General features: G+C 44.6%; 46 protein-coding genes and 2 pseudogenes (2 of these 48 cut by a window edge). 32 read left to right on the top strand and 16 right to left on the bottom strand.

The features are described 5' to 3' along the window. The 17 genes from DWW23_RS02905 to DWW23_RS02825 form a co-directional block, all read left to right on the top strand. Positions 1–1,768, top strand: the end of a protein-coding gene (locus DWW23_RS02905; RefSeq protein WP_122351784.1) for a DUF6383 domain-containing protein. It extends 1,886 nt beyond the left edge of the window; 1,768 of the gene's 3,654 nt are visible here — the last part of the coding sequence; its start codon lies off the left edge, out of view; it ends in the stop codon at positions 1,766–1,768. A 393-nt stretch (positions 1,769–2,161) separates the two neighbouring features. Continuing rightward, entirely contained in the window at positions 2,162–2,926 is a 765-nt protein-coding gene (locus DWW23_RS02900) for a ParA family protein (protein WP_122351783.1), read from the top strand. A gap of 8 nt (positions 2,927–2,934) precedes the next feature. Continuing rightward, complete coding sequence (locus DWW23_RS02895) at positions 2,935–3,819, top strand: ParB/RepB/Spo0J family partition protein (protein WP_122351782.1); 885 nt, start codon at positions 2,935–2,937, stop codon at positions 3,817–3,819. 21 nt (positions 3,820–3,840) lie between these two features. Further along, positions 3,841–4,566 (top strand): DUF5683 domain-containing protein, encoded by a 726-nt coding sequence (locus tag DWW23_RS02890; protein ID WP_122351781.1) that lies wholly within the window; start codon positions 3,841–3,843, stop codon positions 4,564–4,566. A 6-nt stretch (positions 4,567–4,572) separates the two neighbouring features. Then, a complete protein-coding gene (locus tag DWW23_RS02885) occupies positions 4,573–6,099 on the top strand; it encodes a lytic transglycosylase domain-containing protein (protein WP_122351780.1) in 1,527 nt (508 codons plus the stop codon). A 95-nt stretch (positions 6,100–6,194) separates the two neighbouring features. Beyond that, positions 6,195–8,483, top strand: a complete 2,289-nt coding sequence (locus DWW23_RS02880; protein WP_122351779.1) for a bifunctional (p)ppGpp synthetase/guanosine-3',5'-bis(diphosphate) 3'-pyrophosphohydrolase — start codon at positions 6,195–6,197, stop codon at positions 8,481–8,483. A 100-nt stretch (positions 8,484–8,583) separates the two neighbouring features. After that, the gene (gene fldA / locus DWW23_RS02875; protein ID WP_122351778.1) at positions 8,584–9,093 is read left to right on the top strand and encodes a flavodoxin FldA; all 510 of its coding nucleotides are present in this window, start codon (positions 8,584–8,586) and stop codon (positions 9,091–9,093) included. A 49-nt stretch (positions 9,094–9,142) separates the two neighbouring features. Beyond that, a complete protein-coding gene (locus tag DWW23_RS02870; RefSeq protein WP_187576590.1) occupies positions 9,143–9,523 on the top strand; it encodes a DUF2023 family protein in 381 nt (126 codons plus the stop codon). A gap of 602 nt (positions 9,524–10,125) precedes the next feature. After that, positions 10,126–10,695, top strand: coding sequence for an RNA polymerase sigma-70 factor (locus tag DWW23_RS02865; protein WP_122351776.1), 570 nt, complete (start codon positions 10,126–10,128; stop codon positions 10,693–10,695). Between the two features lie 68 nt (positions 10,696–10,763). Then, positions 10,764–11,744: a FecR domain-containing protein gene (locus tag DWW23_RS02860; RefSeq protein ID WP_122351775.1), complete on the top strand. Its 981-nt coding sequence runs from the start codon at positions 10,764–10,766 to the stop codon at positions 11,742–11,744. A gap of 195 nt (positions 11,745–11,939) precedes the next feature. Next, the gene (locus DWW23_RS02855; RefSeq protein WP_158583150.1) at positions 11,940–12,278 is read left to right on the top strand and encodes an STN domain-containing protein; all 339 of its coding nucleotides are present in this window, start codon (positions 11,940–11,942) and stop codon (positions 12,276–12,278) included. Positions 12,279–12,538: 260 nt separating this feature from the next. Continuing rightward, positions 12,539–13,762, top strand: coding sequence for a site-specific integrase (locus DWW23_RS02850; RefSeq protein ID WP_005775881.1), 1,224 nt, complete (start codon positions 12,539–12,541; stop codon positions 13,760–13,762). After that, entirely contained in the window at positions 13,759–14,148 is a 390-nt protein-coding gene (locus tag DWW23_RS02845; protein ID WP_004328110.1) for a hypothetical protein, read from the top strand. The genes DWW23_RS02850 and DWW23_RS02845 overlap by 4 nt, the downstream gene beginning before the upstream one ends. 277 nt (positions 14,149–14,425) lie before the next feature. Next, positions 14,426–15,631, top strand: coding sequence for a primase-helicase family protein (locus DWW23_RS02840; RefSeq protein ID WP_004328112.1), 1,206 nt, complete (start codon positions 14,426–14,428; stop codon positions 15,629–15,631). A gap of 257 nt (positions 15,632–15,888) precedes the next feature. Further along, positions 15,889–16,827 carry a toprim domain-containing protein gene (locus tag DWW23_RS02835; RefSeq protein WP_005775883.1) on the top strand — a complete coding sequence of 313 codons (939 nt, stop codon included), beginning with the start codon at positions 15,889–15,891 and terminating at the stop codon, positions 16,825–16,827. 176 nt (positions 16,828–17,003) lie between these two features. Further along, positions 17,004–17,369 (top strand): MobC family plasmid mobilization relaxosome protein, encoded by a 366-nt coding sequence (locus tag DWW23_RS02830; protein WP_004329306.1) that lies wholly within the window; start codon positions 17,004–17,006, stop codon positions 17,367–17,369. Continuing rightward, positions 17,366–18,313: a relaxase/mobilization nuclease domain-containing protein gene (locus tag DWW23_RS02825; protein WP_004329305.1), complete on the top strand. Its 948-nt coding sequence runs from the start codon at positions 17,366–17,368 to the stop codon at positions 18,311–18,313. The genes DWW23_RS02830 and DWW23_RS02825 overlap by 4 nt, the downstream gene beginning before the upstream one ends. A 21-nt stretch (positions 18,314–18,334) precedes the next feature. Here DWW23_RS02825 and DWW23_RS26630 read toward each other — a convergent pair whose 3' ends face one another. Then, complete coding sequence (locus DWW23_RS26630) at positions 18,335–18,601, bottom strand: AraC family transcriptional regulator (RefSeq protein ID WP_233564251.1); 267 nt, start codon at positions 18,599–18,601, stop codon at positions 18,335–18,337. Positions 18,602–18,625: 24 nt separating this feature from the next. Here DWW23_RS26630 and DWW23_RS26625 point away from each other — a divergent pair, with 24 nt between their 5' ends. Both DWW23_RS26625 and DWW23_RS26365 read left to right on the top strand, forming a co-directional pair. Then, positions 18,626–19,027, top strand: a complete 402-nt coding sequence (locus tag DWW23_RS26625) for a hypothetical protein (protein ID WP_230328329.1) — start codon at positions 18,626–18,628, stop codon at positions 19,025–19,027. Beyond that, positions 19,018–19,206, top strand: a complete 189-nt coding sequence (locus tag DWW23_RS26365) for a hypothetical protein (RefSeq protein ID WP_005775886.1) — start codon at positions 19,018–19,020, stop codon at positions 19,204–19,206. The genes DWW23_RS26625 and DWW23_RS26365 overlap by 10 nt, the downstream gene beginning before the upstream one ends. 47 nt (positions 19,207–19,253) lie before the next feature. Here DWW23_RS26365 and DWW23_RS02815 read toward each other — a convergent pair whose 3' ends face one another. After that, entirely contained in the window at positions 19,254–20,153 is a 900-nt protein-coding gene (locus DWW23_RS02815; protein ID WP_004329302.1) for an AraC family transcriptional regulator, read from the bottom strand. Positions 20,154–20,283: 130 nt separating this feature from the next. Between DWW23_RS02815 and DWW23_RS02810 the strand changes: the two genes are divergently transcribed. From DWW23_RS02810 to DWW23_RS02765, 10 genes and pseudogenes are all read left to right on the top strand, one after another. Further along, entirely contained in the window at positions 20,284–21,060 is a 777-nt protein-coding gene (locus DWW23_RS02810) for an MBL fold metallo-hydrolase (protein WP_004329300.1), read from the top strand. Continuing rightward, a complete protein-coding gene (locus DWW23_RS02805; RefSeq protein ID WP_004329299.1) occupies positions 21,057–21,725 on the top strand; it encodes a radical SAM mobile pair protein A in 669 nt (222 codons plus the stop codon). Before DWW23_RS02810 ends, DWW23_RS02805 begins: the two co-directional genes overlap by 4 nt. Then, a complete protein-coding gene (locus tag DWW23_RS02800; RefSeq protein WP_004329298.1) occupies positions 21,722–22,597 on the top strand; it encodes a radical SAM mobile pair protein B in 876 nt (291 codons plus the stop codon). The genes DWW23_RS02805 and DWW23_RS02800 overlap by 4 nt, the downstream gene beginning before the upstream one ends. Beyond that, positions 22,598–23,959, top strand: a pseudogene (locus DWW23_RS02795) (hybrid sensor histidine kinase/response regulator); the annotation flags it as partial. It abuts the gene before it with no gap. Beyond that, positions 23,952–25,274: pseudogene (locus tag DWW23_RS02790) on the top strand (sigma-54-dependent transcriptional regulator). The pseudogenes DWW23_RS02795 and DWW23_RS02790, both read left to right, overlap by 8 nt. A gap of 263 nt (positions 25,275–25,537) precedes the next feature. Further along, on the top strand, positions 25,538–28,519 hold the full coding sequence (locus tag DWW23_RS02785; protein WP_255419598.1) for a TonB-dependent receptor: 2,982 nt from the start codon (positions 25,538–25,540) through the stop codon (positions 28,517–28,519). A gap of 27 nt (positions 28,520–28,546) precedes the next feature. Then, positions 28,547–30,478, top strand: coding sequence for a RagB/SusD family nutrient uptake outer membrane protein (locus DWW23_RS02780; protein WP_122351773.1), 1,932 nt, complete (start codon positions 28,547–28,549; stop codon positions 30,476–30,478). 71 nt (positions 30,479–30,549) lie between these two features. Then, the gene (locus DWW23_RS02775) at positions 30,550–31,575 is read left to right on the top strand and encodes a glycoside hydrolase family 43 protein (RefSeq protein ID WP_122351772.1); all 1,026 of its coding nucleotides are present in this window, start codon (positions 30,550–30,552) and stop codon (positions 31,573–31,575) included. A 779-nt stretch (positions 31,576–32,354) separates the two neighbouring features. Beyond that, positions 32,355–35,225: a SusC/RagA family TonB-linked outer membrane protein gene (locus DWW23_RS02770; protein WP_233564261.1), complete on the top strand. Its 2,871-nt coding sequence runs from the start codon at positions 32,355–32,357 to the stop codon at positions 35,223–35,225. Between the two features lie 11 nt (positions 35,226–35,236). Beyond that, on the top strand, positions 35,237–36,946 hold the full coding sequence (locus tag DWW23_RS02765) for a RagB/SusD family nutrient uptake outer membrane protein (protein ID WP_122351770.1): 1,710 nt from the start codon (positions 35,237–35,239) through the stop codon (positions 36,944–36,946). 192 nt (positions 36,947–37,138) lie between these two features. Here DWW23_RS02765 and DWW23_RS02760 read toward each other — a convergent pair whose 3' ends face one another. The 10 genes from DWW23_RS02760 to DWW23_RS02715 form a co-directional block, all read right to left on the bottom strand. Further along, positions 37,139–39,448, bottom strand: a complete 2,310-nt coding sequence (locus tag DWW23_RS02760) for a TonB-dependent receptor (RefSeq protein ID WP_122351769.1) — start codon at positions 39,446–39,448, stop codon at positions 37,139–37,141. A gap of 217 nt (positions 39,449–39,665) precedes the next feature. Further along, complete coding sequence (locus DWW23_RS02755) at positions 39,666–40,016, bottom strand: hypothetical protein (protein WP_122351768.1); 351 nt, start codon at positions 40,014–40,016, stop codon at positions 39,666–39,668. A 161-nt stretch (positions 40,017–40,177) separates the two neighbouring features. Continuing rightward, positions 40,178–40,507, bottom strand: a complete 330-nt coding sequence (locus tag DWW23_RS02750) for a DUF6686 family protein (RefSeq protein ID WP_122351767.1) — start codon at positions 40,505–40,507, stop codon at positions 40,178–40,180. Positions 40,508–40,698: 191 nt separating this feature from the next. Beyond that, on the bottom strand, positions 40,699–41,979 hold the full coding sequence (gene eno / locus DWW23_RS02745; RefSeq protein WP_122351766.1) for a phosphopyruvate hydratase: 1,281 nt from the start codon (positions 41,977–41,979) through the stop codon (positions 40,699–40,701). Between the two features lie 90 nt (positions 41,980–42,069). Beyond that, entirely contained in the window at positions 42,070–42,456 is a 387-nt protein-coding gene (locus DWW23_RS02740) for a thioesterase family protein (RefSeq protein WP_122351765.1), read from the bottom strand. A gap of 21 nt (positions 42,457–42,477) precedes the next feature. Continuing rightward, positions 42,478–44,151 carry a DUF6850 family outer membrane beta-barrel protein gene (locus DWW23_RS02735; RefSeq protein WP_147382583.1) on the bottom strand — a complete coding sequence of 558 codons (1,674 nt, stop codon included), beginning with the start codon at positions 44,149–44,151 and terminating at the stop codon, positions 42,478–42,480. Between the two features lie 20 nt (positions 44,152–44,171). Further along, positions 44,172–46,868 (bottom strand): carboxypeptidase-like regulatory domain-containing protein, encoded by a 2,697-nt coding sequence (locus tag DWW23_RS02730; RefSeq protein WP_233564250.1) that lies wholly within the window; start codon positions 46,866–46,868, stop codon positions 44,172–44,174. Between the two features lie 199 nt (positions 46,869–47,067). After that, complete coding sequence (locus tag DWW23_RS02725) at positions 47,068–48,402, bottom strand: DUF4876 domain-containing protein (protein ID WP_122351762.1); 1,335 nt, start codon at positions 48,400–48,402, stop codon at positions 47,068–47,070. Between the two features lie 112 nt (positions 48,403–48,514). Continuing rightward, complete coding sequence (locus DWW23_RS02720) at positions 48,515–49,066, bottom strand: PepSY-associated TM helix domain-containing protein (RefSeq protein WP_122351761.1); 552 nt, start codon at positions 49,064–49,066, stop codon at positions 48,515–48,517. Further along, on the bottom strand, positions 49,050–49,607 hold the full coding sequence (locus DWW23_RS02715; RefSeq protein ID WP_147382582.1) for an OB-fold nucleic acid binding domain-containing protein: 558 nt from the start codon (positions 49,605–49,607) through the stop codon (positions 49,050–49,052). The genes DWW23_RS02720 and DWW23_RS02715 overlap by 17 nt, the downstream gene beginning before the upstream one ends. A 231-nt stretch (positions 49,608–49,838) precedes the next feature. Between DWW23_RS02715 and DWW23_RS02710 the strand changes: the two genes are divergently transcribed. Together DWW23_RS02710 and DWW23_RS02705 are read left to right on the top strand one after the other, a co-directional pair. Further along, entirely contained in the window at positions 49,839–50,993 is a 1,155-nt protein-coding gene (locus tag DWW23_RS02710) for a DUF362 domain-containing protein (RefSeq protein WP_122351759.1), read from the top strand. After that, positions 50,990–51,754: a DUF6599 family protein gene (locus tag DWW23_RS02705; RefSeq protein WP_122351758.1), complete on the top strand. Its 765-nt coding sequence runs from the start codon at positions 50,990–50,992 to the stop codon at positions 51,752–51,754. The genes DWW23_RS02710 and DWW23_RS02705 overlap by 4 nt, the downstream gene beginning before the upstream one ends. 42 nt (positions 51,755–51,796) lie before the next feature. Here DWW23_RS02705 and DWW23_RS02700 read toward each other — a convergent pair whose 3' ends face one another. The 3 genes from DWW23_RS02700 to DWW23_RS02690 are packed head-to-tail and all read right to left on the bottom strand — an operon-like array spanning position 51,797 to position 56,171. Next, positions 51,797–53,527: an ABC transporter ATP-binding protein gene (locus DWW23_RS02700; RefSeq protein WP_122351757.1), complete on the bottom strand. Its 1,731-nt coding sequence runs from the start codon at positions 53,525–53,527 to the stop codon at positions 51,797–51,799. A gap of 13 nt (positions 53,528–53,540) precedes the next feature. Continuing rightward, positions 53,541–55,337 (bottom strand): ABC transporter ATP-binding protein, encoded by a 1,797-nt coding sequence (locus tag DWW23_RS02695; RefSeq protein WP_122351756.1) that lies wholly within the window; start codon positions 55,335–55,337, stop codon positions 53,541–53,543. 12 nt (positions 55,338–55,349) lie between these two features. Beyond that, positions 55,350–56,171: a class I SAM-dependent methyltransferase gene (locus tag DWW23_RS02690; protein ID WP_122351755.1), complete on the bottom strand. Its 822-nt coding sequence runs from the start codon at positions 56,169–56,171 to the stop codon at positions 55,350–55,352. 102 nt (positions 56,172–56,273) lie between these two features. On the opposite strand from DWW23_RS02690, the gene DWW23_RS02685 reads away from it, so the two are divergent. Then, a complete protein-coding gene (locus DWW23_RS02685) occupies positions 56,274–57,278 on the top strand; it encodes an AraC family transcriptional regulator (RefSeq protein WP_122352008.1) in 1,005 nt (334 codons plus the stop codon). Between the two features lie 136 nt (positions 57,279–57,414). On the opposite strand, the gene DWW23_RS02680 is transcribed toward DWW23_RS02685, so the two are convergent. Further along, on the bottom strand, positions 57,415–57,671 hold the 3' end of the coding sequence (locus DWW23_RS02680; RefSeq protein ID WP_122351754.1) for a PepSY domain-containing protein. The gene runs 883 nt beyond the window's last position; 257 of the gene's 1,140 nt are visible here — the last part of the coding sequence; the start codon falls outside the window, past its right edge; the stop codon is at positions 57,415–57,417.

Genomic DNA, 57,671 nt, shown 5'->3' with positions numbered 1-57,671 from the left:
GAAGTTCACTGTTGACGAACTAAGCAATGGTATTGAAAACAACTATACTATCAAGTATTATCATTTCAATAACGATAATCTGTATTTGCAGAGTGAAGTAGGTAAGATTTCTAAAGCTGAAGAAGCTACAGATCCTACAATCTACGAAATCGCTGAAGCAACATTGCCTAACAATGGTGGTGCTATTGTAAACAATTTTGGTTATTCGTTGACTGGTTATCAGGATTTGGAAAGAACAGCTTATGTTCTGAAACTGAAAGATGCTAATTTATTAGACAACGATAAGAAGTATATTGCATTGGTTAAGAATGCACAGGATAACAACTATTATTACGAAGCAGTTAAGAAAGCTGATATCGATGGTGTAAACGCTAAATGGGCTTACTTCTATCTGAAAGCAGATCAGGTTCGTTCTGATGCTAACAATGCAGTAACTGATACTTGTTATGTATTGGTAGACATTCAGAATACCAATGGTGTATTAGAAACTTCTAATGGTTGGAATAAGGCTAATGTTGTAGATGGTCTGGGTACATTACGTTTCTCAAGCCTGAACGACAATCCTGAAGATCGTGCTTCTGCATTCTATTTCCAGCATAAGATACGTCCGCAGTATATCGATATGACTGCTGATTATGACATGCCGATGAACAATGTAGTGAAGATCTACAGAAAGAGCGGTAATGCAAATGAATATCTGTTTGAAGATAGCGGTGACAGTAAGAATGTGAGCGCTTCTCAGCCGATCGCCGATGTTAACTTCCTGGGTATTGAAAGTAAGGGCGTTTCAACTGACGCAGCTGCTATGTATGTTGACAAAGTTCTGTCTTCTAATAAATTTATGCCTCAGTATTTGTTTGCTGTTGATGTTGATTCTATTCCTGACGGATTCTTGTGCGGAAGTAAAACTCATGGTTATTGGGAAACTGAAGCTGAAGCAAAAGCAGCTGATGACAATCATTATGTAGCTTACAATGGTTACCTGGCAGGTCGTTTCTTAGTTAATTATACTGATTCTGTTCAGCCTAATAATAATGTAATGACTGATGCTGATAAATTCAAGTTCGAAAATTACACTCGCTTAGGATTTGTAGAAGGTGTTCATCAGGTGACAACTGATGCTAACGGTAATATTACTGCTGAAACTCTTTATATCCTGAAGAACGGTAAGACTTTAGCAGATGTTACAACTATCGTTAATAATTCGGAAACAGGAACAAAAGTAATTGATTTCGATTTGCTTCGTGCTAATTCTTTGGCAAATGTACTTGACGGTGCTCATAAGAACTATGCATTCTCTCTGAGAAAGATCAATGACCAGGCTGATGAAACTGCTGATGCAAGTGAAGGCTTCCTTCTGGAATCTAATGGTCAGGGTTCTGCTATCGGTTCATTCGCAGGTGCTTGGGTGAAAGTTCATAATGGTATTCCTGTATTGGCTCAGATTACACCGACAGGTGATCATGAAGACATTTCAGCTTCTATCAACGAAGTAATCAACCAGTCTCAGGTATTCCACTTCGGTCAGACAGACGAAACTCCGACAGAAAACGAAGGTGTTAAAACTACCGAAGTATCTGTATCTGTAATTCCTGGTGCTGTTGTAGTGAAGGGAGCTGAAGGTAAGACTGTTGCTATCAGCAATGTTCTTGGTCAAACCATTGCTAACACAGTAATCACTTCCAGTGAAACTACAATCTCTGTTCCTTCAGGTATTGTATTCGTAGCTGTTGAAGGTGAAAGTGCTGTTAAAGCAGTTATCAAATAAGAAATTTATAATCAAAATAAATCATTCTGCGTAATGGTTCTCCTTCGGGAGAACCATTCAGTAGCCCGTGACGGACGAACAAGTAGAGTGATGAATATTAAGTAATGAAATAAAGTTCTTCTGTCGAGTACTCCTGCGAAGGAGGAAAGCAGACAAAAAACAAGCCTCTCCGGTTGATGCCGGAGAGGCTTTGTGTTTTTTAAACTTTCGTTATCATTTCCAAAAAAGTATATGCATATTCCTCATTTGGAACAAGTTATTAAATATTCTGTTTATATTTGCAAGTTATCAACAGTTAGGGCGACTTTTCAACAAAACGAGCATTGTTTTGCTTAAACCTGATTTCGTTAGGTTTTTAATGTTTAGTTTTGCCGCTGAATTAATAGACGAAGTATGGGAAAGATTATCGCTTTAGCAAATCAGAAAGGTGGAGTTGGTAAGACAACGACCACGATTAATCTGGCTGCATCCCTCGCTGCACTCGAAAAGAAAGTGCTTGTTGTTGATGCGGACCCGCAGGCAAATGCCTCCTCCGGACTGGGTGTGGATATTCGGAATGTCGAGTTGTCTATCTATGAATGCCTGGTGAATGGTGAGGATGCCAAAGGAGCCATTATCCCTACCGAGGTAGAAGGACTGGATATTATCCCGTCACATATCGACCTTGTTGGTGCGGAGATTGAAATGCTGAACATGGAGAACCGTGAACAAATTCTGAAACAGATTCTCGTTCCCCTCAAGGATATGTACGATTTTATCCTGATTGACTGTTCTCCCTCTCTGGGGCTGATCACAGTAAATGCCCTTACTGCAGCCGATTCGGTCATGATCCCCGTTCAATGCGAGTATTTTGCACTGGAAGGTATCAGTAAACTGTTGAATACGATAAAGATTATTAAATCAAAGCTGAATCCGGCTTTGGAAATCGAGGGATTCCTGCTGACGATGTACGATTCGCGCCTTCGTCTGGCCAACCAGATATACGAAGAGGTGAAACGTCCGTTCCGTGATCTCGTTTTTACAACCGTTATCCAGCGTAATGTGAAGCTGAGCGAAGCCTCCAGCTACGGTAAACCGGTATTACTTTACGATGCTGAATCGAAAGGAGCGCTTAACCATATGCAGTTGGCACAGGAGCTGATAGACAAAAACAAATAAGTAGAATTATGGCAGTAATGAAAAGATCGGCACTTGGCCGTGGATTGGATGCTTTGATCACGATGGACGATCTGAAGACAGGTGGTTCGTCTTCTATCAGCGAGATAGAATTGAGCAAGATTCAACCCAATCCGGAGCAACCCCGTTCTATATTTGAGGAAGAAGCACTGGAAGAACTGGCGACTTCTATCCGTTCCCTGGGTGTTATCCAGCCGATAACCCTGAAAGAGATGGGACCGGAGAAGTACATGATCATCTCCGGTGAACGCCGCTATCGTGCCTCCCTGATGGCAGGTCTGGAGCAGATTCCTGCCTATATCAAGACAGCCGCCGACGAGAACGTAGTCGAGATGGCGCTGATCGAAAATATACAGCGTGAAGACCTTAACTCGATAGAAATTGCGTTAGCCTATCAGAAGCTGATAGATAGTTATGGTCTGACCCAGGAAAAACTCAGTGAACGGGTAGGAAAGAAGCGGGCGACTATCGCCAACTACCTTCGCCTGCTGAAGTTACCGGCTGAGATACAAATGGGGTTGAAAGACAAAAAGATAGATATGGGACATGCACGTGCCCTGCTACCGGTAGAAGATCCGGAAGTGCAGCTGGCATTGTATGAACAGATACTGGCAGAAGGACTTTCCGTTCGTAATGTGGAAGAGATCGTCCGTAACGGGGCGGAGGCTGTAACTCCGGAAAAGAAGGAGAAGGCAGCAGGACGCAAGCAGATGCTTCCCGAAGAATTTAATCTGCTGAAAGATCATTTGTCCCGGTTCTTTAATACAAAAGTACAACTGGCATGCAACGAGAAGGGGAAAGGACGTATCACGATTCCTTTTACCTCGGAAGAAGAATTGGAAAGACTGATCGGTCTGTTGGATAAATTGAAATAAGTTGACGGTATATTCGTGAGGATGAAATTAAAAATAAGCAGGATACTGTGCTTACTGATGGTGCTGACAGGTATCTCTTTATATTCGAAAGCACAAGGTAAGGCAGTTATACTTGACGCCGATACGGTGGTTGTTGCGCCACCTGACTCTACTGTGCAGGCTGTACTTCAGTCTGCCGATTCGGCAAGCCAGGTCAACAAGGTGAAGGAAGTCGATATGAAACCGTTCAAACCCAATCCGACAAAGGCGGTCATCTTTTCGGCTATTTTGCCGGGGTTGGGGCAGATATATAACAGGGCATACTGGAAACTTCCTATTGTATATGGCGGTTTTATGGGATGTATCTACGCGATTACCTGGAATAATAAAAACTATAAGGATTATTCGTCGGCTTATTTTGATTTGATGTATGATGTGAAGAATAATCCGGATGATCCGAAGAAATGGAGTGAATCGTGGGTATCCATAGCCAAGAAGAACGGATATGAACCCGAAAAATTCATTACGGACACACGGTGGCAGGATAATATCAAACGCCGTAAAGATTATTTCCGTCGTTACAGGGACTTGAGTATTATCATTACAGCCGGTGTTTATGCCATCTGTATGATCGATGCTTATGTGGATGCCCAGTTGTTCGACTTCGACATATCGCCTGATCTGAGTATGCGGCTGGAACCGATGGTTATGCCAAAGACCAGCTTCAGCGAGCGTATATATGGCCTGAATTGCAGTATAAAATTCTAATAACACATGAAATACTTATTATCATTACTCTGTTTCTGCTGTTTCGTTACTGTTGCCCATGCACAGGAAACAATAACTGAAAATGAAGAACCTCAGTATTCGGACCTCTCTGCCGATTCTCTGTCGGTCGATGTGGGCTTGATACCCGAAAGTCTGGATGCAGATGTCGACAGTCTGCTTCGTTCCTGGCATGTGCAATATTTCTCCAAACGGGATGAATACTGCCATGACGATGAAGCAAATGTGTGGTTCCCTGACTCTGTCTACCGGGAACGTCTGGAAAGTTTGCCGCGTGTTATTTCTTTACCTTATAATAAGGTAGTACGCGATTGTATCGATTTATATGCCGACCGCCGCCGTAACCTCGTACGCTATATGCTGGGTATGGCGGATTTTTATTTTCCTATTATCGAGCAGGTGCTGGATGAACATGGTTTACCTATTGAACTGAAATATCTGGCTGTAGTGGAAAGTGCCTTGAATCCGGTCGCTTTATCCCGTGTCGGTGCCTGCGGTTTATGGCAGTTCATGCTTCCGACAGGTAAGATTTACGGTTTGGAGATCAACAGCCTTGTCGACGATCGCCGCGATCCGGTAAAAGCCACTCATGCTGCCTGCCGTTATTTTAAAGATATGTATGCCATCTACGGTGACTGGAATCTCGTGCTGGCTTCTTATAACTGTGGCCCAGGTAATGTGAATAAAGCGATACGCCGTTCGGGAGGTAAGACTGATTTCTGGGAGATATTCCCTTATCTGCCCAAAGAAACCCGGTCGTATGTTCCCCTGTTCATTGCAGCCAATTATATTATGAACTACTATTGCGATCATAATATTTGCCCGATGCAAACAAGTATGCCATTGGCTACTGATACGGTTGTGGTTACAAAAGCATTGCATCTGGAGCAGGTGGCGGAAGTGTTGCAAATGGATATAGAGCAGGTCCGTGCCTTGAATCCGCAATATAAGCGCGATATCATTCCCGGAAACACAGAACCATCCGTACTGAAGTTGCCGGTAAACCAGACATATGCTTTTATTGATAAAGAAGATACGATTTACACTCACCGTGCGGAAGATTTGCTGGAGAATTGCCTGGCCTATAATCCGAATGGAACCGAGAGCGGAAAATCATCTAATCGTGAAAAGATAACCCATCGTGTAGCTTCCGGTGAAAATATTTATACAATATCCGATCGTTATGGCGTGACACCGAAAGAAGTGCGCCAGTGGAACGGATTGAAGTCAAATCGTTTGGCTAGTGGTCGCCGCCTGACTTTGTATGTTGATAACGGAGGTGTGGCTTTTGCTTCCGCAACGAAGTCTAAAACGACACAGAAGACGACTTCTTCATCCGAAATTGTTGAAAAACAGAGTAATGGCTTTATCTCTTATAAGGTTAAATCGGGAGATTCACTGTATACGATCTCTAAAAAGTATCCAGGTGTATCCGCTGCTTTGATACAAAAGGCGAACGGATTATCGAATGCAAATATTCGTCCCGGTCAGGTTCTGAAAATTCCTGTGGGATAAAACATGCTATTTTCCCGGCTTCCGTGCTGATGTTTCATGAATATTTGTATATTTGTGGTTACAGACGTTAGATATAAAAAGAAGAGGTTGTAACCATGAGCGATGCGATAGACACAAAAGACACAAAGGATGCAGGTGAAATGACACCGGCTATGTTGGCGGATGAAAAGATGATCCAGGACGGTTTTAATGAGTTGCTGGACGACTATCTGAAATCGAACCACCGGAGAAAAGTGGAGCGCATTACCAAAGCGTTTAACTTTGCCAACCAGGCACATGCAGGCGTGAAACGTCGTTCCGGTGAACCTTATATCATGCACCCTATCGCTGTTGCACGGATTGTTTGCCGTGAGATGGGATTGGGGTCCACCTCTATTTGTTCGGCATTGCTCCATGATGTGGTGGAAGATACGGAGTATACCGTACAGGATATCAGCGATATGTTCGGTCCGAAGATCGCACAGATCGTAGACGGACTGACTAAGATCTCCGGAGGTATCTTTGGAGAACAGGCCTCCGCCCAGGCGGAAAACTTCCGTAAGCTGTTGCTTACCATGAGTGACGATATCCGTGTGATCCTGATCAAAATAGCCGACCGTCTGCATAATATGCGAACCTTGGGTTCCATGCTTCCCGCCAAACAATTCAAGATTGCCGGAGAAACACTTTATCTCTATGCTCCTTTAGCGCATCGTCTGGGTCTTTTTACTATCAAAACGGAACTGGAAGACCTGAGTTTCAAATATGAACATCCCCAGGAATATGATTTTATCGAACAGAAACTGAAGTCTACGGAAGAAAGTCGTAATACTTTATTCGAGCACTTTGCAATCCCAGTCGATAAAAAGTTGAAGGATATGGGCTTGAATTATGAAATGAAAGCCCGTGTGAAATCAGCCTATTCCATCTGGAACAAGATGGAAAGTAAAGGAATCACTTTTGAGGACATCTATGATCTGTATGCCGTCCGTATCATTTTCGACCCGCTGCCGGGTGTGGATGAAAAAAATATGTGCTGGGATATCTACTCGGCTATTACGGATATTTACCGTATCCGTCCCGACCGTATCCGCGACTGGGTGAGCCGTCCGAAGGCGAACGGATATCAGGCTCTTCATCTGACGGTCATGGGACCCGACGGACAATGGGTGGAAATACAGATCCGCAGCCGCCGTATGGACGATATCGCCGAGAAGGGATTTGCCGCACACTGGAAATATAAAGAACACAGTGTGGAGGAAGATACCGAACTCGACAAATGGCTTCAGACAATTACTGAGATCCTGGAAAGTCCGGACCCGAATGCACTCGACTTCCTGGATACGATCAAACTGAACTTGTTTACTTCTGAGATATTCGTATTTACTCCGAAAGGAGATATCAAGACGTTGCCACAAGGTGCAACAGCGCTTGACTTTGCTTATGCACTACATACCAATATCGGCAATAAATGTATCGGGGCGAAAGTAAATCATCGTCTGGTGCCTCTCAGTCATCCGCTGGCCAGTGGAGACCAGGTGGAGATATTGACTTCCCGTTCCCAGGAACCGCAGGCAGAGTGGCTTAATTTTGTCACGACGGCAAAAGCCCGTTCGAAGATCGATGCCGTACTAAAACGTGCCCGTAAGGATGCCGCCAAGCTGGGAGAGGAAAAGGTTATTGTTGCCTTCAAGCGTTCGGAAATGGAGCCGAGTACTTCCAATCTGGATAAGCTCTGTATGTATTTCGGTTTCTCCAAACGTGAGGAGTTTTATTATGCTGTAGAAAAAGGAGATGTAGCCTTACCCGATAACATAAAGAAATTATTGAAAGAGAAGACAGACAATGTCTTATTCAAATATGTAAAGCAGGCACTGGGTGTCGGCTCTAAGAATAATAAGTCGAAAGAGGAAACAGCGCAGGAAGAAAAGCCGAAAGTAAAATATGATAAGTCGAAGCCTTATATTTTACGTGAAGAAGCTTTCGAACGTAACTATGTGATTGCAGAATGCTGTAAGCCGATTCCGGGTGATGAAGCGCTGGGCTTTATCAACGACGACGGAAATGTCGTTGTTCATAAACGTTCCTGTCCGATCGCCATGCGGTTGAAGAGTAGTTTTGGCGAACGTATCCTGAATACGGAATGGAGTAGCCATAAGAATGCTTCTTTCGAAGCTACTTTGGAGGTGAAAGGTATCGATTCGATCGGCGTTCTGAATACGATCACTAAGACGATCGCCGATGATTTCAATGTAAATATCATGCGTCTGCTTATTGAAGCGAAAGACGGTGTGTTCGAAGGAAGGATCAAGATGAAAGTACACGATGTGGAAGATATCCAGAAAATGTGTGTGACGCTTTCAAAGATCAAGAACATTAAGTCGGTCGGTCGTGTGGCAGACTAACAAGGTAGGTATTTTAACCCCTTAAAATACACATTTCTAGGTATTGTCTTTATACCGGAGATATATGACCTTTGTCTTCATCAATTAAATTATAAAACAGATGAAGACAATTGGTATTTTTTACGGTTCTTCAACCGGGACAACAGAAGATATTGCAAAACGTATAGCAGCCAAATTAGGTGTGGATGCTTCTAACCTGTATGATGTAGCGAAGGCTTCTCCTTCGGATCTGGGTAATTATGAAGCGTTAATTCTAGGTAGCTCTACCTGGGGAGCCGGCGATTTGCAGGATGACTGGTATGATTTCCTTGCTAAGATAAAAAAGTTGGATTTATCCGGTAAGCTCGTGGCTATTTTCGGTTGCGGCGACTCTTCCTCTTTCAGCGACACTTTCTGTGACGCTATCGGAACGATCTATACTGATTTGCAAGGTACAGGATGCACATTTATCGGAAATGTGGCAACAGACGGTTATTCCTACGATGATTCGACAGCTGTTGTCGACGGGCAGTTCGTCGGTCTTCCGCTGGATGAACTGAATGAAGACGACCAGACCGAATCCCGCCTCGATGCATGGATCGCCTCTTTGAAGAAAGAAGGATTGGAGTAATTGATTTCAAACGTATATTATTAAGATACTATCAGTCAGCATCATGGTAATGGCCAGAGATAATAAAATTCCCGGAGAGGTAAAGGTTTTTCTGAATCATATCTACGAATATAAAAAAGGGGTACGAAGCATGGTTTTGTGCACGATTAATAAATCTTATGAAAAGATTGCAACCGATCGTCTGGAAAGCCAGCAGATTTGTTATGCGAAGCAGGATGCCGGTGAGCGGAGCGTCAATATCTATTTCGGCAGGCCCGAATGTATTGAAGCCATCCGTTTACTGGTTACCCGGCCTTTGAATTTGCTTACTCCGGAAGAGGATTTTATTCTCGGTGCTTTACTGGGATATGATATTTGTATGCAGTGTGAACGTTTCTGTACTAAGAAGAAACAGGCGTTATCATCTGACCTGGCTGGTATGGTTGGATAGTTTTCCCTAAAATTGTTTATTTACAGAAGAGTGTCATACTTTGGTATGGCGCTCTTTTTGTTTGCCCAGCACGACCATATTCTATCGGATACAAGTCTCTAACGCACCCTAACAGCGGGAAGCGTCCAGTCGCAGTAACGGTAACCCCTCAATCCTTGGGTTATACAGCCAATTACATCGTGGTTGAAGAACCGCTATATGCTGAACGGCACGTACAGTGGTGTGAGAGGTCGGAAAATGAAGTAGGAGGAAAACTTCTTCATTTTCCTCCTACTCGATTGTTGAGACACCGAGAAGTCATCATTAATATCTTTTTTCCCCTATGCTTAAAATTTGATTTGTTTGTCTAACCAATAACTTTTAATATATTTGCGTTGTTTAACTGATTCTTTCGGATAAAATCTGGTAAATTTATAGAAGAAGATGGGTTAACGTATTCCGCATCGTATTTGTAAATATGGTGTGGGGGTATGTTGCTTATTTACTTCTACGGTTTTCCAGAGCTTTCCGATAGATAAGTTACTGTTCTCACACTTCATATATAATTAAAAAAGTATTATTTGGAGATCGAGAAGCCGTGATTTAATTTACACAGAAGAAAGATGCTGGCTGAAAAGAAAATACTATCTGACCATTTTGAAGAAATATATGTCTCCTGGTTTTCCCGGATGAAGTATTTCGCATTGGAGTATGTCGTGTCGGAAGAAGACGCCGAGAATGTCGTGCAAGACGTATTTACCGAGCTATGGGAAAGAAAAGAAATACTGGCATATGATGTGAACCTGGTCGCCCTGCTCTTTACTTCGATCAAGAACCGTAGTATCGACCTCTTACGCCACCGCATTGTTGTGAAGGAAGCTGTCAACCTGATGCAGGAAGAATATCAGGCTACTTTGCGGATGAAACTTGCCTCTCTGGAATTATTCGATCAGTCCTTACTCTCCGAGCAAGATATCGAACGGATTATTACCGAAGTAATAGATTCTCTACCAGAAAAATGTCGGAAAATTTTTATCAAAAGTAAGATAGAGGGTAAAAAGCAGAAAGAGATAGCTGTCGAATTGAATATTTCCCTTAAAACCGTTGAAAACCAAATGTCTATCGCCTATAAGAAAATTAAAAGCGAATTGAAAGACTATCTCCCCTTATTAATATTTTTGCTCGCTAATTAAAAAAAAACGTTTATCCTCTTGGGGGTTTTGGTTTCCTGATCCGTTTATTAAGAACAAAAGCGGAAAATATGAACGAACGGATACATAAATACTTTTATGAGGAACTTTCCACGGAAGAGCGACTATCCCTGCTGCGCGATGTCGAGGCGAGCGAAGAACTCAAAAAAGAATTTGCAGAATATCAAAATCTATATGCCTTGTTGAACTTAGGACATCAGGTACAGGATAAAGCAATCGGCAAACAGAAATACGATCGCTTTATTTTACAGAAGCAACACGCTATAATGTGGAAGCGTTGGACACGCCGGATTGGGTATGCGGCTGCTATTCTGATATTAGTCGTTTCAACAAGTATATTGACATATTGGTATGCACAGCCTGAGCAAACGGAGTTTTTATCGGAGAATGTGATGAATACTGTGTACGCTCCTGCCGGACAGCGGGCACAACTGGTCTTGCAGGACGGGACGGAAGTCTGGTTGAATGCAGGATCTCGACTTGATTATCCTTCTGCTTTTGCAGAAGAGAGAAGAGTCTATCTTACAGGTGAGGGATTTTTTAAAGTTGCTAAAGATAAAACAAGACCATTTGTAGTTTCTACACAAACGATTGACATAAAGGCTTTAGGTACGGAGTTCAATGTACTTAGCTATCCAAAATCAAAATATGCGGAGGTTTCTTTACAAGAAGGTTCTGTCAAAGCTTATTTCCCTGAATCTGAATCTGAAGGATTGATTTTGTCTCCGGGACAATTGTTGGTGCAAAAGGGAGATTCATTAAAGCTAGAGAATATGAATTGGGATGAGTTGCTTTGGAAAAAGGGAATTTATGTTTTTAGAAAGCAAAAATTGGAGACTATAATAGAAAAGCTGGCATTGTATTTTAATGTAGATATAATTGTCCGGAATCCAGAAATACTGGAGTATGAATATGTCGGTAAATTTCGTCAAAGGGATGGTATTATGACTATTTTGAAGGTGATTCAGGATATTCATCATTTTAAGATTGAGAAAAATGATGAGTTGAATCAAATCGTTTTATCTAAATAATGTGTTTAATATTTTAAAATAAATGTATCTATGAGCCCATGAAAAAATGTAAATCGGCAGATATTGCAGTATCTGCCGATTTTAGAAAGTAAACCTGTTAGAATAATTAGTATTTACTTAATTTACAAATGTATGAAAAAATCCTTGTTAATATATGGGGAATACCCCAAAATAGTAAAAAAAACGTTCAGAGTTATGAAAGCAGCTTTCTTTTGCATGTTCGTTTTTGTTTTGCATTCTTTTGCTTTTGACAGTAATGCACAAGATGCAGTGGTAGAACTTCGGTCAGAAAATCTTTCGATAGAAGAACTGTTTAAGGAAATCGAAAAGCAGACAGATTATTTGATAGTTTATAGTACAAGTGAAATAAACTCTAATTTTAATGTGTCGCTAAGTAAGAGAAAGGCAGTAGTTGCGGACTTATTGAATGAAGCGCTGAAAGGGCAAAACTTGCAGTATAAGTTTTCTGATAATTATATCGTTTTACGGCTTGGTCAAGCGATAGAAGAAAAGAAACCAGGAAAATATACATAAAATCTCTGGAAAAGACGAATAAAAAGGGACAAATGTCTTCGTAATGCCTGTCAATAAGGCGTTTGCGAAGACAAATGAGGACAGGCGAAAAATCGAGGTAACGTAAAGGAAAGCGGATTTATGAAGAAGAACGGTCTCCAAATCATTACCCGCCGAATGGTGATTTTTAACACACCGTGTTGTATTTGGCAGCTTGTGGCACAGGTTGGCATATCAAGGTCTAACTCGTTGAGTAATAACTTTGCAAACAAAAAACGAGTATGGCAAGAAGCACATTCAAGGTTCTGTTCTACGTGAACGGCAGCAAGGAGAAAAACGGTATTGTCCCCATCATGGGACGAGTGACAATCAACGGGACTGTGGCGCAGTTCAGTTGTAAGCAGAACATCCCGAAAACGCTTTGGGACGTGAAAGGAAACAAGGCGAAAGGCAAGAGCCGCGAGGCACGAGACATCAACCTTGCCCTTGACAACATCAAGGCGCAAATCATCAAACATTACCAGCGCATTTCAGACCGCGAGGCATTTGTTACGGCTGAGATGGTGCGCAACGCCTATCAGGGAATCGGCAGCGAGTATGAGACGCTGCTAAAAGCATTCGACCGTGAGAACGAAGTGTTCAAGAAACGGGTAGGCAAAGACAGGGTAATGGCTACCTATCGGGCACGTGTACGGGCAAGAAACCATGTAGCCGCCTTTATCAAGTCGTTTTACAGACGCAGCGATATGTCCATGTTGGAACTTACTCCCGATTTCATCAAGGAGTTCGCCGCATACCTCTCGACTGAAGCCGGATTGCGGAACGGTTCGATATGGGCAAACTGTATGTGGCTGAAAGGCGTGGTCATGAAAGCGCATTATAACGGGTTGATACCGCGCAATCCTTTCATCCAGTTTCATATCAGCCCCAATGTGAAAGAACGGGAATATCTGACGGAGGATGAACTGAAAGCGGTCATGACACATGAGTTTGCAGACAGCAAGCTCGCATACATCCGTGACATTTTCATCTTTGCCAGTTTCACCGCCTTGTCATTCGTGGACATTCAGGAACTGACGAATGACAACATCGTGGAGGTGAACGGCGAGAAGTGGATATTGTCCAAACGCCACAAGACAAAAGTCGCCTTCCAAGTGAAGCTGCTGGATATACCCTTGCAGATAGTCGAACGCTACCGACCGATGCAGAAAGACAATCGTATATTCCCCGGCTTGAACTATTGGTCTATCTGCAAACCGTTGAAACGGATGATAAGGGAATGTGGCATAACCAAGTCAATATCATTTCATTGCAGTCGTCATGGCTTCGCAACATTAGCTTTGAGCAAGGGGATGCCCATTGAAAGCGTAAGCCGTGTGTTGGGACATACGAATATAGTCACGACCCAACTCTACGCAAAGATAACCACGCAGAAGCTCGACAACGACCTGACCATGTTCGGCGACAAACTGAGTAAGACGTTTAACGGAATAACGATGTCATGAGTATGAGAAGAAACAGCATAACAGTGAATGAATCCGGCAATATCATCATGCCGGAGAATGTCTCAAACATTTGGATGAGCGAGCCGGAATTGGTGGAACTGTTCGGAGTAATTGCTCCGACACTTCGTTCTGCCATCAGAAACATCTATAACAGTGGAGCATTAAAAGAATACGAGGTACAGAAGTATGTTCGGCAGGAGAACGGGTATCATGCCGATGTGTTCAGCTTTCCGATGATAGTCGCACTTGCTTTCCGCATTGACAGCTTCGGTGCGGAACAGGTGCGCAATGCCATATTTAAAAGGCTGTACTTGCGAAAAGAGAAAACAAATATCTTCTTTTCGCTGGGTATAAATGGTTGGGATATGTCTAATTATCAGGCATAAGTTCTAATGATATGACGACATGAAGTAGTGAGACCTATGCGTATTCCCATTGCCAACAATGTATTTATACGAGTATGTGAATAGGTGTATTGCCATTCATACGTACGATTACGACAAACCCGAAGAAAAATCCATTAGAATGGCATTTCTTCGGGCTTTTGTTGTATGTCATAAAGCCAAATCCAAGAAAATCTTACGTGAGGTATGCGTGAGTTGTTAATCCGTTCTGCGCTAATTGCCGAGTTTTGCACTGATTAAACAAAAAAATGAAGTGCTAATGAAACAAGGCAACTTTGAAAATGAGGAGTTTATCCGTGTGGGTACTACCCTCTACAAGTTAGTGAACCAGCCCCGTCTGAACGGAGGCTATGTGAAGAAGCGCATCGTGTGGAACAACGAAACACTGCGGCAGGACTACGGCAAGGACTATCTCGCCACCGTGCCGAAGTACGACGGCTTCTGCACCGTCCCCGACCATGTGGACTACCGTCCCGTGGTGGACAAGTTCCTGAACCTCTACGAGCCGATAGGACACCGTCCGCAACAAGGCGAGTTTCCCTGTATCCGGTCATTGGTGCGCCATATCTTCGGTGAACAGTATGAATTGGGCATGGACTATCTTCAATTGCTCTACCTGCAACCCGTGCAGAAACTGCCTATCCTGCTGTTGGTATCAGAAGAACGCAACACGGGCAAGAGTACATTCCTGAACTTCCTGAAAGCTGTGTTTCAAAACAATGTCACTTTCAATACCAACGAGGACTTCCGCAGCCAGTTCAATTCCGACTGGGCAGGAAAACTGCTCATCGTGGTGGACGAGGTATTGCTCAACCGCAGGGAGGACAGCGAGCGGTTGAAGAACCTCAGCACCACACTTTCCTACAAGGTGGAAGCCAAAGGCAAAGACCGTGACGAGATAGCGTTCTTTGCCAAGTTCGTGCTATGCTCCAACAACGAGTATCTGCCTGTTATCATTGATGCAGGTGAAACACGCTATTGGGTGCGCAAGATAGACCGTCTGCAATCCGATGACACAGACTTCCTGCAAAAGCTGAAAGCTGAGATACCTGCCTTTCTGTATTACCTGCAATACAGACAACTTTCCACCGAAAAGGAAAGCCGTATGTGGTTTGCGCCCTCTTTGCTGCATACCGAAGCCTTGCAGAAGATTATCCGCAGCAACCGCAACCGATTGGAGATAGAGATGTGCGAACTTATCCTTGACATTATGGAAAGTGTCGGCACGGACACATTCTCGTTCTGCCACAACGACATTCTTCTTTTGCTGGTACATTCGCAGGTAAAGGTGGAGAAGCACCAAGTCAGAAAGGTATTGCAGGAATGTTGGAAACTTACTCCTGCCTCTAACGGGCTTACATATACCACTTACCAATTCAATTACAATCGGGAGTGCCGATATGAGCCGATAAAAAGAGTCGGTCGTTTCTACACCGTCACAAGGGAACAACTTGAATCCCTGTAATACTATTCTTTTTTTGTTGAATTGATGAATAATGATATAACCATACTGATAATAAACAGCATACACTCTCAACAAATTCTCAACAATCGAAAAGAAAAGTTGAGAGGGAAACAGCATCAGTTTGTTGGATTCTCTATTTGTGAGTGGTTTGTTGAGAAGATGTTGAGAATATAAAGCATTAACGTATAGGACAATACATATCTCATTCATCAAATCAACGTTTTTACAGTCATCATCAAATCCATAGAAATTATATCATGAACATCCAAGAAGCAAAACAAATCAAAATTGCGGACTATCTGCAAAGTTTGGGTTATTCGCCCGTAAAGCAACAGGGAAACTGCCTGTGGTATAAATCCCCGTTCCGTCAGGAAACGGAAGCCTCGTTCAAGGTGAACACCGACCGCAACCTGTGGTTCGATTATGGACTGGGAAGAGGTGGTAACATCATCGCACTTGCAGGGGTACTGTACGCATCCGACCATGTGCCTTATCTGCTTGGCAAGATAGCGGAACAGGCACCACACATCCGTCCCATATCTTTCTCTTTTCGCCAGCAGGCATCCGAACCGAGTTTCCAACATTTGGAGGTGGGCGAACTCACCCATCCGGCATTGCTCCGATACTTGCAGGAACGGGGCATAAACATCGCTTTGGCAAAGGCGCAATGTAAAGAGCTCCACTTCACCCATAACGGCAAGCCCTATTTCGCCATCGGTTTTCCGAATGTGGCGGGAGGATTTGAAGTGCGTAACCGTTTTTTCAAAGGCTGTGTCGCACCCAAAGACATCAGCCATATTCGGCAACAGGGAGAAGCGAGAGAGAAATGCCTTGTATTCGAGGGCATGATGGACTATCTTTCATTCCTCACGTTGCGGAAGAGGAACTGCTCGAACTTGCCCGACCTTGACAGGCAGGATTACGTCATCCTCAATTCGACCGCCAATGTTTCCAAAGCTATAGATGTGCTGCACGGGTATGGACGTATCCACTGCATGCTCGACAATGACGAGGCGGGAAGAAAGGCGTATCGGGAATTGGAAAGGAAGTTCGCCGGACGCATCCGCGACTTCTCCGACAACTACAAAGGGCATAAAGACCTGAACGATTACCTGCGTGGAATCCGGCAGAAATTAGCCGTTAGTCCACCGCCAAGAACTATCGTAAAACCCAAGAAGAAAGGGTTGGGATTATGACATCCCGAATGAGAAAAACGGGAGATGCCCGAAACTCATTCCTTAAGGATTGGGAGGTAGCAAGTTTGTGTTTCGGGTGTACCGAAACCGCTTGCCACCCACCATCCAAATTGCAGGAGGTGGCATCCCGTCGGTCTATACAGTTGAATCAGTAACCGAATTAAAAGGAATAAAATATGGAACAGACAAAGGAACACAAGGAACGCAACAAGGGAGGTCGCCCCAAGAAGGAAGCAACCGAGAAACTGAAATACCGTATCGCAGTGAAAATGACGGCAGCCGACTACTTCCGCCTGCTGACACGATCGCATGAGGCGGGCGTATCACCAAGCGAGTACATGAGGGAATGTTTCCGTAACGGTCATGTGAAAGAACGGCTGTCGGAGGAACATGCCGGATACATCCGCCAACTCTGCGGCATGGCTAACAATCTCAACCAGCTTGCGCGTAAGGCAAACGCCGGAGGCTTCCACGATGAACGGTGGGACTGCAAGGTGGCAGTGGCAAGGATTCATGAACTTATAACCAAGATAGGGATATGATGGCGAAAATCGTAAAAGGAAGCGACTTCAAGGGTGCGGTGGATTACATCATCGACAAGAAGAAGGATACGCAGATAGTAGCAAGCGAAGGCTTGTTTATGGAAAATCTGGAAACTATCGCCATGAGTTTCAATGCCCAGTCACGGATGAACGATAAGGTGACAAAACCTGTCGGACATATCGCGTTGAGTTTTTCCAAAGAGGATGAGTTACGGCTGACGAACCGTATCATGGCAGGCATCGCGCTTGAATATATGGAACGGATGGGAATCAAGAATACGCAGTTCTTCATCGCCCAGCATTTCGACAAGGAGCATCCGCACGTGCATATTGCTTTCAACCGCATAGACAACAACGGCAATACCATATCGGACAGGCACGAGCGTCTGCGCAGTACCCGCATCTGCAAGGAATTGACCTTGAAATACGGCTTGCATATGGCTGGCGGAAAGGACAATGTCAAACGCAACCGCCTGAAAGAGCCAGACAGGACGAAATATGCGCTTTACGACATCATCAAAATGGAAGTCGGCAGATGCGGCAACTGGAACGTGCTTATCGCCAACCTGAAACGGCAGGGAGTGGAAGTACATTTCAAGCATAAGGGGCAGACCAGCGAGGTGCAGGGTGTTGTATTCTCCATGAATGGCTACCATTTCAACGGCTCCAAAGTGGACAGGCGTTTCAGTTATTCCAAGATTGACGCGGCTTTGCAGCACAACAGATGCAGGGAACGTATGGGAATAACAGCCGGAATATATGAAACGGCTACACCAAGCGCACCGTCCGGCACGGCACAAAGCGAGTTGTTCAACGGCTCTTGGGGATTGCTAAAAAGCAGTGGCTCATCTTATAACGCTGCTGATGCGGAAGCCAATCAGGAAATGGTGGATATACTTCGCAGAAGGAAGAAAGTTAAGCGCAAGAGAGGTGTTGGGTTCTAATATTCTGTACTAATCCAATTCTCACGACACTTGCGCTCTATATTCATTCGGAGTGTAACCTACCTCTTTCTTGAACAGTCGGGTAAAATGTTGCGGGTACTGAAAACCGAGATTATAGGCGATTTCATTAACGGTGTCGTCTGTAGATGCAAGTTCCGTCTTGGCTATTTCAATAGACTTGTCATGAATGAAATGCAGGGCGGTTGAACCTGTTTCTTTTTTCAATAAATCACTGAAATAGTTGGGCGAGAGGCAGAGCTTGTCTGCACAATACTGTACAGTGGGCAAGCCTATCCGTTTAGCAGCCCCATCATGGAAGTATTCGTCAAGCAACCGCTCAAATCTTGCGAGGATGTCTCGGTTTTGGTTGTCGCGTGTGATGAACTGACGGTCATAGAAACGTGTGCAGTAATCAAGGAACGTCTTGATGCTGTCTGTGATGAGGTTCTTGCTGTGACGGTGTATCGGATGGTTCAATTCATATTGAATCTTGTGGAAGCAATCCATGATGATTTGCCGTTCTTCCACACTAAGGTGCAATGCCTCGTTTGTCTCGTAGGAAAAGAACGAATATTCACGCATTATCCGCCCGAGAGGTGTATTCCGCAGCAGGTCGGGATGGAACATAAGCAGGTAGCCATCTGGTTGGAACTGCATGCCGTCATCTTCCGCACCGAACACCTGTCCGGGCGCGATAAATATCAGTGTGCATAATTATTCCTAAGTCTGTGAAACCGGAACGCATGAAGCAGAATCTCGACATATTAGACTTCACCCTGTCGGCCGACGACATGGCACGGATAAAGACGCTGGATACCGACAAGCCTTTCTTACTCGGCTCGCACGAAGATCCAGAAATCGTAAAATGGTTCATGCAGTACAAAAACGCCTGAACATCAACAACCATATTTCGATAGCCGCTATCGACTATATTAAGAAGTTATTCGTATATGCCTTTATTGTAATCCGTCATGTACTGAGTAAATGTTTTGCCTGTTTGCTGTTTGAAGAAGCGCATGAGATGGCTCGGATCAGAGAAATTGAAATCATCCGCCATTTCACTGACAGTGCGGTTGGAGAATAGCAATTCGTTCTTCAGTTCCTCAAGCAGACGTTGTTTTATCAAATGGGTAGCTGATACTCCGAATTGGGCTTTTACTGAGTTATTGAGTGTGATGCGACTGACATGAAGCATGTCTGCATATTCCTGCACCCGCTGGTGGGTGCGGATATTCTGTTCCAACAAGTCCTTGAACCGAAAAGCGAAATTGTTTTTAGCAATTTCAGCGGGCAAGCAATAGGCGGCAGCGTATGTACGATTGATAATCAGCAAAAGATAATATAGTAAGGAAACAATGATATTGTACGTATCGGACACTGGATTCATCAGCTCATACTTAATCTTTCCGAGCAGCCGCATATATTCCTTCATTTCGTCATGTGTGGCATTGATGTAAGGCGGCGTATCTGTCTGGTAACAATACAAAAGGCGAAAAACGAAGAACTTGTCGGCGATAAAAGTACGCATGAAATCTTCGCGGAATATAAGGAACGTGTAATCCAACGCCGTCTCATCTACATGCCACTCTTGTTGCTGATGGGGTGAAAGCAGGAGAACCATGCCGTCGCGCAGTTCAATCTTGCGGAAGTTCAGTAGCAAATATCCGTTTGCCTTACGGAAAAAGTAGAAGCTGAAGAAGTCTGTCTTAAACCGCTTGTTTTCTGTCAGCACAAGTCCGATGTCCTTGTTTATGGCAGTATTGATGTAAAAATCCACGCCGCAGCGTGTCTTGTTGAACGGTACGCTGACCAGTCGATCAGGGTTGATTATCTCGTCCATATCCTTGTCGTTTTTGCAAAGATAATAATTTCATTTATCAAAATGGCATAATTACCGTTTTTTCAGGCATAGATGTTTCGCCGGATTCTTCCGAACTTTGCACCCGTAATCAATAACAAGACATATAGTCATGAAAAAGACATCTACAGTACAATTGGTGCGCAATGCCACCTTGAAAATCAGGTATGCGGGACACACCATGCTAATTGACCCCGTTTTAGCCGACAAAGGCACTTTGATATCGGCCCTCGGTGTGAATAAAACACCGAGGGTACACCTCACCATTCCTATTCAGGATATTATCGGAGGCGTGGACATGGTGCTCCTGACCCACAATCACATCGACCATTACGAGCCGAGTGTCCCCACACATTTGCCCAAAGAAATTCCTTTCTACGTTCAGCCCCAGGACGCGGACGCCATCAGAAACGACGGATTTACAAATGTGATACCCATCGAAGAAATAAAAACAATAGACGGCATATCCATTTACCGCACGACCGGACATCATGGTTTCGGGCAGATCGGGCAGATGATGGGACCTGTATCAGGTTATGTGCTAAAAGCCGAGGGCTTCCCGACCGTTTATATAATGGGTGACTGCCGATGGGAAGCATGTATCCGAGACACCGTGGAACGGTTCAATCCTGACTATATCGTGGTAAACTCCGGAGGTGCAATCTTTCCCGAATTTTCCAAAACGGACGGTCCTATCATCCCCGACGAGAACGAAGTGATGCAGATACTTGACGAATTGCCTTCGCATATCAAGCTGATAGCCGTACACATGGATGCCATCGACCATTGCCAGACCACCCGTGCAATTCTGCGCAATGAGGCAACGCATCACGAAGCCGACATGAGCCGGCTGATTATCCCGGAGGACGGAGAAACAGTTGTGTTATGAGTGTCTGCATTAAATCCCTGATAAAAAACATGAACATAGTGGTAGGGTGCACTATAGGATGCCCTTACTGCTATGCCCGTAACAACTGCCGCCGTTTCCACATTACCGACGACTTTTCCGTGCCTGAATACATGGAACGAAAACTGCGCATCATCGATACGTCCCGTCCTCATGTGTGGCTCATGACAGGAATGAGCGATTTCTCCGATTGGAAGCCTGAATGGAACGCAGAAATTTTCGAGCGGATCAGCAGCAATCCCCAGCACGCCTATATCTTTCTGACGAAGCGCCCTGACAAAATCAGTTTCTCCTCTGACGACGAGAACGTATGGATGGGCGTGACCGTTACGCGCAGTTCCGAGAAAAGGAGGATTGATGATTTGAAAAAGAATATCAAAGCACGACACTACCATGTCACGTTTGAACCTCTCTTCGATGATATCGGCGAGATTGATTTCGAGGGAATTGACTGGATTGTCATAGGCACAGAGACCGGAAACCGAAAAGGAAAGTCATATTCGCGCCCCGAATGGGTGCTTAGCATTGCAGAACAGGCAAAGGCTCATGGCATACCGGTGTTCATGAAAGAGGATTTGCTGCCGATTATGGGCGACGAAAGAATGATTCAGGAATTGCCGGAACAATTTACCAGACGAATACAATGAATATGGATACAATAAAGGAAATAGATGTAAAGAGTGTAATGACCAAATCCTCTCTGCCGGTGGGAGGATATTCGGTCAACCCTTATGTAGGGTGTCCCCACGCCTGCAGGTATTGCTACGCATCGTTCATGAAACGGTTCACCGGGCACACCGAGCCGTGGGGTACGTTTTTAGATGTAAAAAACTGGAAGCCGATAACGAATCCTCATAAATACGACGGTGAACGTGTTGTAATAGGGTCTGTGACGGACGGTTACAATCCGTATGAAGAAGAATTCCACCGTACCCGAAGGCTGCTCGAAGAGCTGCGAGGAAGCGATGCCGAGATTATGATATGCACAAAGTCCGATCTTGTCCTTCGCGATCTCGACCTGTTGAAGAGTTTTCCCAAAGTGACTGTGTCATGGTCTGTCAATACGCTCGACGAGCAGTTCTGCGCAGATATGGACAACGCCGTAAGCATTGAACGCCGTCTGAAAGCGATGCGTCAGACATACGAGGCAGGTATCCGCACCGTATGCTTCGTCTCGCCCATATTCCCCAGAATAACAGACGTAAAGGCAATAATAGAGGAGGTAAAAGATTATGCTGATTTAATCTGGCTTGAAAACCTGAATTTACGCGGGCAGTTCAAAGGCGGGATAATGACGTATATCCGTGAGAAGTATCCTGACCTCATACCGCTTTACGAGGAAATTTACAATAAAAAAAGGCTTGAATACTGGCAGGCATTGGAGCAGGACATTTCAAATTACGCCAAGGAGCAGGGCTTCCCGTATCGTATAAACGATCTGCCATACGGACGCTCGGAAAAAGGCAAACCTGTCATCGTAAACTACTTCTACCACGAAAAAATACGATTGACAAAATGAGGCTATGCCGGACTGATGCAGAAAAGTTGTAGCGCGGATAAAAGCACCATGTATGTGGATAATATCCGGCAATCTTCCGAGCGTATGCGGGAGATGCTCAACACGCTGCTGGATTTCTTCCGTCTGGACAACGGCAAGGAGCAACCCAACCTTTCCCCTTGCAGGATTTCCGCAATCACGCATATTCTTGAAACGGAGTTCATGCCCATTGCCATGAACAAGGGGCTGACTTTGATAGTGGAGAGCCACACCGATGCGGTGGTTTTGACCGACAAGGAACGTATCCTGCAAATCGGCAACAACTTGTTGTCAAACGCCATCAAGTTCACGGATAACGGTAGTGTATCATTGGCAGCGGATTATGATAACGGTTTGCTGAAACTTATCGTTGAAGATACCGGTACGGGCATGACCGAAGATGAGCAACAACGAGTATTCGGTGCATTTGAACGTCTTTCAAATGCCGCCGCAAAAGACGGCTTCGGATTAGGATTGTCCATCGTGCAGCGTATTGTGGCGATGCTCGGTGGAACTATACGCTTGGAAAGCGAGAAAGGCAAAGGGAGCCGCTTCACGGTGGAAATTCCCATGCAGACAGCCGAGGAACTGCCGGAACAGACAATTCAAGCGCAAATGCGCCATAATCATATCTGCCATGATGTGATTGCCATCGACAATGACGAGGTACTTCTCCTTATGTTGAAAGAAATGTATGCCCATGAAGGGATGCACTGCGATACCTGTACCAATGTTTCGGTACTGATGGAGCTGATACGAAAAAAGGAATACAGCCTGCTTCTGACGGATCTGAATATGCCTGAGATAAGCGGTTTTGAACTGCTGGAACTGTTGCGCTCATCCAATGTAGGCAACTCGAAGAGTATTCCCATAGTCGTGACAACCGCTTCGGGCAGTTGCAGCAAGGAGGAACTTATAGGGCGTGGATTTGCCGGATGCCTGTTCAAGCCGTTCTCCATATCCGAACTGATGGAGATTACGGATAAATGCGCATTAAGCAGCATATTGGATGAAAAGCCGGATTTTTCCACTCTGCTATCTTATGGCAATGAATCCGTCATGCTGGACAAACTGATAGCGGAAACCGAAAAGGAAATGCAGGCGGTCAAGGATGCAGAACAGCGTAAAGACCTCCAAGAACTGGACACACTTACACACCATCTGCGAAGTTCATGGCAGATTCTCCGTGCCGACCAGCCATTGAGGGAACTTTACGCCCAACTTCATGGAAGTGCCACTCCAGATGACGAAGCGATATGCAAAGCGGTGACCGGCTGTGCTGGATAAAGGTGCTGAAATTATCCGGCAGGCAAAAGAAGAAAGGAAAAATACGAAAATGGATAAAACAAGAATCATCGTGGTGGAGGACAATATCGTGTATTGCGAGTTTGTCTGCAACCTGCTGGCACGGGAAGGATTCCGTACCGTGCAGGCTTACCACCTCTCGACCGCGAAGAAACTTCTGCAACAAGCCTCAGACGGGGACATCGTGGTTTCTGACCTACGACTACCCGACGGTGACGGCATCGACCTATTACGATGGATGCGCAAGGAAGGCATGACACAACCGTTAATCATCATGACCAACTATGCCGAAGTGCATACGGCAGTCGAAAGTATGAAACTCGGCTCGCTGGACTATATCCCCAAGCAGCTTGTGGAGGATAAACTTATGCCTCTGCTTCATACCATCCTGAAAGAACGGAGTATCGGACGAAATCGTATGCCCGTTTTTGCCCGTGACAGTTCCGCCTTTCAGAAAATCATGCAACAGATAAGATTAGTTGCCCCTACTGATATGAGCGTGCTGATATTCGGAGAGAACGGCACGGGCAAGGAGCATATCGCCCACCATCTGCATGATAAGAGCAAAAGGGCAGGGAAACCGTTTGTGCCTGTGGACTGCGGTTCACTCTCCAAAGACCTTGCGCCCTCGGCATTCTTCGGACATGTCAAAGGCGCGTTTACGGGTGCGGACAGCACAAAGAAAGGATACTTCAATGAGGCAGAGGGTGGCACATTGTTCTTGGATGAGGTAGGCAATCTCGCATTGGAAACCTAGCAGATGTTACTCCGTGCCATACAGGAACGGAGATACCGCCCTATAGGTGACAAGACGGACAAGAGCTTCAATGTCCGCATCATCGCCGCCACCAACGAGGATCTGGAGAAAGCGGTCATTGAAAAACGTTTCCGACAGGATTTGCTGTACCGTTTGCACGACTTCGAGATAACTGTTCCGCCCTTGCGTGACTGTCAGGAGGACATCATGCCGTTGGCGGAGTTCTTCCGTGAGATTGCCAACAATGAATTGGAATGTAGCGTGACTGGGTTCGATGCGGAAGCCCGTAAGACATTGCTGACCCATCCGTGGCCGGGTAATGTCCGTGAGCTTCGGCAGAAGATAATGGGCGCGGTGTTGCAGGCACAGACGGGAGTTGTCATGAAAGAGCATCTGGAACTTGCCGTAACGAAACCGACCTCACCTGTCAGCTTCGCCTTGCGAAACGATGCGGAGGACAAGGAACGCATCTTACGCGCGTTGAAGCAGGCAAACGGAAACCGCAAGGTTGCCGCCGAATTGCTCGGAATCGGACGTACAACGCTGTATAGCAAGTTGGAAGAGTATGGATTAAAGTATAAATTTCAGCAATCATAGCCCGCAACTTGCCGAAAATAGAAGTAACGGTTAAACCGGATTATTCAGCGAAGATAAAAAACGTCCTGTGATAAAAATCATGGGACATTTTGATGTGTATCCGATTTTTATTGCTACTTTTGTACCAAGACGAGAGACATTGACAGCAACTCACAGCAGAACGTAGAAATAGACAGGGTTGCCAAATCATTACCTCATTTTTACCTTATCCTCAGAACTGCTTGCTAATAAAGTGGTTATAAAAATCTTCCAGAATTACATAAATTTCCGGAACAGTTTATGATAAGAATCGGGAAATTCTTCCGGGTGTAAATATCAGTGTTATTACGGATTCTTCTATTGCTGGGACTATAACGGATGCAGATGGGCATTTCTATTTAAAAGTTCCTGATAAGAATACAGTGATTGAAATTTCTTATATAGGGTTTAAATCTCAACAGATAAAAATTGGAGATAAGATAAATTTCGATATTGTATTGGAAGAGGACGTGACGGAATTAGGTGAAGTTGTTGTTACAGGGTATGGCAGTCAGAAAAAAGCTTCGGTTATTGGTGCGATCGAGACAATACAACCTACAAAATTGCAATATGGTTCCACCCGTTCATTTTCTAACAATTTGGCAGGTCAGGTTGCTGGTGTGATCGCCGTACAACGTACTGGTGAACCGGGATCGGACAATTCTCAGTTTTGGATTCGTGGTCTTTCTTCTTTTGCCGGTAATACAAATCCTTTAGTTTTGGTTGATGGTGTTGAACGGGATCTGAATAATATTGATCCGGCCGAAATCGAATCTTTTTCGGTATTGAAAGATGCATCTGCTAGTGCCATGTATGGTGTACGTGGTGCAAATGGAGTTGTTGTTATTACGACTAAACGTGGACAAGTTGGCGCTCCTTCAGTGAATTTTCGAATAGAACATGCGATTTCAACTCCGACGAAATTGCCGGACTATATTGGTGCTGCAGACTGGATGACGCTAAGGAACGAATTGTCGGATCCATCAAGTTTACCTTATACGCAGGAACAGATAGATAGAACTCGGAATGGATATGATCCGGAACTTTATCCAGACATAAACTGGATAGATGAAGTGACAAAAGATTATGCTTATTCTACTCGTGCCAATTTGACGGTTAACGGAGGATCTACATTTTTACGTTATGCGTTGGTCGCTTCTTATTATAATGAAAAAGGAATTATAGAGACAGACCCTTCTCTGACTTATGATACGGATATTAAGTTAAATCGATATAATGTGCGTGCTAATGTAGATGTGGATATTACGAAGAGTACCACTTTGCGTATAAATATCGGAGGATATATGCAGGAACATAGGGGACCTTTTTATTCAACCAATGATATTTTATTTAACGCATTTAGTAGAAGACCATGGGAATATGCTGTTCGTTACTCTAATGGGGCAATTCCTCATATTGAAGCATCGGGTACAGGTATCAATAATCCTTGGGCTATGGCTACGCAGTATGGATATAAAACAAATACACAGTCCCAGATTCAATCGTTGGCGACTTTAGAACAGGATCTGAAAATGTTGACTCCCGGCTTAAAAGCCAAACTTAGTTTTTCGTTTGACTCCTATAATTATTCATGGCGAGATAGGAGTGCGGATCCAGCACGTTATACTCCGGCTACTGGGCGTGATGATGATGGTAACTTGATAATAAACCAGTCTCATTATGGAAGTGAGTCATTGGGACTTGGATCGGGTGGTGATTATGGAACCAAACAGACCTATATGGAAGCAACGATGACTTATCATCGTTTGTTTGGGGACATACATGATGTGGATGGCTTATTCCTGTATAATCAACAAAGTTATGATAATGGATCTGTACAACCTTTCCGTAAGCAAGGTATAGCCGGACGTTTGTCTTATATGTATGATAGCCGCTATATTGGGGAGTTTAATTTTGGTTACAATGGTTCTGAAAACTTTGCCAAAGGCCAGCGTTTTGGTTTTTTCCCGTCAGTAGCTTTAGGGTGGCTTGCGTCGGAAGAACCGTTTATGGAATCTACAAAAAGTGTTATTCATAAATTGAAGGTTAAAGCCTCATATGGAAAATCTGGAAATGATAACATCGGTGGCCGTCGTTTTGCTTATATCACAACGGTGAATTCAGGGAATGGATATGTTTTCGGGGAAAACAAAAATTATACAACATCCGGATATACAGAAGGAGAAATCGGTACAAATGATTTGACATGGGAAGTATCTTGGAAGTCAAATGTGGGTTTTGAATTGGGACTTTGGGAAGCTTTAAACTTGAATGTTGATGTCTTCCACGAATGGCGTTCTAATATATTTATGCAACGTCAGACGATTCCTAACCTCACCGGTTTTATATCATTGCCGTATGGTAATTTGGGAAAAATGGAAAATCAAGGAGTGGATCTGTCTTTAGGTTTCCAAAAACAACTGAACAAAGATTGGTCCGTCACATTTAATTCAACTTTTACTTATGCCAAAAATAAAGTGACAGAGTATGATGAACCGGCAAGTTTAGCAGGAACGTATCGTTCTAAAACAGGAGGTGGTTCTATCAATACGTTATGGGGATTGATTGCTGATAGGTTATTTACTGAAAATGATTTTAATCCAGATGGGAGTTTGAAAGAAGGGATCCCTAACCAGTTGGTTGGTTCTGGCAACCTTCGTCCTGGTGATATTAAGTATGTGGATCGTAATGAGGATGGAGTTGTTACGACAGAAGATGAAGGTTATATTGGTGGCACCGTCGATCCACGTATCGTTTATGGCTTTGGTGCATCAGTAATCTATCGCAATTGGGATTTAAATGTCTTCTTTCAGGGAATGGGTGACACTCATAGAATAATAGGAGGGGGAAATGCTTGGTTGCCGGGAACAGGTAATAGTGCAAACATTTTTACCAATTATCAAGATCGCTGGACAGAGGAGAATCCTTCACAAGATGTTTTTTATCCTCGTTTAGATGCTTCTCCTAATGAAAACAATTATCGTGCTTCTACTTGGTGGAAAAAGGATATGAGTTTTTTGCGTTGCAAAACGATTGAGTTAGGATACAATTTACCTAAAACCTTTTTAAGTAAAGCTCGCTTAAAGAGTTTGCGCGTTTATGTAAGCTGTAATAATCCATTTTATTTCTCCAAATTTAAACTTTGGGACCCGGAATTAAATACGTCTAATGGTACTATATACCCACAGATGGCTTCGGTACAAATGGGGCTGGATTTAAATTTTTAATAATGAAAATGTTATAAAATAAATAAGATGAAAAGATTGAAATCAAAATATCTGGTAGTTGCAGCTTTTGCTTTACTTTCATTTATGTCTTGTGATTTTTTGGAAAAGGAACCAGATACAGAATTGACGATGGACATTGTCTTTGATGATAAAAATAAGGTAGAAGGTGTATTAGGCTATGTATATAATGGCTTGCCTACTCCTGGCGATTATACACATGGATTAGGCTGGAGCGTTTGGGGAGATGAACTCGTGTGGAATCGATTAGTAAATTGGGGAGTACTCTCTGTGCAAGAAAGGTTATTCAATGGAACCTGGAATGTTGCTACTGCGCCGAGTTGGAATATGTGGAATGAATACCCTAAACGGATTCGTCATGCTTATCTGTTTCAGGAAAAAGCTCATGAAATTGCAGGTTTACCTCAAGAAACAATAGATCGGATGAAAGCTGAATGCCGTTATTTAGCTTGTTATTATTGGTGGCATTTAACAGAAAATTATGGCCCTATCCCTTTTATACCCGAAATGTTTTCAACAGATGTACCATTGGCAGAAATGCAGAAAGCGCGTACTTCTTTTGATGATATAGTTTCGTATTTAGATAAAGAATTATTAGCTGTTTCAGAGTTGCTACCCGATAAGTATACTGCTACTAATGAATATGGGCATGCTACTTCAATTATGGCGTTAACTACTCGTGCTCGTATGCTGCTTTTTGCGGCCAGTCCGTTAGTAAATGGTAATTCTTGGTATAAGGATTGGACTAATGTTGATGGAAGTCAGTTGTTTAGTCCTGTTTATGACCAGCAGAAATGGATAAAAGCAGCTGAGGCTTGCAAACTTGTGATTGATAGAGCAGAGGCTGCTGGACATGCTTTGTTTATCGCTTATAATAAGGATGGGTCTATAGATCCTTTTCGGTCTACGAGAGATCTTTTTTTTACAACAGAGTCTGCTGGGAATCCAGAGATAACATTTCCTATGACAAATGATTTGGGTCATACGAATTTTGAGGGCTACGAAGATCTTTGTATTACTCCTGAATTTGGAGATGCAGGATGCTTAGGGGTATATCAAGGTTTAGTGGATGCTTACTTTATGAGTAATGGATTACCTGCTATTACAGGGTATAAGGCAGACGGGAACCCGATAATTAATGAAGAGTCTGGATATTCCGAGGAAGGATTTACAACAGAAGTTACGAAACGTGCTGATACTTCTTGGGATGAAGGTACAGGAGTAGCGGGCGAAGTTACACCTGCAGGAATTTGGAAGATGTATTATAATCGCGAGCCTCGTTTTTATACATCTGTAAGTTATCATGGTTCATGGTATAAAGTGGCAGAACGTCCTTTTGATTTTTTGTGTTATGGAAAAGATAACAATCATCAGTGGAATTCACCGCGTAATGGTTATTTGGTACGTCGTAAAGTTTATCAAGGGGATAATAGTAAAAATGGGATATGGTATCGAAATCGGACTGAATGGCTTTATCGTTTGGGTACTAGTTATTTGGATTATGCAGAGGCTGTTAACGAGGCTTACGATAACGCAACGGGACGATTGGAAGCTTTGAAATATCTCAATCATATACGTCTGCGTGCTGGCTTACGTCAATATACAATTAACGCTGTTGCTGCAAATAACCCAGACTATATTCACGTAGATAATACGCAAGATGCTATTCGTAATGTTGTACGCATGGAACGGCGTGTAGAATTCGTTTCAGAGGGTATTCGTTGGTTTGATATACGTCGTTGGAGAATTGCTGAAAGTATACCGGAGATGAATGGCTATTTAATGGGCTTAGACTGGGATTGCACGGACATTAATAATTTCTATAAACGGGTGGGAGATCCGGAACATAATCGTGTATGGAAAAAAGCCTACTATTGGATGAATATTGAAATTTCAGAATTAGAGAAAAATCCGAATTTAGTACAAGCTCCTTATTGGTAAAAAAGAAATGAGAGTGTATAAGATACAACTGCGGGGGGACACTCTCATTCAATTATGAAACTTTATAGATCATGATAAAGAAAAAATATATATATGTTATTTACCTATTCCTTTTTTTGGTGGTTTGTCATGGCAGACCACTAAAAGGGAGTTGTAATAAGCATTTAAATCCTTTAAAAACAACAGATAGTGTGGCATTGTCTGTTGCAGATCCTTTTGTTTATAAATTTGATAGTTTATACTATCTGACTGGTACGACATCTTTACCGGAGGGAATGGGATTTGCTTATTATACTTCTACGGATTTAATCACATGGGAGTATAAAGGTCTTTTGTATCGTAAACCGGAAAATCATATTGGCAGTCATGCTTTTTGGGCACCAGAAGTGGAGTATTATAAAGGAAAATTTTATATGACGTATAGTTGCTACGTGGAAGAGCGAGGTTTAATGCTTACTTGCCTGGCCTCCAGCGAAAAACCGGATGGTCCTTTTGTTGATCTTTACACTCCTTGGTTCGACTTAGGATATTCTGCAATAGATGCTGATATTTTTGTAGATGATGATGGGACTCCTTATGTCTATTATAGTAAAAATAGAATACAAGAGACATTGGCTGTAGGCGAGCTTTATGCCGCGCGATTGGCAACGGACCTTTCGGGGCTTGACGGAAATCCTGTTTTTATTTCGGGGGCTTCCCAATCATGGGAAAAAGTAAATTGGGATAAAAATCGATGTAATGAGGGAGCTTATGTTTTTAAAAGAAATGGGATTTATTATATGACTTACTCTGCGAATGATACAGGATATGGACATTATGGGATAGGGGTCTCTCGTTCAAAAAGCCCTTTAGGTCCTTGGACTAAAAGTATTAATAACCCTCTTTTGGCGACTGATCTTTCAAAAGGTATTTCTTCGCCGGGACATAATTCAATAGTAGAGGCACCTGATGGTAGATTTTGTATGATCTATCATCGTCATGCTGATCCATATTGCCAGAAACCAAATTGGGATAGAGTTGTTTGTATGGATCGCTTGTTTTTCGATGAACAAGGCGAATTGCAGATTGAAGATTCTTTACATTATTTATTGCCATGAGTGGGTACAAATTGTAGATGGAAGTATTAAATTGATGAAACTTGTTTTCCATAGGCCGAATTCTCCTTATGGGTCGGAAAGAGCTTGTATTTATAAATTGGAAGATATGGGGGATATGTTGGTTCTGAAAGATGAGCATATTGTTTAGTGATTCTTTTTCAATTCATGGGGGTATACTATTTTTTTGAAAAAAATAGTATACCCCTTATTTATTATAAAGAAATTATTTCCGAGTGGGAATGATTTATGTTTTTTCCTTATAACCGTTGAAAAGAAAGGTGAGTCTTGGTAGGACTATGGTGTTTGTGTTTAACCTCTATTAGTAGAAAGCTGTGAAATACCTCTCCGATAGTTTAAAACCCGTCGTAAAATTAATATAAATAAAGTAACAAACAAATAATATTCAGCATATTTTTACTCAAACCTCCTATATATACCATAGTCCTACCAAGACGATGTTTAAATCCTAATAAGTGTTTTTATTTCCAGTTTCGTTAACTTTTAATAGGAGGACATACATATGACGTGAGACCGATACAAAGGATGGTAAGTAAGCCATCACAGATGAGAATAAGTTACTTGAATCTTTATTATCAACTAATCTATTAATATTCATGAAAATACAGCAACAAGAGAATTTTCATATACTTTCTCAATTATATAAACCGCATTATTGTGCGGTAGCTATAACTTTAGGCTTGTTTCTGTTTTGTTCGGTTCCGATCTCTGCGACAGACAGGAATAAAGAAAAAATAACAGTTGCGGAAAACGGATCGTCCATGCAGAAAGGACGGACAGTAACAATAACGGTAACGGATGAATCCGGTCCGTTGATCGGTGCAAATGTAACGGTCAAGGGAACGACAAACGGGAATGTTACGGATGCAAACGGATATGTCATATTGCAGAATGTTCCTGATGATGCAGTTCTTTCTGTTTCCTATATAGGATATGTTTCAAAGGAAATACCCTTAGGTAATCAGAGCTCATTGCGTGTCCGGTTGGCTGAAGATACCAAGACGCTGGATGAGGTCGTCGTGATCGGCTATGGAACGATGGAAAAGAAACAGGTGACGAGTGCCGTTACCTCTCTTTCTGCTGATGATCTGATGGTCGGAGTGAGTGGTTCGGATATCTCTTCCGCTTTACAAGGTAAGATCGGAGGATTGATCATGACCAATCTGGGCAGTGCAAACTCAAGTACGACCTTTCAGTTACGCGGTATGACCTCGATAAATGCCGGTAGAGCCCCTTTGGTTGTCATCGATGGTTTTCCCGGCGGCGATATTCGTTCGCTTACTCAGGACGATATAAAATCCATCGATGTCTTGAAGGATGCTTCGGCGGGAGCCATCTACGGAACCCGTGCCGCTTCCGGAGTGATCCTGATCACGACTAAGAGCGGCTCCAATACGGATGGAAAGGTGAAGTTGACGTATAGTTCTGAGTTTACAAAGAAGCAGAATTATAATGCCCCAGAAATGCTTTCCGGCAGGGAATATGCGGAACATGAGATAGGGACCGACTACGGTTCGGATGTCGACTGGTGGGACGAACTGATCAACCACAACAACTTCTCCCAGAAGCACCACCTGGCTCTTGAAATGGGAACGGAGAAAGCGCAGGTCTATACCTCTTTCTTCTATGAGAAGAATCAGGGAATCGCCCATCAGGATGAACGGCAGGATTATGGCGGACGTGTGAATGCAAACTTTAAATTGTTCGACGATTGGTTGGAAGTACGTCCGAATGTCGATTACCGGCAAGCGATGCGTAACAATCATTATCCGAATTTCCAGCAGGCATTGCGTAATAACCCGACCCGTTCACCCTACGATCCGGAGAGTGAGACCGGTTATAATGTCTGGCTGAACGAACAGTTGGATTATAATGTAGTAGCCGATGCCATGCTGAGTACCTATGAAGGGCTGGATAAATGGTTCAAACCGGAGGTGACTTTCAAGTTGAATATAAAGCCTGTTCCCGGACTTTCCTATCAGCAGGTGCTAGGATATGAAAATCGGCAATGGGAACATCATTTCTATAATTCCCGCAACCACCGGGATGAACTGGAAGAATCGCGGAAAGGCTATGCCCATCTGGCTTTCAGTAAAACAGAGAACCTCACTTCGGAAGGATATGCAACCTATATCAAAGAATTTAAGGGCGGTCATAACCTGAATGCGGTAGCCGGTTATTCCTATTTTGAAAACAACGGCGAGAGCTTCAATATGTCCAATTATAATTTTGCTGTAGATGGTGTAAAGTTCTGGGATATAGGCGCCGGTTCCTATTTGAGTGACGGTAAGGCAGCAATGAGTTCCGGTAAAAATATTACCGAACGTTTGTTCTCCCTGTTTGCCCGTGCGAATTATTCTTATCAGGATAAATATCTGTTGCAGGCATCTATCCGCCATGAAGGTTCGTCCAAGTTCGCTGCAGATAATCGCTGGGCTAACTTCTGGTCTGTATCTGCCGGTTGGCGTATTTCCAATGAAAAGTTTATGGAAGATATCAAATGGATAGACGACCTGAAGGTTCGTTTCGGTTATGGAGTAACCGGAAATAATGACTTTAGTGCTTCCTATATGGCCAATATGCTTGGCTCCGATACTTATTGGATGCTTCCTGATGGTGAATGGGCCTATTCCTACGGAAAGACACAGAATGTGAACCAGAGTCTGGGTTGGGAGGAAAAGAAGGAATGGAACCTGGGGCTCGATTTCTCGCTCTTTGACAATCGTTTATATGGTAAATTCGATTATTATCGCCGTAAGGTAGACAATCTGATTTATAGTGTAAAAGTACCTCAACCACCTTATACACAAGGCTCTCAATGGCAGAATATCGGAAGTATGGAAAGTAAGGGATGGGAGTTTGAAGTAGGCGGAGATATTATCCGTACGAAAGATTTTGTGTGGACTTCCAGCCTGAACCTGAGCCATAACACTGGCAAGATACTGACGTTATGGGGAAATAATACCTATTATAATGGGAATGGCTTTCCTGCTCCGGGTTCTCCCGGGGATGCCGCCCGAATGGAAGAAGGTTCGACGATCGGTTCGTTCTATTTGTGGAAGTTTGCCGGTTTTGACGATGACGGAGGTTTCCTTCTTTACAATAAAGACGGTGAAGTGATCCCGGCCGCACAAAAAACGGAGAACGATAAACAGTACATGGGAAATTATACCCCCAAACTTGTGGTCGGTTGGAGCCATACGCTGGCTTATAAGAATTTCGATCTGGGGATCAACCTGCGCAGTTGGATCGATTTCGATGTTTACAACACGATAAATATGTACTTCGGCATCCAGGGACAGGGAAATACCAATGTATTGAAAGCTGCCTATGGAAAATTCAGCCATATCAAAGGGGAGAAACAGATTTGTGATTATTACCTGGAAGACGGTACCTTCCTGAAAATCGATGCTATCACATTGGGATATACGCTGCCGATGAAGAAATACACTAAGTTCATCGATCGTATCCGCCTCTACGGGACAGTAGGAAATGTATGCACTATTTCCGGCTATAGCGGCATGAACCCCGAAGTAAATATTACCGGCTGGGAAGGTGGTACGGAAAAGTTCTGGTCGGATTTCTATCCGGTGGTACGTACTTATACTTTAGGTCTTCAGTTAAACTTCTAAATACAGGCAGAATGAAAAAGAATAAGATAATAAATTATATATGTTCGGGTATCGCTTGTTTACTGGCAGCAACATCCTGCGATGTGGAACCGACATTTTATTCGCAGGTAGTTCCCGAAACTTTTTATACCTCCCAGGATGCGGTATGGGAACGTTTTAACCGTCCGTTTACCCATTGGCGCTGGTATGTGGGGCATAACGAACCCCGTTGGATGCTTCAGGAACTGGGGACGGACGAGTTCTGTCTGCCAACCCGGGGTAGTGACTGGTATAACGGGGCTATGTATCAGAAATTCCATCACCATGACTATACGGAGGATATGGCATTTGTGGAAACAGGATGGACGAACTTCGCTATGGGAGTCGCGCTCTCCTGGGATGCGTTGGAAGATCTGGAAAACATTGATTTCGATGCTTTGGGATTTGAAGAAGGGACAAAAGAGTCAATGCTTAACCAACAGAAAGCTCTGGTTGCCTCTTTTTATCTGGACGGACTGGATCTTTTCGGCGGGGTTCCCCTTTATGAGACGACACAGAGCGATGTAAAAGGTCGGTCTACCGACCAGGAAACATTTGATTTTGTAGAAAATCTCTTGAATGAAGCAATACCCAATTTACCGGTTAAAGAGGAGTTGGGTGCTATGGAGAACGGAAGTCTTCACCGGGCAACTGGTGCAGCTTTACTGGCCCGGCTTTATTTCAATGCAAAGCCTTATATCGGAAAAGAGATGTACGCTGAAGCTGCCGCTATCTGTCAGGACATTATCGACGGGAAATATGGTAAGTATGCGCTGGATACGGACTGGACAAATATTTTCGGTTTTGACAACGAAACTTGCCCTGAGATAATCTGGTCGGTTCCCAGTGAGAATGCTAAACTGGAAACGGATGGAATGTATTGGAGTTATATGGTCCCTTACAATTATAAAAACTATCTTGGCGGCTTGGAAGGTTCCGGTTCTAATAATGGTATCGGATTGATTCCCAGTCTGGACCCGACAGGAAAGAAGTATCCTTATAAGTTGGGAGGTGCTTACTCCAAATTCAATGATAAAGATATCCGCAAACAACCTTATGTGTATGAAGGAAGTGGTAAATACCGGGGAATGTTTATCGTCGGTGAATTGATCAATCCTTTGAATCCGGAGTGGGTTTGTACGGGCAGCAGGGAATATAATGGCCAGCCGTTAGTAGTCCGTGATCAGGTAGCCTATTTTGCAAAAGTCGGATCGGCGGATTACCCGACATTGGAATCTTTGCCTTCAACTATTGCTACGGCCGAAGAATCTTCTTGTGTACGTGTTACCAAACGGAGTCCGCGTCCGAATCAGGATGAGAAAATCCGGAAGTTCGACCCGGATGTGCCTATTATCCGTTTGGCAGAAATCTATTATATGCTGGCTGAATGTAAAATGCGTTCAGGAGATAATGAAGGAGCTGCCCGGTTGATAAATACGGTTCGTCAACGGTATTTTGAGAATGGAAATGATCCCGATCCGGTTACGGTAGCCAATCTGGATAAATACCGTATGCTGGATGAATGGTTGCAGGAATTCCTGGGTGAAGGACGCCGACGTACTGATCTGGTGCGGTGGGATGCTTATGTGACCGAAAACTGGTGGGATCATCAGGCTACTAATAATACGAACCTGAACCGTTTCCCTATTCATTATAGTCTAATAGGTGCCAATAATTTGCTGGAACAGAATCCTGGGTATTGATTGGCAGGAATGTTTAGGTTATCTGTTTTGTAGAAAGAATGCTGGTAGCGGATTGGTGGGTGGGGCAATTTATGAGTTGTGTTTTAATAGATAAAATGGAATGACCGGACTTTTCCTTTTACCCCGGCGATGCTGTCTCCATAGGGTGAGGGAACTTGCCGAACGGATAAAAGGAAAAGGCGGATCATTCTTTTAGTAACTGATCTTGATACCGGCGAAATAACTTCTCGGTGTTGCCGGCCCGTAGATATAAGCAGAGTCACGGTTCGGACCCTGGTCGAAGTCGGACTGGTAGGCTTCGAAGATATTCTGTACACCGGCATTTACTTCCAGGTTGATATCTTTATAAATGTGGAAGTCGTACGCCAGTTTGATATTCATATCGAAAAAGTCCGGTGTCTTAACCGCTTTATCCATTGGGATGTAACCTGCCAGATGCTGAACCAGCATACTTCCGGTATAAGTGCCCGACAGGGAAGCCGTGAAATGTTTCAACGGAGTCAGTGTCGCGGTAAAGTAACCGTATGTATTGGGGGTACGGAACATCTTCTTTTCGGTCGGTACGTTCTCATCTTCACTCCATTTCTCCGGTTCGTTGTAACGGCTGCGTTGGAATGTGGCTCCTGCCTGTAAAGACAACCAGGAAGAAAGGACACTTTTCCCTTCCAGGGTCAGCCCCATCACTTTTGCACCCGAACCGTTCCGGCGCTCTTTGATGATATTGCCCTGTTCGTCTTTCCCGATTTCTTCCAGCACGAATACATCGTTCAGACTCGTATAAAAGCCTTCCACCAGGAAATTTACCTGGATACCGTTCTTGAAACGGTGATAAAAGTCGACTGATGTGCTGAGGCTTTGCGATTTCTCTTCCTTCAGGTCTTTCGCCCGACGTATCATCGCTATCTCACCTCCGACGGCAGAGATGTGCATGTCTTCGTCGAAAGCCTGCGGAGCACGGAAGCCACTGGAATAGCTGGCACGTATATTGATATCTTCCGTCGGATTGAAACGAACGTTGGCACGGGGGCTGAATACCACATTATCTATCATGTTGTGCTTGTCCATACGCGCTCCGATCAGGAAACTCCACCGTTTGTTTTTCCATTCGTTCTGCAGGAAAAGGCTTTCGATATGGACTTTCTGGTTGGTGTAGCGGTTGTAACCGATCATTTCGTCTTTCAGATGATCGTAGTTGTATTCCAATCCGGCGGTCAGGTCTGACGGCATAAAGAGGAACTGGTCGAAGCTGTACGAATACTGTGTACCGGTCATAAAGGTCAGGTCGGTTGTCTTTCCATACGCATTCGGGTCCTGTCCGGTGCCGTAATAGCTGTCGCGGTCGGTGTTTTGGGCCGAGGTAAAGACACTGAACCTCTGTTTGTAATCGGATGAGAAAAGGTCGAACTTCAATCCTCCGCCGTCGATGGAGTGTTCCAACTGTTCGGCAATATCCGCTTCATGGGGCGGACGATCCAACAGGTTGCCGCCGCGACGGTATTCGTTCATATGGTGATATTCGAACGTCAGTTTGCTGTACGTGCTTGTTTTCAGATAGGAACGGAAACCAACCGTCTGATTCTTCAACTTTGGCAATTCGGTATAGCCGTCATTATCATGGTCGTAACCGGAACGATGGCGGTTCTGTCCGAAGATATACATTCCCGCCTTCCCGTTATCCGTTACCAGCGAAGCATTCAGTGTCGTGTTATTGTCAAAAGAGGAACTTCCTCCGATAGAAGACAATGTATGTGTCAGTTCGCCCGAGTTACGTAACGGCTCTTTGGTAATGATATTGATCGTTCCGGCGATGGCGGAAGAACCGAACAATGCTGAACCGCCTCCACGCATCACTTCCACACGGTCGATCATATTGGCCGGAATCTGTTCCAGTCCGTAAACTCCCGAAAGTGCACTGAATATGGGGCGCGAGTCGATCAGTATCTGCGTATAAGGACCGTCCAACCCATTGATACGTACCTGTTGGAAACCGCAATTCTGGCAATTCGTTTCCACACGCACACCCGGCTGGAAGTTCAATCCTTGCGCCAGGTTCACCGCATTGGTTGTCTTAAATATCTTCGAATCGATCACATTTACCAGTGTAGGAGCCAGACGCCGTGAGGTTTCACTCCGGTTTGCCGATACGACAACGCCGTCCAGGGCGATTCTGTCTTCCTCCATCTCTACATTAATTTCCTGTGTTTTCCCCTTCTCCAGTTTTACATCGCGGGTGACAGTCTTGTAACCGAGATACTTAAATTCGAGGGTGAACTTTCCTTCCGGCAGGTTCTTCAGGAAATAATGACCGGAGTTGTCCGTTGTCGTTCCGATGGTTGTTCCTTTTAGTATAACGGTGATAAATGGCAGATGCTCGCCGGTTTCTTTATCCAATACATGCCCGAATACGTTTGCATCCGATGCGTTCATTTTCTCTTCTTCAGTGGCCCATGCAGCCGTTAGGGTACAGCATAGGCATAGTATAAGTGTTATAATCTTATTCATATTGATTTAATCTGATAAATAGGTAATACAATAATTGAATGCCCGGTATTTTCCGGGACTCTTCTTCCCATGTTGAAGGGTTTGCCACAAGCATGGCATAGCTTTGCCATAGGCATGGCACAACTTTGTCACAGGCATGGCAGGACTTTGCCATAGGCGTGGCAGAACTTTGCCAACGTGATGAAAAAGGTTGGCAAACTGCATGGGAACATATTTATCAGGCTACAGGAGGGGCGCGAAGAGACGGTTCCCCTTGTATGGGGACCAGATAATCCGGGTAGACCGGATTGCAGGATAATCTGAATAATACTGTAAGAAAAGCGGCAAGCAATAAAGAGACAAATGCAGCACCGCTGATCTGAATAGTCGATAGTTGATGAAGTAACTGGAACTCGGCATAACCATGTTCATGGTCCGGGCGTCCGTCGTCTGTCTTATGGTATGGGTGCGAATGGACAATCGTTACCCCATTCACAATATGAACGTGGGTAAACGCAATCAGGCATCCCAGATACGCAATGAACAGTGCGGGGAGCGCTATACGCAGATATTTCCTAAACTTCTCCATCACCTTTTGCAAATATAAGGCTTTATTTATATATAAAAGAAGGGTATGATATTAAATCTGTATTAAATACCTACTGTAAGGTATGAAAAAAGCCTCTCCTCGCAGAGAAGCTTCTCTTCAATTCTTTAGTTGTGCAAATTAGTTATTATATATCTAGTATGTCAGTTCAGTGAATAGTTCTGTGCCAGATAAGGGGACTTCTTGCCGTTTCTCCGGGCGGAAAGAAGTTCTTTCAACTCTTCCAGTTCCATTTTATTCAGGCAGAAGTAGATGCTTTCCGATTGTATCTTTATACATATTTTCCGGTTAGAGGCAAAATGTTGGTTGTTCTGTATGGACAGGTCGCCGTCGATACTGTTTACATATCTTCTGAAGTTCTGGTAGCCGGCTTCGGTGAAGCAGAAAAAGAAGTTACCGAATTCGAGACTATATGTATTGCAACATTCGCAGAATGTGAGTTGGCCGTTGAAAGTTTTATTTAATATCTTCATAATGGATAATAGGAATATCTTGTTAATTACTTTCCAAAGGTCTTCATTCTTTGACAGATATACAATCGCAATAAGATGGTAAAACTCGGGTATTGAATACCTATAAAAAGGTAAGAGCCTCTCCTCACGGGGAAGCTCTTTACTTTAATCCTAGTTTTGGTAAATTAGCGATTATGATTTATTTTATGAGATTACTTTAATCTTTTATAGCCATATACAGCTTTGTTTCCCAACTCTTCCTCGATGCGGAGCAACTGGTTGTATTTAGCCATACGGTCTGAACGGCTCAATGAACCGGTCTTGATCTGTCCGCTGTTGGTAGCAACGGCGATGTCGGCGATCGTTGCATCTTCTGTTTCGCCGGAGCGGTGAGAAGTGACGGTCGTGTAGCCGTGACGGTGAGCCATCTCGATCGCATTCAGTGTTTCAGTCAATGAACCGATCTGGTTTACTTTGATCAGGATCGAGTTGGCGCAACCTTCCTGAATACCTTTCGACAGGAAGTCGACGTTTGTAACGAACAAGTCGTCACCTACCAGCTGGCAACGGTTACCGATACGGTCGGTCAGCTTCTTCCAGCCTTCCCAGTCGTTTTCGTTCATACCGTCTTCGATAGAGTCGATCGGATATTCGTTGATCAGTTTTTCCAGGTAATCTACCTGTTCGTCGGAAGTACGTTTTACGCCTTTGTCACCTTCGAACTTCGTATAGTCGTAGATACCATCTTTGTAGAATTCGGAAGAAGCGCAGTCCATACCGATCATGATGTCTTTGCCCGGTTCGTATCCGGCAGCCTTGATAGCGGCAAGGATCGAGTTCAAAGCATCTTCCGTTCCTTCCAGAGCAGGAGCGAAACCGCCTTCGTCACCTACGGCAGTGCTCAGGCCACGGTCGTGCAACACTTTCTTCAATGCGTGGAATACTTCGGCACCCATACGCAGACCTTCCTTGAAAGAAGGAGCACCTACCGGGCGAATCATAAATTCCTGGAAAGCGATCGGAGCGTCACTGTGTGAACCGCCGTTGATGATGTTCATCATCGGAACCGGCATCACGTATGTGTTTGTTCCGCCGATATATCTATATAAAGGAATATCCAGATAGTTGGCAGCAGCCTTGGCAACTGCAAGGGAAACACCGAGGATGGCGTTTGCACCGAGGTTTGATTTGGTCTTCGTTCCGTCCAGTTCGAGCATGGCCTGGTCGATACCTACCTGATCCAATGCTGACATGCCTTTCAGGGCCGGAGCGATTATCTTGTTTACGTTTTCAACAGCTTTCAGTACACCTTTACCGCAATAGCGTTTCTTGTCACCGTCGCGCAGTTCCAGTGCTTCGTGTTCGCCGGTCGATGCGCCGGAGGGGACAGAAGCTCTGCCTGTTACACCTGATTCCAATAATACATCTACTTCTACGGTAGGGTTACCTCTTGAGTCGAGGATTTCACGTCCTGTAATCTTTTCTATTTTCATTGTTTGTTCATTTTTAAGACGGAACAAATATAGAAAGAGATCGGAGAACGTGAAATCACCATAAATGGGCATTCTGTGCCCGTGAAATACCTATTTGTTGGTAGGGTAGATCTTCGATAGGAACTTCTCTTTGTCTACGATGAAACGGATATGCGTCCCTTCGCCGATCGTCCCCTTTGAGTCTTGTGCCACAACGCTGAAAGTGAGTTTGCGGCCATCCGCTTCCTGTAAGGTTGCCGTGGCGGAAATTGTTTCTCCCAGCGGGGACGGTTTGATATGTGACGTGTTCATCTGTGCACCTACGGTTGTCGAGCCTTCCGGCAGTTCGGCGGCAACAGCCAGCATGGCTGCGTTTTCCATTAAAGCCACCATCGACGGTGTGGCGAATACATCCAGGTCGCCCGATCCCATGGTACGGGCTGAGTTAGCGGCACTGACTACGGTACTGCTTGTGTGTTGTAATCCTTTTTCCAGCATATTATTTACTTATTTGGGCAGCTAAAATACAAAAAATAGAGAACCGCTTCCCCATATTTCATCATGTTTATCGGGCATAGCCGTTATCATGGGGGCGGATGAGGCAAAACCGATCTCACCAGTATAGGCAGTTTCGCTATTACGGTCACCTGTTTTATACATTAGTTTCAGGTTAGCCCCGATACCACACTTTTTCAAGTGGTAGACATACGTCGCAGCCAGTTGTACGGCTGTAAAGTCGCTGTTATAATAGGCATACGGGGCAAATGTATGCTGGAAATCCAGGTGCTCGATATGGGTGTTCTTCATAACGACATCATACTGGCTGTCTGTTGCCAGTTGCCTGATAAAGAAACAGGAAATATCTGTTTCCGACTTTTTCAGTTTCATCTTATATCCGATTCCGATATGCGGAGACACTGAACTATTTTTCACCCGGTAATTCTCTTCTTTGTATTTCTCTTCGCGCTGGAATAAAGCTGCACCACCTGTCAGTTCCAATGAGTGAGCCGGATTGATCCGGTAACTGGCTTTCAGTTGTACAAGACTTTCCGATTTCGAACTGCTGTATTTCTGTTGTGTGTCGATCAGACGAAAATCGTAAATGTTGTTTGCTTCGTCCACCAGATATTGTTCGAATATATTTTCATATCCCTTCCGCCTGTCGGTATGATTTTCCAGAAACAAAGTGAAACTAAGAGGGGATGATGGAAGCCATTTCAGCTGTACGGTCGGATTTATCCGGTGGGTACGTGATTCGTACAAATCCCTGATATCCGACTCTTCCGTCTTCATAAAATCATATTTATAACCGAGGGCTGCCGACAGGATGAACGGCTTATCGACCGGTGATTGATAAGTAACCATCGCATTCCCTTCATTCAAATAATACATGCGTGAATAACCGAACAAGACACCACTCAGACGGACATCGTAAAGCCCGAATCCGTAGCCGATAAAGAACCTGTCCTGCTGTCCGGGGCGCCAGTAATGCATCGTGATATGTTGCTTGTTACGTTCGAAGCCAGCCTGTACCATCACCAGATGTCGGTTGAAGAACCTGCCTGCCCCGATACCTAAACTGAGCCATGTCGTGTTGTTCAACGCTCTCGGATCAGATTTGCGATGTGCCTGCTCTCCGTGAAATGAAGCATATACGCCCAGGAACAGCTTCTTTAGTTGGAAAGAATAGCCGCCTTCGATCCGGTAATCTTCAAAATGGAAATCACCGCCCACCGAGTCGGTCGATATATACGGCTGATATAATTCAGCATAACGTGTAGCATTCCATCCGATGTTCCGGTGGGTACCACGGGCATACTGGGCCGTACCGAAGATAGTTCCTGCAGACGAGATCGAGTATTCGCCCGATCCCATGATCCGGAAATCTTCATACGCATTCCCTTCATAAGGGAGGAAATCACCGTCGAGATCACCGGCTGCATATCCGGTCGCTATTACAGAGCGGTATTTTCCCGTATTGAGCAGGTTGCTGTGCGTATGTTTCAGTTCATAAAATGCAGGATTACGGTATAACAGTTGCTGCCATTTCGTTTCCATATCGGACGATACCGTATTGTAACGGCTTTCGGAAGGGGAGAGCGACGTTTGCAGGCAGTCTGTCAGGCTAGCCGTTTGTCCGTCTGCCCGGAAGATCGTCAGTAAGTAACCTGCGAACAGGAATAGATATTTCATTTGGGTATGTTGCATAGTTGTCATAAGCTAAAATTCAGGAATAATTCAACACCGAAATAAGGGTCGGTCCACTCCCTGTCGGTTTTCTTGCCGCCGGTCGTGTATTTAGGGTTGATGTCGATGATACCGTTTACGAAGAAAGAGAGTTTGGCATACTTGTTGAACTCTTTTGTCGCTTTGATATTCCAGAGTAAAGAGACCGGCTTGTTGTTGCGTGCATAACCGATCGGCAGAATTGTTTTCTTCAGGTGCCGGAATACAATGTCATCCGAATTGATCTTCTCTATCTCTGCTGCACTGACTTCATGTACAACACCTTCAAGATCCATATAAGCATAAGGATATTTCTCATGAGAATCTTTATATTGCTGGGAAGATAGCCATACCAACTGAATGAAATTAGTAAAGATCAGTTTGAACTTCGGGATATGCGTATTCAACCATATATTCGTATTCAACCGGCGGTACTCATTTTGCGGGTCTGTATTGTAAATTCCGACATACGGATAAACGTTGTTTGCAATCTTCTTGTTCGGATAGTAATATTCAGGCAATACAGAGCCGTAATTTGTTTTGTAATAGGCACCGTTCAACTCGATGGTCGTGTATAAAGGATGTATCCTGGGAAAGATGATCCGGTATTCCATACCTTTCTTGATTGTTTTCCTGCTGTTCATAACACGGGAAGAGTTCGTAAACAGGCTGTAACTCTCTTTTATATAGTCCTCCTTTTGTGGAATATGGTTGCTGATGTTGACACCCGGTTTTACCGTGTTGTATAAATCATAAGTCAGCGGATTATAAATTGTGAAATACTCGAATCCCGATTTTGTTTCCTCATAAAAAGCGGTGACGGAAATATCAAAACCTTTATACTCCAGATCCCATCCGGCTTCCATCTTCCGGTTTCTGTTTTCACGGATATCTTTATTGGCAACATCGAAGATATTCGTATAAGTGATCAGGCGACGGTATTCCGGTTTATTCGTATAAGCATTCAGCATATAGAAATCTTTATAAAGCTTTTCCGGATACAGATAATCGAGTGTCGGCAATTTATTTTCCATCCCGTAGCCTATACGGAAATTATTCTTGAGTGTGCTTCCAAACGTATATGACAGGTTTATACGAGGTTCGGACAAGACATGATTTGCCAGGGCGTAGTCGTCCGGCAGATTAAACATTTGCGTGATCCTGCCTCCCAGCGATAGTTTTAGTAGGCGGTTGTCGTTTATTCCATATAGAAGTTCGCCCTGCAGATAAGCTGCACCGACCGAAAGAGCCGGAATCTGCCAGTTCGGACGCGGACGCATATAGCTGTTGTCGTAAGGAAAAGGCGGTCGTGTTTCATCTCCGATCACTGCTCCATCCCCTTTGTTCTTGGAACGACGGTATTCCAGTCCGTACTGTACATGGATACCGAGTGGATCGGATAACTGGAAACGTGATATGGCGTGTAATTGGGTAAAGAGATTTACCGGGATATTTTCGATATAAAAATCGCTGTAATACATGGCCGGAAGGAAAACCCCTTCATGCTCGCCCTCTTCTTTAGCCAAAGGCATGTTGAGCGGTCCGCCCGACGAGCTCACAAATTTATGTCGTGTAATCTTATCGAATACAACATCGGAAGAAAGCATAAATTCCAGTTTGTCTATCCAGAAACGATTCAGTGTCAGATTACTTTTCAATAACAGGTTGGTTTTTGAATAATCAGCTTTATAGCTTTCATCATACTCGTAGGTCAGCTCATCTTTCTTCATTTTATTCATTGTGACGGTCTGGTTTAGTTTGACATCCAGATCGAGTTGGTAATCATCCCATTTCAGCTGATTATTATAGTAGGCTTGTGCCGTAAGGCGTGAGAATTTATCCATTTCTTCGCGTATATCGTCGATGGAATGTAAATAATCTGCTCCGAGGTGAAGTGTTCCGGCCTTGTCCGACAGCTTGAATCCCTTCCCTGCATAAACCAGCTTATTCTTCAGGTCGGCTTTTACGCGGACCCGTAAAGGGGTTACCCCATATTTGGAATTGACCTGGATCATTCCGCTGGACAGGTTTCCGTAGCGAGCGGAAGAAATACCGCGGGTAAATTCGACGCTTTGTATATGGTCTGTCGAAATATAGCGCATATCGACTCCCTGATTCATGCCGGTGCGGCTTTTAATTTCAGTATCCCCGCTATAAGAAAAGGAGTTTTCAGTCACTCCAACCAGCTGGGTACGCATACCGTCGTTCGTAACCGGTGCTCCATCCGTCATAATTGCAACCCCGAGGGAGGTGTTGGCGTCGCTTCCCGCTTGGCGTGAAGATATTTGAGTAAAACTGCTCATGTCGTTTTCTTTATATACATTGCCGGGAAGCAACAGCAGGACATCTGCCAGTGAAGTGGGCTGTATATACTCAATAGCAGCTTCATTGACGACCAGTTTGTCACGCTTCGTTCGCTTGGCCATGACTTCAAACTCGGGCAGGGCAATGCTGGTGACGGATAGCTTGATTTCTATTTCCGTCTCTTTCTGCACGTCAATCAGCTTTTCTTCGGGCTTATATCCCAGGCAGCTTATTTGTATCCGGTGGATACCGCCCGGAACTTTGGGTAAGATAAAATAGCCGTTTATATCGCTGACTGTCCGGATATTTTGCTCATCGATGGTAATCATGGCAAAACTGACGGGCTGACTGTCGGAGGCTGATAAAATGTTACCTTTCAAGATATACAGATTATTATTCTCTTCTGTTGCCTGTATGTAACAAAAGCATTGCAGTGTTGCGAAAAGGAAGAAAAGAAATATCGATTTGGGATGAAACATACGGGTAAGGATTGAATTATTTTGAAAAAGGGGTTATGTCATAAGTCACTCTCGTGTATGCTTCATCGACACAACCCCCATTCATTTGGCAAATATGATTTTATTTATTACGCCATCCTACAGGGAATGCATTCTGGCCTTTTTGCATAATAAAGTCATCCGAAGAGTTGTTGGTATCCTGGTAGAATGTTTGTTCCCCAACCATTTTGGGTTTACGGATAGCCAATTCCTGACGGTGGCAACCGGTAACCAGGAACTTTCCACGGTCGACAGATTCCGGAATAGTACGTGTCACGATATCCTGAGGTACATCACTGGTCTGTACGCCATCCAGGATCAGGCTGGTCGGTATAGCCCATAGCTTGACATCGATCGTTTCGGCCGGAGTCTCTGAGGTAGCCGGTATTTCATGGTAGAAAGGAACCGAGTTGTCGGCGATAAATTTTTCTATCGTTGCTTTTTCCCCGTTTTCGATCTTGAACATGAATGGGGCAAAATAACCTCTCGGCTGGAATGAGAAGCCGACGGAGTAACGTTTCCCTGCACTGGGATTCGTGAAATAGGCATCCCCGTTTTCTGAGAGCAATACGTTCGGTACCTCCGGATTATCCACATCATTGGCATCCGGTCCGTAATAGATTTCAAAATCAGCACCGGAAAGGTCGACGGCATGATCGTAACCGATAATTTTTATCTCTCCGTTGATCTCCATTTCTTCCACAATGGCTGAATGGTCGATGGCCGTAAAAGCGATAACCAGCTTTTCACCCGGGTTAACCGGATGTTCCGTACCGTTTCCGGGGATCGTAATAAAGCCGGGAACCGGAACTTTATCGGGATAAAATTGATCGTACCATAATTCTTTAGGAGCCCAGGTCAATTGGTTTGCTACGGCTATAGAAAGACCGTCGGCGTAAAGAATCTCTGCTGTAGGATTGAAGATTACCATATACTGGTCGGGATGCATCATCAGACCTGTATTTTGTTCCCCGTTGAAGAATATTTCACTGAAGATGAAATTACTGCCATTCCCGTTTGCCGGTAATGCACTCAGATTTCCTTCGATTTCCTGTCCGTTCTGATTGACGGATATATTTTCCATTTTCACGGAGATATAGATCGAATCGGCACCGCTTGCATCCAGTATTTTTTCTTCGATGGAGATATTATAGGTTCCCATATAGAGATTGGCTGTGCCGATACCTGTTGCATCCAGTATACAGTGTGTCGTGTCCTGGTTACGCATGTTGGTGAATACGGCATTAAGACCTTTAATCATGTCTGCATCGAAGGTGTCTTCGATGACCGGTTTGGCTGAGAACTTCACCAATACTTTTTGTTCGGTAACCTCTTTCTTTTCGTCGTCGCTGCATGAGCAGAGGACGGTCGATCCAACTAGCCCCAGGGCCAGTATGAAGTGTAGAAATTTATTCATTGTGCGTCTTATTTTAATTAAAATTATTAATGAGAAAACATAATAAGAGCCCGGGCAAAGCTATATAAGCCTTGTCTGTATTTATTCTTCCAATAAAGGACCGGGAGTTTTGTCAGGAAAATATCACGTAGAGTACGGGGATGATCAACCCAGCCAGCAGGTACCATTTACCGCGTCCGCCTATCCCGTATTTGCCTTTGACGATGACAATTCCGGAGATGGCAAAGAACAGGAGCGAAACGGCGAACAGGTCGGCCATCAGGTTCCATCCGTTTACCCGGTTATAATGCATCTTATTGATCCAGTAGACGAAAGGACGTTTCTGGTGTATCTCGTATTCCAGTCTCCCTTCCGGGATATGATAGATACCCATTCCCCCTTCGCACATCACTTTGATATGTGTATCATCAGTCGATAGTATCTTTTTGACAGGTGGAAGCCGGAGTATATCCAGCCATTGTTTTTCCAATTCCTCCTTAGTGAGATTTTCCTCAATATTTATTACTTCTTGCCGTGTTTTGAAAGCGGGGTCTTTCCCATTCATGTGGTTTAACAGAAATCCTGATATTCCGTAGATAAAGCAAACACCAACTAACAAGAAACCTAAATCGCGGTGAACACTGCGTAGCCAATAAAGAGTTTTACCTTTATTCAACCACTTCATAATGATCTCCGTTTACATAATAAACGGGGTAATAATCTTTGCTGTTGTCGGCCATCCACTCTTTCATCTGATTCACATTTTTCATGACGGCATCACAGCGTTCCATTTCGCATCCCTCTTTTTCCATCTCTTCTTTGACGGCTGTCTCCTGCTTATCGATGGCATCTTTGGTGATACGGTGTTCTTTTACCACCCCTTTTACTTCTATTTCCGAACCGATCAGTTCTTTGTCGAACGAGGCGATATCACCTCCGGCCATAATCTGGATGGATATATCCGATCCGTCTTCACCTGAAAGGAAACATTTCTTTCCGGCATGTTTGCAGACATGCGTCACAAAGCCTTTTAAGGCAATCTCTTTATCGACCAGCGAACTGCCGTCCTTCATCAGTTTTTCAGGAGTGTAGGCAGTGGCGATTGCTTTGGCAGCGGATGCCTCGCAACAACTCTTTTCTTCTTTTTGTGCGCTCTGCTTGTTATTGCTGTTACAAGCTGTGAGGCAGAAAGCCAGGCAGAGCGATAAGGATAAATACTTAAACATAGATTTAAACATATTAATAAATACTTAATAATTTACACTGCAAAGATATAATGGGCTTTCGTTTAGCTAAATACCTAACAGTAGGGATTTTTGCCCGGGGCATACCTACTTTTAGGCGAACAGGCGGAAATCTCCTTTTTATGCTTTTGCAGAAGAATAATCCGCAGAAAACCGGTAAAGCCCCGGATAAAATCAATATCTTAGCACCTTGAAGACTTAATCAGTAATACCATGAAAAGAAGAAACTTTTTCCGTTCACTGGCCCTCGGTGGGGCAAGTGTTGCTTTTTCTCCCATCGTAAAGGCTGTTCCCGCGGTGCAGGCAGATAAAGAGAAACCAGCAACCAATATAAAGGATGCTCTGGCTGTTCCCAGAAAGGAAAATTCCATGCCGGGTAAATATCCCGGAAAAGTAGCCCGTACAACTCATCCCGGCTGCATTGTCGACGGACAGCCTTCCGAAGAAGCTGCTTATGAAATGCTTAGGAACTGTATGTTGAATCTGACCGGAAAGAGTAATCTGAAAGAAGCCTGGCTACAGTTTGTCGGTCCTGACGATGTGATCGGATTAAAAGTAAATCCGATAGCAGGGAAACTGTTGTCTACTTCACATGCGTTGACGCAATCCATTATCAACCAGTTGGAGGAAGCCGGTATTTCCCGGAAGAATGTCATTATCTGGGACAGGCGAGAAGCGGACCTGAAGGAATCTGGTTTTACCACAGAGAACTATCCGGATATAAAGATCATCGGGACAGAGTATCAGGATGAGAAAGGCAGTTATATCAATGCCGAAGGCAAATTCTATGGGGAAGGACGGATCGATAAGGAGCAGTACTTTTCCGTTGACCTCGAAGGAGAATATGATGCCTATACGATGCCTTTCATGATCAATGGTGGAAAAAACTCTTATTTCACGAAGATATGTACGGAGATGGTAACGAAGATCATCAATGTGCCGGTTCTGAAGAATGCTGGAACAACAATCACTTGCTGCATGAAGAATCTGGCTTTCGGTTCTATTACGAATACGGCCCGGTTACACGGCCCGATGTGGCATGATACCTGTGCTTCGGTTTGTGCTTTCCCTCCGTTACGGGATAAGGTGGTGTTGAATATTGTCGACGGAATGATCGGTTGCTTTGACGGCGGACCGGCTGCCAATCCCCAATTTATCTGCCATTATAATACTATCCTGGCTGGAAGTGATCCGGTGGCGGTCGACCGTATCAGTTACGATATAGTGATCGCCAAGCGTATCGAAGAGGGATTGCAGGAAGAAGAGAAAGCCGGAGCACGTACCTTTATGGATATGGCGCAGGAGTTTCAACTCGGTGTAGCTGATAAGGATAAAATCGAACTGATAGAAACAACGTTGCAGGTATGAAACATTTTATACGATGGGCAGGTTTCCTGCTGTTGATCCCCGCCTTTCTGGTTGCACAGGAGGTTGAAGTGAAAAGGGAACGGGTGTTTACAGGCTCGGGACTCTACGGGTTTATGAACGGCGGCGCGGAGCAGTTCCTCGAATACGGTGTCAGCAAACTGACCGCCCGGGATGTGGTTTACGACGGACAAGAATATACAATAGAGATTTATGAGATGCCGACACCCGAGGATGCTTTCGGTATTTATTCGTTGCATGTGTTCCGGTGTCAGCGGGCGGATACATTGGGATGTATCGATTGTCTTTCGCCTTATCAGTTGCAAGCGGTAGCCGGGAATAAATATGTTTCGGTTGTTTTTCCTTCCGGTTCGGCTGCTGCGAAGAATAAGGTTGACGGGTTGATCCGGCAGTATCTTCCGATGGATGGAAAGGATAATCCGGAATTTCCGGCATTATTAAAGGAGCTGTCTCCCTGGTCGGGCAAACTAAAGTTTTTCCGTGGACCGATCGGTATCTCCGGCGTTAGTACTTCATTGATGCATAACCTGGAAGAGATTGATTATACCGGAGTTTGGTTTATCGCAGATAAACCTTCGAAAAGTTACCGTGCTTTGGTCTGTGTGAAAGAAGAAAAAGAGTTGAAGAAGCTGAAAGAAAAAGTTCCCGCCTCCGATATTATTCAGAGTGGGAACGATTTTATCTATATTCGTGGTAATGAAAAAGAATCGGAAGAAGAGGATCACGGAGGGTTTGGTTTTTAACTTACGCGCCTCCGGTTCCTCTCGGGAGGGGAGAAGATATTTTTAGAGTTTCCACCCGATCGTCTTTTCCTGGATCGTCCATAGTTTGTGATACAATCCCTGATTGCGGAGCAGTTCGTCGTGCGTACCTTGTTCGGCGATATAACCGTCTTCCAGCACGATGATTTTGTCGGCGTTGCGGATCGTCTTTAGCCGGTGGGCGATGACGATGACTGTACGCCCTTCGATCAGGGTGTTGATGGCTTTTTGCACTTCCACTTCGTTTTCGGGATCGAGGGAGGCGGTGGCTTCATCCAGCAGAACGATGGGAGCTTCTTTTAGTATGGCACGGGCGATGGAAAGACGTTGCTTTTCACCGCCTGACAGTGTACAGCCGCCTTCCCCCACCATTGTGTCGTAACCACCCGGCAGACGCATGATGAAGTCGTGACAGCAAGCCTTGCGGGCAGCGGCTTCTATTTCGGAGTCAGTCGCATTGCTTTTGCCGAAACGGATATTGTTCTTGATTGTGTCCTGGAACAGATAGACATCCTGGAAAACCATCGATATATGCTTCATCAGCGACTCGGGTTCCAACTCTTTCATATCCTGCCTGTTCAACAGGACTTTCCCTTTTTGAGGATCGTAGAAACGGGCGCATAACTTCATCAGCGTGCTCTTACCGCTTCCCGATGGACCGACCAGTGCGGTTAGCGAACCTTGTTTCAACGTGAGCGATACATCATGCAATATCTCTTTCTCACCGTAACCGAACGATACCTTTTCGAAAGTGATATCCCCGTGTTTCGGGCTTTCCTTTTTTCCTGTCATTTCCGGTTCACGCATCAGGTTGAGGATACGGCCACCGGCAATGGAGAAATAGCGGAACTCAGCGAAATTGGTCAGTGCCGAGGTCAGCGGGTCGAAGACGCGAGAGCCGACAATCAGGAACATGACGAAAGTAAGTAGGTCGAGTTGGCCGCCTACCAGCAGATAGGCACCGCAAAGGATCATCAGAGTCAGTCCGGCACGTACCAGGGTGATGGACAGCAGGATGAACGGTCCCATCAGGGCTTCCAGGCGCAGGCTGGCCCGACGCAGATCGGCAAATGCCTTTTGCAGGCGTTCGAATTTACCTCCCAGCAGGTTATATGCTTTTATGACGCGAATACCCTGCAGATATTCTTCCAGGCGGCTGCCCGCATTCACTTTCGCTTCTATCTGCTTTCGACTCAGGCTGTATTGTATGCGGGTACTTCCTGTCAGGACCAGAACCGCCAGCGGAAGAGCGATGAACATGGCTACCGACATCCGCCAGTCGATCCATAATAACCCGAAGAAAGCGAGTACAGGCATAACCAATGCACCCATCAGCTGGGGAAGATGGTGGGAGATACCAGTCTCCGCCAACGTAAAGTCACTGATCATCATGCTGGCAAGGTCGCCCGGATCATGCCGGAAGAGGGAGCCTAAGGGCAAGCGGCGCAGATGTTCCGCCAACCGTATCCGGCCGTCGGCACTCATTTCGTAAGCGCCGCGGAAATTGTGCCGGTACGACTGGCGTTCGGCAACGGCCATCACCAGCATATAAGCGGCGAGGATGCCGAAGATAACCCACAGGCGGGTCGTGTCGAGTCCGCTGCCACTGCCGTCGAAGGCTTTAAAGATGATGTTCACTGCCTCTATCGAAAGCATGAAAGGTACAATATTGACCAGGTTGGCCAGAATAGTGAACCCGACCGGTTTCCTGAGCCGTTCGGTGTGGCCGATCGTTATATTTTGAAGTGCATTCATTCTTGTTATCTCCTTATTTCTTTAATGTCCATTGAAAAGCGTCGGTATAGGCATCCCACATCTGTTTATAGAGTCCTTCGTTTACCGAAAGTTCGCTGTGGATGCCTTGCTGGGCGATCTCTCCCTCTTTTAAAACAATGATCTGGTTGGCCGAAATGATCGACGACAGGCGGTGGGCGATGATGATGACTGTCTTTTCCCTGATCAGTTCCTGGATAGCAAGTTGCATCTTGTATTCATTTTCGGGGTCGGCAAATGCGGTAGCTTCGTCCAGTACCAGGATCGGGGAGTTTTTCAGGATGGCACGTGCCACGGCTACCCGTTGCGCTTCTCCACCGGAGAGGTAAACGCCGCCTTCACCGATTAGTGTCTGATACCCTTGTGGTAACCGGCGGATGAAATCGTCGCATTGGGCAGCACGGGCAGCGGCTATCACCTGTTCCTCGGTGGCATCGGGTTTACCGACACGGATATTCTCGTATAAGGTATCGAAGAAGAGGAAGGTGTCCTGGAAAACGAAAGAGACCTGATCCATCAATAGTTCGGAAGGGATATTCCGGATATCAGCGCCGCCGATCTTGATCGTCCCTTCGGTAACGTCCCAGAAACGGGGAATCAGGTTGGCAATGGTGGATTTGCCGGAGCCGGAAGGACCGACCAATGCGGTTATCTCACCGGCACGGGCGGTAAAACTTATATGTTTCAGAGCTTCGGTACGAGTCTTTTCTTTGGCGTTTTCATAGGAGAAACTGACATTTTCAAAACAGATGTCATGCCCTTTCGGTTGTTGAGGGGTTACGGGTTCCGGTACAGGTTTTTCTGCAAAGATGGCATCGATACGATGAACGCCTTCATCTATTTCCCGTGTGTTCGATGCCAGGAAAGTTAATTTATAGAAAGGGGAGGCGACACCGGGGCCTAATATAATAAAGAATAGGTAGACGGCTGCCAATGCTATATTTCCCGGCTGACCATCCAGTAGTAATAAACCGACGGGAATAATAAAGGTGACGATTGAGTTCAGCAATACGATAAACGTGACCATTCCCGGTTGATAAGTATCGCACACATTCAGTGCATATTCCTTAAACCGGTAGATCGATTTACTGAACTGGCGGAATGACTCCACCGTCTGCCCGAATATTTTCACAACGGGCATTCCCCTGACATACTGGACGGCTGAGGCACTCATCTGTTCCGATGTATCGAAATACATTTTGAAGAACTCCTGCGCTTTCTTACCAAACATCATGGAGAACTGGACGGATATACCGATTACGATTGCCAGCAGGCAGACTGCCGCCATCCAGCCATTCAGACTAAAGAAGATGACGAACATAACAATAACGGTCGTTGCTGCATTTACCAGGTCAGGGATGGTATGCGCCACGAAGTTCTCGATCTTTTCCACATTCTGTTCCAGGGCTTTCTTGATCGCTCCTGTCGATGTGCCGTTCAGATAACCCAGCGGTAACCGTCCGATATGTTCCGAAAGCCTGACACGCAGGCCGTATAAGATACGGAACGCTGCCACATGGGATGCCATCAGTCCGCCATAGAGTAACAACAAGGCAGCTGCCAGTCCGATAAAGGCGATCCATGCCCATCGGATCATGTATCCGCTGTCCGAAGCCGTTACGTTTCCGGCATTTTTCAACAACTCATCCAGTACCTGATAGACTGACAGATAAGGAACCAGCATACAGCAGGCACTTAACGCCGACAAAAATCCCGCCAGGATCAGTAGCCCTTTCTTTTCACCTGCGATCTCTAACAGACGCGATAACCCTTTTTTCTTTTGCTCTTTCATATTGTTTTTTCTTTATTTGGCTTTATAGCCTACGATCCCGAACGATTTATGCAGGGCCGGGATCAGCCACATAATTAGTCCGGGTAATCCCCAGCGTTTTTTTTCTTCGCTAACAAAATAAAACCGTTCGATCAGTTTCAACCCCGGTACCCATTGTTCGACAGTGTGAGGATCGTTCAACCCAAAATGGAAACGGGCTTTCGTACGTTTTACCGACTCATGTTTATCGGAGTTGCGTGCCGCCCATTTGCTGACGAAGTCGAAATAGATCTCGCAACCGGGGAAACGTTTAGCCAGATTTTGGATAACCGATTTAACCTGTTCTTCGGAGAAATACATCATCACTCCTTCAGCAAGGAAAAGAAAGCGGCTGTGCGGATGCTTTTGTTTCAGCATATCCATCCAATCTGTTTCGAGCATGGAGCCTTTGATGTTGATATCTCTTGTCGAGGCGGGGAATAGCTTCTCACGCAGTTCGATCACTTCGGGCAGGTCGAGCTCGTAGAAGGTTGCCTGGTTGCGGTTGGTGACGCGTTGGAAACGACTGTCAAGGCCGCAACCTATCTGCACTACTACAGGGTCTTCGGTTTCTGTACGATCGATGAACCAACTAACCAGCCGGTCGTAACGGCGCAAACGGATGGCAGTACCGGCTGTACTCATCGAAATCTTTCCGAATTTGGCGAAGTCGTAGTCTATTTTTTCAACCAGCTCGCAAGCCATCGGGTCTTTTAATATCGCATCTTTCCGGCGGCTTTCATAGGCGCGTGAAAGTAAGGGGATGAATAAGGTTTCTGCAACGTTGTCCTTTATCCCGGGTTTTATTTTATTCATAATATACCTACTTTTAGGGATTGATTATCTGATACAAAGGTGGGATATTTGCTACCGAATTATTTACGCAAGAAGGAATTGCATTTTAATCTGACGGAAAAAATGATACACATCGAACTTTCATCTCGCGGAAGAGACACGATCGCCCTGGAAATGCCGGATATAAGTTACTTTTCTACCAATGGCTCCGGTAGGCTGGAAGAGAGTAGCTGGAATATGGGGAACGAGTTGCTGACTTACAGTATTTCCGAGTTCAAATGCAAGGATTTCAATGTGGCAAAGTACCAGATACATTGTAAAGAGGATTGTTGCCTGCATTCACGGAATGCGGATTGTTCTTTTATGGGACTTTCTTTTGTCCGTCAGGGAATGGTTGAATGTTTTATGGCAGAGACACGGGATAAGCGGATCTGGGCGGAAGGATATACGAATGTCATGGTCAGCTCGGGGATCAAGGAGGAACGTAACCTATTTAGCAAAGGGGAGACTTTCAGCATGACAAATGTGCTGGTATCACCTGATTTCTTCCGTCATCTGTCGGAACGCTATCCTGAATATTTCGAGAAGGCTTATCTGCGGCTCGACAGTGGAGAGACTTTTTTTCTGGCTCCCGAAAATATACTGATTCCCGTAACTCTGGATACGGCATTGAACGATATTGAATTATCGCGGATGATGGGGAATGCTTCGCCGATGTATCTGGAGGCAAAAGTGGTCGAATGTTTGTCCCTGTTTATGCGGGAGACGGAAGGAAAGGAAGAGACTAAGGAAAGAGTGGTCTCCGTTTCTGACCGGGATAAGATTTACCAGGCACGGGATATTATCTGCACCGAGTATCTGAACCCGCCGTCATTGCGTGATCTGGCTTTGCGCGTCGGGACGAACGAATGTACGTTGAAAACAGGTTTTAAACAGACGTTTCGGACGACTGTCTTTAATTATTTATTTGATTACCGAATGAATATGGCTGTTCACTATCTGTTGGATACCAATAAGACGATAGCCGAGGTTGCCAGTCTGGTCGGATATGATTATCAGGGACATTTTTGCACGGCATTTAAAAGGAAATTTAATATCGCTCCTTCAGAATATAGAATGAAAGCTTAAAAAGGAATGTAAGTTAATTATAGAAAATAATAAGACCAGCTTAGTTGCAGGTTCATTTGATGATTGACAGCAAATGAACCTGTAATAGCCAAGCCTTTTTGATAATGGGATAGTCTACTTTCGGTAAATCCCATCCTTATTTTTTCTTTCTGATTTTCTTTTTTATCCAGAAATAATAACCGGTTATGGCAAATACTGCTCCGAGGAAAGAGACCAGGCAGGACAGTATGCGGGTAGTCAGGCCTCCCCATGAGCCGACATGTACTGAATAGATCCATCCCCTGATCTTTCCGGAATTGGGAAGATCTTTATATAATTGTACATCTGTGATCTCACCGTTTGCCGGATCGAAAGTATAACGGTCACTTCCCCGTGTATTACCATATTGAGCAG

The sequence above is a fragment of the Parabacteroides sp. AF14-59 genome (assembly GCF_003479515.1).
GTDB classification, from domain to species: Bacteria; Bacteroidota; Bacteroidia; order Bacteroidales; family Tannerellaceae; genus Parabacteroides; species Parabacteroides faecis.
Note: the sequence above shows the minus strand (reverse complement) of the source record. Positions and strands in the feature narration are given on the sequence as shown.

Bases quoted from the DNA above. Each gene is read 5' to 3' on its own strand.
- DWW23_RS02900 (WP_122351783.1), top strand. From the start codon at position 2,162: ATGGGAAAGATTATCGCTTTAGCAAATCAGAAAGGTGGAGTTGGTAAG.
- DWW23_RS02895 (WP_122351782.1), top strand. From the start codon at position 2,935: ATGGCAGTAATGAAAAGATCGGCACTTGGCCGTGGATTGGATGCTTTG.
- DWW23_RS02890 (WP_122351781.1), top strand. From the start codon at position 3,841: ATGAAATTAAAAATAAGCAGGATACTGTGCTTACTGATGGTGCTGACA.
- DWW23_RS02885 (WP_122351780.1), top strand. From the start codon at position 4,573: ATGAAATACTTATTATCATTACTCTGTTTCTGCTGTTTCGTTACTGTT.
- DWW23_RS02880 (WP_122351779.1), top strand. From the start codon at position 6,195: ATGAGCGATGCGATAGACACAAAAGACACAAAGGATGCAGGTGAAATG.
- fldA (WP_122351778.1), top strand. From the start codon at position 8,584: ATGAAGACAATTGGTATTTTTTACGGTTCTTCAACCGGGACAACAGAA.
- DWW23_RS02870 (WP_187576590.1), top strand. From the start codon at position 9,143: ATGGCCAGAGATAATAAAATTCCCGGAGAGGTAAAGGTTTTTCTGAAT.
- DWW23_RS02865 (WP_122351776.1), top strand. From the start codon at position 10,126: ATGCTGGCTGAAAAGAAAATACTATCTGACCATTTTGAAGAAATATAT.
- DWW23_RS02860 (WP_122351775.1), top strand. From the start codon at position 10,764: ATGAACGAACGGATACATAAATACTTTTATGAGGAACTTTCCACGGAA.
- DWW23_RS02855 (WP_158583150.1), top strand. From the start codon at position 11,940: ATGAAAGCAGCTTTCTTTTGCATGTTCGTTTTTGTTTTGCATTCTTTT.
- DWW23_RS02850 (WP_005775881.1), top strand. From the start codon at position 12,539: ATGGCAAGAAGCACATTCAAGGTTCTGTTCTACGTGAACGGCAGCAAG.
- DWW23_RS02845 (WP_004328110.1), top strand. From the start codon at position 13,759: ATGAGTATGAGAAGAAACAGCATAACAGTGAATGAATCCGGCAATATC.
- DWW23_RS02840 (WP_004328112.1), top strand. From the start codon at position 14,426: ATGAAACAAGGCAACTTTGAAAATGAGGAGTTTATCCGTGTGGGTACT.
- DWW23_RS02835 (WP_005775883.1), top strand. From the start codon at position 15,889: ATGAACATCCAAGAAGCAAAACAAATCAAAATTGCGGACTATCTGCAA.
- DWW23_RS02830 (WP_004329306.1), top strand. From the start codon at position 17,004: ATGGAACAGACAAAGGAACACAAGGAACGCAACAAGGGAGGTCGCCCC.
- DWW23_RS02825 (WP_004329305.1), top strand. From the start codon at position 17,366: ATGATGGCGAAAATCGTAAAAGGAAGCGACTTCAAGGGTGCGGTGGAT.
- DWW23_RS26625 (WP_230328329.1), top strand. From the start codon at position 18,626: ATGGAAGTATTCGTCAAGCAACCGCTCAAATCTTGCGAGGATGTCTCG.
- DWW23_RS02815 (WP_004329302.1), bottom strand. From the start codon at position 20,153: ATGGACGAGATAATCAACCCTGATCGACTGGTCAGCGTACCGTTCAAC.
- DWW23_RS02810 (WP_004329300.1), top strand. From the start codon at position 20,284: ATGAAAAAGACATCTACAGTACAATTGGTGCGCAATGCCACCTTGAAA.
- DWW23_RS02805 (WP_004329299.1), top strand. From the start codon at position 21,057: ATGAGTGTCTGCATTAAATCCCTGATAAAAAACATGAACATAGTGGTA.
- DWW23_RS02800 (WP_004329298.1), top strand. From the start codon at position 21,722: ATGAATATGGATACAATAAAGGAAATAGATGTAAAGAGTGTAATGACC.
- DWW23_RS02780 (WP_122351773.1), top strand. From the start codon at position 28,547: ATGAAAAGATTGAAATCAAAATATCTGGTAGTTGCAGCTTTTGCTTTA.
- DWW23_RS02775 (WP_122351772.1), top strand. From the start codon at position 30,550: ATGATAAAGAAAAAATATATATATGTTATTTACCTATTCCTTTTTTTG.
- DWW23_RS02770 (WP_233564261.1), top strand. From the start codon at position 32,355: ATGCAGAAAGGACGGACAGTAACAATAACGGTAACGGATGAATCCGGT.
- DWW23_RS02765 (WP_122351770.1), top strand. From the start codon at position 35,237: ATGAAAAAGAATAAGATAATAAATTATATATGTTCGGGTATCGCTTGT.
- DWW23_RS02760 (WP_122351769.1), bottom strand. From the start codon at position 39,448: ATGAATAAGATTATAACACTTATACTATGCCTATGCTGTACCCTAACG.
- DWW23_RS02755 (WP_122351768.1), bottom strand. From the start codon at position 40,016: ATGGAGAAGTTTAGGAAATATCTGCGTATAGCGCTCCCCGCACTGTTC.
- DWW23_RS02750 (WP_122351767.1), bottom strand. From the start codon at position 40,507: ATGAAGATATTAAATAAAACTTTCAACGGCCAACTCACATTCTGCGAA.
- eno (WP_122351766.1), bottom strand. From the start codon at position 41,979: ATGAAAATAGAAAAGATTACAGGACGTGAAATCCTCGACTCAAGAGGT.
- DWW23_RS02740 (WP_122351765.1), bottom strand. From the start codon at position 42,456: ATGCTGGAAAAAGGATTACAACACACAAGCAGTACCGTAGTCAGTGCC.
- DWW23_RS02735 (WP_147382583.1), bottom strand. From the start codon at position 44,151: ATGAAATATCTATTCCTGTTCGCAGGTTACTTACTGACGATCTTCCGG.
- DWW23_RS02725 (WP_122351762.1), bottom strand. From the start codon at position 48,402: ATGAATAAATTTCTACACTTCATACTGGCCCTGGGGCTAGTTGGATCG.
- DWW23_RS02720 (WP_122351761.1), bottom strand. From the start codon at position 49,066: ATGAAGTGGTTGAATAAAGGTAAAACTCTTTATTGGCTACGCAGTGTT.
- DWW23_RS02715 (WP_147382582.1), bottom strand. From the start codon at position 49,607: ATGTTTAAGTATTTATCCTTATCGCTCTGCCTGGCTTTCTGCCTCACA.
- DWW23_RS02710 (WP_122351759.1), top strand. From the start codon at position 49,839: ATGAAAAGAAGAAACTTTTTCCGTTCACTGGCCCTCGGTGGGGCAAGT.
- DWW23_RS02705 (WP_122351758.1), top strand. From the start codon at position 50,990: ATGAAACATTTTATACGATGGGCAGGTTTCCTGCTGTTGATCCCCGCC.
- DWW23_RS02700 (WP_122351757.1), bottom strand. From the start codon at position 53,527: ATGAATGCACTTCAAAATATAACGATCGGCCACACCGAACGGCTCAGG.
- DWW23_RS02695 (WP_122351756.1), bottom strand. From the start codon at position 55,337: ATGAAAGAGCAAAAGAAAAAAGGGTTATCGCGTCTGTTAGAGATCGCA.
- DWW23_RS02690 (WP_122351755.1), bottom strand. From the start codon at position 56,171: ATGAATAAAATAAAACCCGGGATAAAGGACAACGTTGCAGAAACCTTA.
- DWW23_RS02685 (WP_122352008.1), top strand. From the start codon at position 56,274: ATGATACACATCGAACTTTCATCTCGCGGAAGAGACACGATCGCCCTG.